General features: G+C 70.5%; 45 protein-coding genes (1 of these 45 running past the window's edge). 15 read left to right on the plus strand and 30 right to left on the minus strand.

The window, feature by feature from the left end:
• The 4 genes from IEY69_RS05865 to IEY69_RS05880 all read right to left on the minus strand — a co-directional run.
• A protein-coding gene (locus IEY69_RS05865) for a hypothetical protein (protein ID WP_189072140.1) crosses the window boundary here: on the minus strand, window positions 1-154 show its 5' portion. The gene continues 479 nt to the left of window position 1, outside the view; only the first 154 of its 633 coding nucleotides appear in the window; it begins with the start codon at window positions 152-154; its stop codon lies beyond the left edge, outside the window.
• A 180-nt stretch (window positions 155-334) separates the two neighbouring features.
• Window positions 335-1,042 carry a purine-nucleoside phosphorylase gene (gene deoD, locus IEY69_RS05870; RefSeq protein WP_189072141.1) on the minus strand — a complete coding sequence of 236 codons (708 nt, stop codon included), beginning with the start codon at window positions 1,040-1,042 and terminating at the stop codon, window positions 335-337.
• A 135-nt stretch (window positions 1,043-1,177) separates the two neighbouring features.
• Window positions 1,178-3,028, minus strand: a complete 1,851-nt coding sequence (locus tag IEY69_RS05875; RefSeq protein WP_189072142.1) for a WD40 repeat domain-containing protein — start codon at window positions 3,026-3,028, stop codon at window positions 1,178-1,180.
• A 58-nt stretch (window positions 3,029-3,086) separates the two neighbouring features.
• On the minus strand, window positions 3,087-4,274 hold the full coding sequence (locus IEY69_RS05880) for an alanyl-tRNA editing protein (RefSeq protein ID WP_189072143.1): 1,188 nt from the start codon (window positions 4,272-4,274) through the stop codon (window positions 3,087-3,089).
• A 160-nt stretch (window positions 4,275-4,434) separates the two neighbouring features.
• Between IEY69_RS05880 and IEY69_RS05885 the strand changes: the two genes are divergently transcribed.
• Complete coding sequence (locus IEY69_RS05885) at window positions 4,435-4,629, plus strand: hypothetical protein (RefSeq protein ID WP_189072144.1); 195 nt, start codon at window positions 4,435-4,437, stop codon at window positions 4,627-4,629.
• Window positions 4,630-4,697: 68 nt separating this feature from the next.
• On the opposite strand, the gene IEY69_RS05890 is transcribed toward IEY69_RS05885, so the two are convergent.
• From IEY69_RS05890 to IEY69_RS05900, 3 genes are all read right to left on the minus strand, one after another.
• Window positions 4,698-6,578 carry an MDR family MFS transporter gene (locus IEY69_RS05890; protein WP_189072145.1) on the minus strand — a complete coding sequence of 627 codons (1,881 nt, stop codon included), beginning with the start codon at window positions 6,576-6,578 and terminating at the stop codon, window positions 4,698-4,700.
• Window positions 6,575-7,105 (minus strand): MarR family winged helix-turn-helix transcriptional regulator, encoded by a 531-nt coding sequence (locus tag IEY69_RS05895; RefSeq protein ID WP_229783661.1) that lies wholly within the window; start codon window positions 7,103-7,105, stop codon window positions 6,575-6,577. The genes IEY69_RS05890 and IEY69_RS05895 overlap by 4 nt, the downstream gene beginning before the upstream one ends.
• Before the next feature lie 148 nt (window positions 7,106-7,253).
• Entirely contained in the window at window positions 7,254-8,417 is a 1,164-nt protein-coding gene (locus IEY69_RS05900) for an aminotransferase class V-fold PLP-dependent enzyme (RefSeq protein ID WP_189072146.1), read from the minus strand.
• Between the two features lie 123 nt (window positions 8,418-8,540).
• On the opposite strand from IEY69_RS05900, the gene IEY69_RS05905 reads away from it, so the two are divergent.
• A complete protein-coding gene (locus IEY69_RS05905) occupies window positions 8,541-9,434 on the plus strand; it encodes a CAP domain-containing protein (protein WP_189072147.1) in 894 nt (297 codons plus the stop codon).
• A 105-nt stretch (window positions 9,435-9,539) separates the two neighbouring features.
• A complete protein-coding gene (locus IEY69_RS05910) occupies window positions 9,540-10,880 on the plus strand; it encodes an FAD-dependent oxidoreductase (protein ID WP_189072148.1) in 1,341 nt (446 codons plus the stop codon).
• A gap of 51 nt (window positions 10,881-10,931) precedes the next feature.
• Here IEY69_RS05910 and serA read toward each other — a convergent pair whose 3' ends face one another.
• Window positions 10,932-12,560 carry a phosphoglycerate dehydrogenase gene (gene serA, locus IEY69_RS05915; RefSeq protein WP_189072149.1) on the minus strand — a complete coding sequence of 543 codons (1,629 nt, stop codon included), beginning with the start codon at window positions 12,558-12,560 and terminating at the stop codon, window positions 10,932-10,934.
• 124 nt (window positions 12,561-12,684) lie between these two features.
• Here serA and IEY69_RS05920 point away from each other — a divergent pair, with 124 nt between their 5' ends.
• From IEY69_RS05920 to IEY69_RS05930, 3 genes are all read left to right on the plus strand, one after another.
• The gene (locus IEY69_RS05920) at window positions 12,685-13,989 is read left to right on the plus strand and encodes an Nramp family divalent metal transporter (RefSeq protein ID WP_444542396.1); all 1,305 of its coding nucleotides are present in this window, start codon (window positions 12,685-12,687) and stop codon (window positions 13,987-13,989) included.
• A gap of 189 nt (window positions 13,990-14,178) precedes the next feature.
• Complete coding sequence (locus IEY69_RS05925) at window positions 14,179-15,582, plus strand: diguanylate cyclase (RefSeq protein ID WP_189072150.1); 1,404 nt, start codon at window positions 14,179-14,181, stop codon at window positions 15,580-15,582.
• The gene (locus tag IEY69_RS05930) at window positions 15,579-17,897 is read left to right on the plus strand and encodes a PAS domain S-box protein (protein ID WP_189072151.1); all 2,319 of its coding nucleotides are present in this window, start codon (window positions 15,579-15,581) and stop codon (window positions 17,895-17,897) included. Before IEY69_RS05925 ends, IEY69_RS05930 begins: the two co-directional genes overlap by 4 nt.
• A gap of 226 nt (window positions 17,898-18,123) precedes the next feature.
• Here IEY69_RS05930 and IEY69_RS05935 read toward each other — a convergent pair whose 3' ends face one another.
• From IEY69_RS05935 to IEY69_RS05955, 5 genes are all read right to left on the minus strand, one after another.
• Window positions 18,124-18,927, minus strand: coding sequence for a M12 family metallopeptidase (locus tag IEY69_RS05935; protein ID WP_189072152.1), 804 nt, complete (start codon window positions 18,925-18,927; stop codon window positions 18,124-18,126).
• An 83-nt stretch (window positions 18,928-19,010) separates the two neighbouring features.
• Window positions 19,011-19,838 carry an alpha/beta hydrolase gene (locus IEY69_RS05940; RefSeq protein WP_189072153.1) on the minus strand — a complete coding sequence of 276 codons (828 nt, stop codon included), beginning with the start codon at window positions 19,836-19,838 and terminating at the stop codon, window positions 19,011-19,013.
• A gap of 101 nt (window positions 19,839-19,939) precedes the next feature.
• Entirely contained in the window at window positions 19,940-20,731 is a 792-nt protein-coding gene (locus IEY69_RS05945) for an alpha/beta fold hydrolase (RefSeq protein WP_229783662.1), read from the minus strand.
• Window positions 20,728-22,809 (minus strand): S9 family peptidase, encoded by a 2,082-nt coding sequence (locus IEY69_RS05950; protein WP_189072154.1) that lies wholly within the window; start codon window positions 22,807-22,809, stop codon window positions 20,728-20,730. The genes IEY69_RS05945 and IEY69_RS05950 overlap by 4 nt, the downstream gene beginning before the upstream one ends.
• 123 nt (window positions 22,810-22,932) lie before the next feature.
• Window positions 22,933-23,871: an ABC transporter substrate-binding protein gene (locus tag IEY69_RS05955; RefSeq protein ID WP_189072155.1), complete on the minus strand. Its 939-nt coding sequence runs from the start codon at window positions 23,869-23,871 to the stop codon at window positions 22,933-22,935.
• A gap of 172 nt (window positions 23,872-24,043) precedes the next feature.
• Between IEY69_RS05955 and IEY69_RS05960 the strand changes: the two genes are divergently transcribed.
• Window positions 24,044-24,481 (plus strand): OsmC family protein, encoded by a 438-nt coding sequence (locus tag IEY69_RS05960; RefSeq protein WP_046842788.1) that lies wholly within the window; start codon window positions 24,044-24,046, stop codon window positions 24,479-24,481.
• A 108-nt stretch (window positions 24,482-24,589) separates the two neighbouring features.
• A complete protein-coding gene (locus IEY69_RS05965) occupies window positions 24,590-25,159 on the plus strand; it encodes a P-loop nucleotide/nucleoside kinase family protein (protein WP_189072156.1) in 570 nt (189 codons plus the stop codon).
• On the opposite strand, the gene IEY69_RS05970 is transcribed toward IEY69_RS05965, so the two are convergent.
• Complete coding sequence (locus tag IEY69_RS05970; protein ID WP_189072157.1) at window positions 25,137-25,322, minus strand: hypothetical protein; 186 nt, start codon at window positions 25,320-25,322, stop codon at window positions 25,137-25,139. The two genes, IEY69_RS05965 and IEY69_RS05970, sit on opposite strands and share 23 nt — an antisense overlap.
• Window positions 25,323-25,415: 93 nt before the next feature.
• Complete coding sequence (locus IEY69_RS05975) at window positions 25,416-26,042, minus strand: helix-turn-helix domain-containing protein (RefSeq protein WP_189072158.1); 627 nt, start codon at window positions 26,040-26,042, stop codon at window positions 25,416-25,418.
• A gap of 139 nt (window positions 26,043-26,181) precedes the next feature.
• On the opposite strand from IEY69_RS05975, the gene IEY69_RS05980 reads away from it, so the two are divergent.
• Window positions 26,182-27,597 carry a WGR domain-containing protein gene (locus IEY69_RS05980; protein ID WP_189072159.1) on the plus strand — a complete coding sequence of 472 codons (1,416 nt, stop codon included), beginning with the start codon at window positions 26,182-26,184 and terminating at the stop codon, window positions 27,595-27,597.
• Between the two features lie 273 nt (window positions 27,598-27,870).
• On the opposite strand, the gene IEY69_RS05985 is transcribed toward IEY69_RS05980, so the two are convergent.
• Complete coding sequence (locus tag IEY69_RS05985) at window positions 27,871-28,134, minus strand: acylphosphatase (RefSeq protein WP_189072160.1); 264 nt, start codon at window positions 28,132-28,134, stop codon at window positions 27,871-27,873.
• A 165-nt stretch (window positions 28,135-28,299) separates the two neighbouring features.
• Here IEY69_RS05985 and IEY69_RS05990 point away from each other — a divergent pair, with 165 nt between their 5' ends.
• Entirely contained in the window at window positions 28,300-38,172 is a 9,873-nt protein-coding gene (locus IEY69_RS05990) for a translocation/assembly module TamB domain-containing protein (protein WP_229783663.1), read from the plus strand.
• Between the two features lie 91 nt (window positions 38,173-38,263).
• Here the strand turns inward: IEY69_RS05990 and IEY69_RS05995 are convergent, their stop codons facing one another.
• From IEY69_RS05995 to IEY69_RS06005, 3 genes are all read right to left on the minus strand, one after another.
• Window positions 38,264-38,716 carry a hypothetical protein gene (locus IEY69_RS05995; protein WP_189072161.1) on the minus strand — a complete coding sequence of 151 codons (453 nt, stop codon included), beginning with the start codon at window positions 38,714-38,716 and terminating at the stop codon, window positions 38,264-38,266.
• 20 nt (window positions 38,717-38,736) lie between these two features.
• Entirely contained in the window at window positions 38,737-40,866 is a 2,130-nt protein-coding gene (locus tag IEY69_RS06000) for an ABC-F family ATP-binding cassette domain-containing protein (RefSeq protein ID WP_229783664.1), read from the minus strand.
• A gap of 63 nt (window positions 40,867-40,929) precedes the next feature.
• Entirely contained in the window at window positions 40,930-41,553 is a 624-nt protein-coding gene (locus tag IEY69_RS06005; RefSeq protein ID WP_189072162.1) for a hypothetical protein, read from the minus strand.
• Between the two features lie 97 nt (window positions 41,554-41,650).
• Between IEY69_RS06005 and trhO the strand changes: the two genes are divergently transcribed.
• From trhO to IEY69_RS06020, 3 genes are read left to right on the plus strand one after another with little or no spacing between them, the layout of a single operon-like run.
• Window positions 41,651-42,553, plus strand: a complete 903-nt coding sequence (gene trhO / locus IEY69_RS06010; protein ID WP_229783665.1) for an oxygen-dependent tRNA uridine(34) hydroxylase TrhO — start codon at window positions 41,651-41,653, stop codon at window positions 42,551-42,553.
• 7 nt (window positions 42,554-42,560) lie between these two features.
• Window positions 42,561-43,142 carry a DUF305 domain-containing protein gene (locus IEY69_RS06015; RefSeq protein WP_229783666.1) on the plus strand — a complete coding sequence of 194 codons (582 nt, stop codon included), beginning with the start codon at window positions 42,561-42,563 and terminating at the stop codon, window positions 43,140-43,142.
• Window positions 43,143-43,200: 58 nt separating this feature from the next.
• Window positions 43,201-43,608, plus strand: coding sequence for a hypothetical protein (locus IEY69_RS06020; RefSeq protein ID WP_189072165.1), 408 nt, complete (start codon window positions 43,201-43,203; stop codon window positions 43,606-43,608).
• 24 nt (window positions 43,609-43,632) lie between these two features.
• Here the strand turns inward: IEY69_RS06020 and IEY69_RS06025 are convergent, their stop codons facing one another.
• The 5 genes from IEY69_RS06025 to IEY69_RS06045 all read right to left on the minus strand — a co-directional run bounded on the left by IEY69_RS06025 (window position 43,633) and on the right by IEY69_RS06045 (window position 48,354).
• Window positions 43,633-44,685: a hypothetical protein gene (locus tag IEY69_RS06025; protein ID WP_189072166.1), complete on the minus strand. Its 1,053-nt coding sequence runs from the start codon at window positions 44,683-44,685 to the stop codon at window positions 43,633-43,635.
• 63 nt (window positions 44,686-44,748) lie between these two features.
• Entirely contained in the window at window positions 44,749-46,017 is a 1,269-nt protein-coding gene (locus IEY69_RS06030) for an esterase-like activity of phytase family protein (RefSeq protein ID WP_229783668.1), read from the minus strand.
• Between the two features lie 114 nt (window positions 46,018-46,131).
• Window positions 46,132-46,497 carry a hypothetical protein gene (locus IEY69_RS06035; protein ID WP_189072168.1) on the minus strand — a complete coding sequence of 122 codons (366 nt, stop codon included), beginning with the start codon at window positions 46,495-46,497 and terminating at the stop codon, window positions 46,132-46,134.
• A gap of 58 nt (window positions 46,498-46,555) precedes the next feature.
• Entirely contained in the window at window positions 46,556-48,073 is a 1,518-nt protein-coding gene (gene pdxR / locus IEY69_RS06040; RefSeq protein ID WP_189072169.1) for a MocR-like pyridoxine biosynthesis transcription factor PdxR, read from the minus strand.
• Window positions 48,049-48,354 carry a hypothetical protein gene (locus IEY69_RS06045; protein ID WP_189072170.1) on the minus strand — a complete coding sequence of 102 codons (306 nt, stop codon included), beginning with the start codon at window positions 48,352-48,354 and terminating at the stop codon, window positions 48,049-48,051. The genes pdxR and IEY69_RS06045 overlap by 25 nt, the downstream gene beginning before the upstream one ends.
• Before the next feature lie 79 nt (window positions 48,355-48,433).
• On the opposite strand from IEY69_RS06045, the gene IEY69_RS06050 reads away from it, so the two are divergent.
• Complete coding sequence (locus IEY69_RS06050) at window positions 48,434-48,604, plus strand: hypothetical protein (protein WP_189072171.1); 171 nt, start codon at window positions 48,434-48,436, stop codon at window positions 48,602-48,604.
• 65 nt (window positions 48,605-48,669) lie between these two features.
• On the opposite strand, the gene leuB is transcribed toward IEY69_RS06050, so the two are convergent.
• Genes leuB through IEY69_RS06080 form a run of 6 tightly spaced genes read right to left on the minus strand, consistent with a single transcriptional unit; the run spans window position 48,670 to window position 53,861 of the window.
• Entirely contained in the window at window positions 48,670-49,728 is a 1,059-nt protein-coding gene (leuB, locus tag IEY69_RS06055) for a 3-isopropylmalate dehydrogenase (RefSeq protein WP_174366492.1), read from the minus strand.
• Window positions 49,721-50,287 carry a 3-isopropylmalate dehydratase small subunit gene (locus IEY69_RS06060; protein WP_189072172.1) on the minus strand — a complete coding sequence of 189 codons (567 nt, stop codon included), beginning with the start codon at window positions 50,285-50,287 and terminating at the stop codon, window positions 49,721-49,723. Before IEY69_RS06060 ends, leuB begins: the two co-directional genes overlap by 8 nt.
• The gene (locus tag IEY69_RS06065; RefSeq protein ID WP_189072173.1) at window positions 50,280-50,672 is read right to left on the minus strand and encodes a hypothetical protein; all 393 of its coding nucleotides are present in this window, start codon (window positions 50,670-50,672) and stop codon (window positions 50,280-50,282) included. The genes IEY69_RS06060 and IEY69_RS06065 overlap by 8 nt, the downstream gene beginning before the upstream one ends.
• A gap of 1 nt (window position 50,673) precedes the next feature.
• Window positions 50,674-51,915: a hypothetical protein gene (locus tag IEY69_RS06070; RefSeq protein WP_189072174.1), complete on the minus strand. Its 1,242-nt coding sequence runs from the start codon at window positions 51,913-51,915 to the stop codon at window positions 50,674-50,676.
• A gap of 12 nt (window positions 51,916-51,927) precedes the next feature.
• Window positions 51,928-52,548 carry a LysE family transporter gene (locus IEY69_RS06075; protein WP_229783669.1) on the minus strand — a complete coding sequence of 207 codons (621 nt, stop codon included), beginning with the start codon at window positions 52,546-52,548 and terminating at the stop codon, window positions 51,928-51,930.
• 26 nt (window positions 52,549-52,574) lie between these two features.
• Complete coding sequence (locus tag IEY69_RS06080; protein ID WP_189072175.1) at window positions 52,575-53,861, minus strand: homoaconitate hydratase family protein; 1,287 nt, start codon at window positions 53,859-53,861, stop codon at window positions 52,575-52,577.
• A 308-nt stretch (window positions 53,862-54,169) separates the two neighbouring features.
• On the opposite strand from IEY69_RS06080, the gene IEY69_RS06085 reads away from it, so the two are divergent.
• Window positions 54,170-56,932, plus strand: a complete 2,763-nt coding sequence (locus IEY69_RS06085) for a putative Ig domain-containing protein (protein ID WP_189072176.1) — start codon at window positions 54,170-54,172, stop codon at window positions 56,930-56,932.
• The last annotated feature ends 739 nt before the right edge of the window (window positions 56,933-57,671 follow it).

Below are 57,671 nucleotides of genomic sequence, written 5' to 3' on the forward strand. Positions count from 1 at the left end.
CCCACGTCTGAAACTGCGTGGCGGGCGCGTTGGGTACCCGCAGCCGGACGTGCCGGGCTCCCGTCAGGTCGCGGTACACGCCCAGCGGGACCACGCCGGGCGGCCAGCGCAGGTCTCGCAGGGGGCGAGCAGGTCGCCCCCCCGCTAGGACCACTGCGGGCGCAGCAGGTGCAGGGCCATGCGCGCGCGCGTGCCCACCAGGGGCCGGGGGACACGGCGTGGCGCGGATACCGGAAAGTCCAGCGGGGCATGCCCAACGCTACCGCCGTGCCCGGACCACTGAACACGCAGATGACCGGGCCGCGCGGGGCGGCCCGGTCACGGGAGGCTTGGGTTACTCGCCGAGCGCGGCGTCGAGCGCGATCTCGATCATGGCGTTGAAGGTCAGCTGGCGCTCCTCGGCGGTGGTTTCCTCGCGGGTGACGAGGTGGTCGCTGATGGTCAGGACGGTCAGGGCCTTCACGCCGTGTTTGGCGGCCAGGGTGTACAGCCCGGCGGCTTCCATCTCGACGGCCAGCACGCCGTAGTCCGCCCAGATTTTGTACTGGTCGAAGTCGTCGTGGTAGAAGGTGTCGCTGCTCATGATGTTGCCGACGTGGGTGGTGTGGCCGCGTTCGCGGGCGATCTGGTAGGCGCGCATCAGCAGGTCGAAGTCGGCGATGGGGGCGTAGTTCTTCGCGCCGAAGCGGATGTTGTTGATGTTGCTGTCCGTGCATGCGGCCTGCGCCAGGACGATGTCGCGCACGTGCACGTCCGCCTGGTAGCTGCCGGCGGTGCCGACGCGGATGAGGTTCTTGCAGCCGTACTGGGTGATGAGTTCGCTGACGTAGATCATGGAGCTGGCGATGCCCATGCCAGTGCCCTGCACGCTGACGCGCTTGCCCTTGTACGTGCCGGTGTAGCCGTGCATGCCGCGCACGGTGTTGTGCAGGACGGGGTCGGTGAGGAACGTCTCGGCGATGTGCTTGGCGCGCAGCGGGTCGCCCGGGAGGAGGACGGTTTCGGCGATCTGGCCGGGTTCAGCGTTCAGGTGAATACTCATGACCCCTGAGCCTATCAAGTTCCGGCGCGGCTGTGAATGTCCTGCGGGTTCAGCGGCCCGCCCTGCGGCGCAGCATGCCCGGTTTGTTCGATTCAGAGGCATCGAGAGCGGCCCTTGATGCCTCTGCGTGGGCGGTCAGCGCTGGAAGGTCAGGAGGGTGGCGGCGCTGTCCGTGCCGAACTGACCGCGCCCGACGAGCAGCTGCGTCCCCGCTGCGTTCCAGGTGAGGCCGCCGTCGTACATGGACAGTTTCGGGCTGCGGGCGACATCCTGTCCGTCACTGACGCGCAGGACCAGCACGTGCGGCAGCTCGCCGGAGGCGTTCACGGCGAGGTGCGTGCCGTCGGGGCTGAAGGCGAGGTCCTCCACCGAGCCGTCCAGCGTGACCTGCCGGTACGGGGTGGTGTCCTCTCCGCGGAACAGCCAGATCTGCTGCTCGCCGGCGCGGCGGACCGTGACGGCCAGGGTGCCGTCCGGGGCGCTGGCCAGGAGGGCGGGGGTGGCGTCCCGGGGGAACTGCGCCTGACTGATCAGTTCCCGGCTGGACGTGTCGATCCGCAGGGCGTGCCCTCCCTGCGTGATCAGGGCCAGCACCTTGCCCCCGGCACTTGCGGCGGCGTCCAGGAACGTGTCGTCCGGGTCGACGTCCAGGTCCTCCAGCGCTTCGATGGACAGGCCGAAGATTTTCCTGCCGGTGGCGTCGAACAGTTCGGCGTGCGATCCGGAGTTCACGATGGCCACCCTGCCGTCCGGGCTGGCGGTGAGGCGCTCGGCTTCGCTCAGGTCGATCTCGTACAGGTCGTCCGTGGTGTCGAAGCCCTGCGCGCCCAGCAGCGCCAGGTAGGGTTCGAAGTCCTGTTCGTCTTCCAGCACCCCGAAGCCTTCCCCGGCGGCGGACGCGATGGACAGCAGCCACGATTCGTCTTCGGTGACGACCTGCGGCGTGGCGGACAGGCGGTATCCCACGTCGGTCAGGGCGGCGACCGGGACGCCGTTCAGGTACCCGCTGTCGCTGACGCGAGCCGCGGGGAAATTCAGCCGGCGGGCGTCGTCCGGGCGGGTCAGGGTGGACAGGCGGGCGGGCCAGTTCCGGCTCAGGCCGATGACGGTCTTCCCGTCCGGCGCGATGATCAGGCGCGCGCCGGCAAAGTAGTCCACGGGAGTCTCGCCCTGTCCGGTCTGCACATTCCACCGTTGGAGCTTCGTTCCCGATTTGGCGTACAGATCGGTGGGTGTGGCGAAGGCCAGCGCGGCACGCTCTCCGCTGAGGGTCACGGTCCGGTTCGCTCCCTGTCGCAGGATCAGCCCCTTGCGATCCTCGCAGCTGGCCGCTCCGGCGCTGCCGTCCGGGGCGATGACCAGGGCGTAGAGGGTCTTGCAGGGCAGCGCCTGGCCGAGCGGCTTCCACGCGACCGGGTCCCAGAGGGTGACGCGGCCCTTGCCGTCGGCAGCGACGGCGCGTTGACCGTCCCGGGACGTGACGATGTCGAGCACGCCTTCATTCAGTTGCCGGTCCGCGTCCGTCCGGGGGTTCCAGAGTACGGCGAGGTTCGCGTCGGTGGTGTCCAGCACGAGGATCACCTGACCGTCGGCGCGGAACTGCGCGGAGGTCGCGTTGAGGGTGTCGAAGGTGTTCAGGAGTGTTCCGTTGCTGAGCTGCCACGCGTACGCCACGCCGTTACTCAGTCCGACCACGAGGTCAGCGGCGGGGCTGACGCTGACGGACGTGATGGTCTCGGTCGGGCCGCGCAGCGTCTGGGCGGCCCGGTCGGGCTGCGCGGCGTCCACGATGGTGACGGTGTTGTCGGTCGCCACCGCGAACCGCCTGCCGTTCGGGAACCACACGGCGTCGTTCGCACTCGCGCCGTTCAGGCGGTACGACGCGGCGACCTTCAGGCTGGCGGCCTCCGCGGCGGCGGCGGTCAGGGCGAGGGTCAGGGTGGCGAGTTTCAGGGCCGTCAGGTGCGCGCGCCGGGGTCGGGTCATGCCTGCACTGTAGGAACGGGGCGGGACAGTTGTGGGGACAGTTCCGCACCCGCAGGGTTCAGGTGGAGCTGGTGAGGGCCTCGCGCAGGGCGCGAGTGAACGCAGGAACGTCCGGGGTGCTGCCCTGCGCGAGGTCGGGTCGCCCGCCTCCCTTGCCGCCGCTGGCGGTCAGCGCGGCGCGCAGCACGCCTCCGGCGTTCACGGCCGGGTGCGCGCTGCCGATGCCCACGCGACCCGCGTCGGTGACCGCCACGACGACCTCGCCGGGCGGGAGGTCCGTCAGGGCCGCCTGAAGTCCGGCCGGGTCCCCCAGCGTCACGACGCGCAGGGTGACGTCTCCATGCACTTCCGGGGTCGTGCGGTCGCGGGTGGAGCGGGCCAGCGTGGCGTGCAGCGCCTCGACCTGCGCGGTCAGCGCGGCGCGCTCGGCGGTCAGGGCGTCCACGCGGTCCGGCAGCCGCTCGACCGGCACGCTGAACCCCTGCGCCAGACGCCGCGCGTCGGCGTACACGCCGCCCAGGTACTCGGCGGCCTCCTCGCCCGCCATGAACGTCACGCGGGTCACGCCGCCCTTGATGCGTTCGGTGCGCAGGATCACGACCGGGGCGGCCATGCTGGCGCGCGGGACGTGCGTGCCGCCGCAGGCGCTCACGTCGAACGGCGTGCCGTCCGCGCGGCGGTAGATGACCAGCCGCGTGTCGCCCCGCACCTTCGACTCGCGCCGCAGGGGGTAGTGGGGCAGGTCAGCCTCCGGCACCACGGGCGTGTCCAGGGTCAGCTCCTCGCGCCCCATGACCTCGCGCAGCAGCGCCTCGGCGGCGCGGACGTGCGATTCGGCCGGGTCGCCGCTCAGGTCGATGGTGCACTCCGGGGCGTTCATGTTCACGGCGACCACCTCGAACACTGGATTCACCTGCACGAACGCCTGGGCGAGCAGGTGCTCGGCGCTGTGCCGCTGCATGTGCCGCCAGCGGCGGCCTTCGTCCACCTCGCCCTCAACGGCCTGCCCGACCGGGGGAAGCGCACCGTCCAGCGCGTGCCAGATCAGCCCGGTCGCCCTGTCCCGCCGACTGCCGGTCACGCGGGCTGCGCCGCCGTCCCAGCGGAGGGTGCCGGTGTCGGCCGCCTGCCCACCCGCGTCGGGGTACAGGGCGGTGGCGTCCAGCGCGATCTCGTGGTTCTGGACGTGCGTGACGGTCCCGGTGAAGGTCATCCGGGTGCTGTCGTGGTACAGGGGGCGGGTCATCCCGCTCAGGGTAACGCGGGACTTCAATTTCAGCCCAAGGTCGCGTGAAGTGCCCCATAAGAGCCGCTGAATCTTTCCTTTCGGCAGCGTCAGGCAGCGGCTTCTACACTGGATTCACTCAGTTGGGGCGGACGTTCGCCCTCATGCTCAGGAGGACCGTATGTCGAACTTCGGAATCTACATGATCGGAATCATCGTCTTGATCGTGGCGCTGTTCATCGCCGGAAACGCCTTCGCGTGGCCCCAGACGTACACGCTGATCGGCGCGGTCGTGCTGCTCGGCCTGGGGATTCTCGCCGGGGTGACCAGCACCAAGCGCCGCGACCCGCCCGCCGGTGACCCGCCCGTCCGCTGATCCACCCTGAATCCCCAGCAGTAGTCGCCCCGACCACTCCGGCCGGGGCGATTGCATGTGGGGAATGGTCAGATCTCGACGTGGGCGGGCTGGGGGCGTTCGCCCTTGGCGCGGCGGGGAATTTCCAGGTTCGGCATCATCAGGGTCGCCAGGAACGCGAGGGCAGCGACGATGATCGAGTAGCGGTAGATGGAGCTGATGGTGTCCGCGAACGCGACCTTCCCGGCTCGGGCGCTGGCGAGCGTGATCTTCTCGCCGTCGTTCACGCCGCTCAGCGCACCGGCCAGGACCTGCTCGCGGGCCGGGGCGGGCACGCCGCCCTGGGGGATGTTCGTGAACTGAGCCTGCGCGGGGGCGGGCAGCGACCTGATGAAGGGGTCGTTCTTGAGGGCCGTCACCGCCTGCGGATCGCCGGTCTCGATGGCGGCCGTGAGGTTCTTGCGCAGCGTGGCGAAGCGGGCCTGAATGTCCGCGGGTTTCTCGGGGGTGGCGTTGCGGTCGCCGGTGGGGGCGTTGCCGCTGCGGATGTCGTCGCTGATCTTCTGGAGGGTGGTGGCGACGGTGCCCTGGTTGCTGGCGGCCTGCGCGGCGAACTGCGTGGCGAGGTTGCTGCTGACCCCGGCGGTGAGGATCGCGCCGAAGATGGCGGTGCCGATGGTGCTGCCCATCTGCTGGAAGAACTGCCCGGCGCTGGTGGCCACGCCGATCTCCCAGGGCTTGACGGCCAGTTGCAGGGCGGTGGTGTACAGCGGCAGAGCGGGGCCGAGGCCCAGGCCCAGCAGCACCATGCGGAACACGACGCTGTTGTAGCTGCTGTCGGCGTTCAGGGTGCTCAGCGCGAAGAAGCCCAGCCCGGCGGTGATCAGGCCGATCAGCATGAGGGGCTTGTAGCGGCCCATGCGGCTGGCGATCTGGCCGCTGCCGATCGCGCCGATGATCAGGCCGACCGTCAGGGGAATGGTGGCGGTTCCGGCGGCGGTGGCGCTGACGCCCTGCACCTGCACGAGGTACAGACTGAGGAACAGGATCGCGCCGAGGAACCCGGCGCCGATCATGAAGCGGGCCAGGGCGCCCCAGGCGAAGGTGGGGTTCCTGAACAGCGTGAGGGGCAGGATGGGGCTCTCGTGGCGGCTCTCGACGAACAGGAACGCGACGAGGCTGGCGGCGCTCAGGCCGAACAGGCCCAGGATCTGCGGGCTGGTCCAGGCGTAGTTGCCGTCGGCGCCCCAGGTGAGGGCCAGCAGGAGCGGCACGGTGAACACGAGGATCAGGAAGGCTCCCAGCCAGTCGACTTTGGCCTGCAGGCCGCTGGCGAGGCGGGGCATCTTGCTGGCGATGAACGCCAGGGCGATCAGGCCGATGGGCAGGTTCACGTAGAACACCCAGCGCCACGACACCTGGTCGGTCAGGAAGCCGCCCAGCAGCGGTCCGATGACGCTGCTCAGGCCGAACACGGCGCCGAACAGGCCCTGGTAGCGGGGGCGGTCGACGGGTTCGAACAGATCGGCGATGATCGCGAACGCCACCGAGCCAAGAGCGGCGGCCCCGACGCCCTGCAGGCCGCGGAACACGACGAGCTGCATCATGCCGCCGCCGAACAGGTTGCCCAGGAAGGGCTCACCAGCCAGGCCGCACAGGGCGCTGCCGATCAGGAAGATCACGATGCCCAGCATCAGGATGGGTTTACGGCCGTACAGGTCCGAGAGCTTCCCGTAGATGGGCACCAGCGCGGTGTTCGTCAGGAGGTACGCGGTGGTCACCCACGAGTACAGGCTCAGGCCGTTGAGGTCCTGCGTGATGCGGGGCATGGCGGTGGACACGATGGTCTGGTCCAGCGCGCTGAGGAACAGGCCCAGCAGCACGCCGAAGAGGATCAGGCGTTTGGTGGGCAGGTCGAGGGTCTTGGCGTAGTCGATGCGCCCTTCGGGTTCGGCGGTGTGTGCGCTCATGGGTGCTCCTGGCAGGAGTAGGTGGGTTCGAGTTCGTCCAGCACGCGCTGGAGGTGGAGGGTGGCGGCCTGGACGGTGTCCAGTTGCAGGGCCTGGAAGGCGGTGACGTACGCCTTGACGAATTCGCTGTCCATGCGGCCCACGATGTCGCGCCCGGCGTCGGTGAGGTCCACGAGTTTCTCGCGGCGGTTCTCGGGGTTCTCGGTGCGCTGCGCGAGGCCGCGTTTCACGAGGCGCTCGACGAGGTGACTGACGGCCGGGACGCTCAGGCGGGTCAGTTCGCTGAGCTGCGTGACGGTCATGGGGGCGCGGGCGCGCAGCTGGTGCATGGCGGTGATCTGCGAGAAGCTCAGGTCCCATTCGAGCAGTTCGTCCTGCATGCCCCGCATGACGCGACTGCTGATCAGCCGGTGCAGGCGTTTCATGGTCCGGCCGAAGGCTTCGGCGGCCTGCACGTGTTCGGGGCTCAGCTGGGCGGGTCCGGTGTCGGCAGGGTCAGGAGGGGGTGGCTGTCCGGGAGGCATCATGCTTCGAAGGTTGCAACAGTCTCACTCTCAAGAAGGTGAAACGCCCCACATCTTTCGAAGGGTTGGCCATCTGGCCTACCCAACTGGAACGCCCGGCACAGAACGGCAGAGGCGGCCCGCCTCCGGACCGCCCCTCTCCCCCTCCCTGTCAGCTTGGCTTCAGCGCGTTCCAGGCGGCCTGCACCGCCGCGCCACGCTCGACCGGCACGCCCAGCGCGTGGAAGGCGTCCTCCAGAATCCCGGCGATCGCCAGTGCGTCGTAGCGGTCCGCGTAGCCCATAGTGCTCACGCGGAACACCGTGTCCTCGTGCGGCGCCTGGCCCGGCAGGGCGCGCTGGCCCATCGCGGCCAGCTGGGCGGCCACCTGCCGCCCGGTGATCCCGGCGGGCGGCGTGAGGACCGCCACGGCCGGGCTGGTCCGCGGCGCCCAGGCAGGCGCGCCCAGCGCGGTCCCGGCGGCGATCAGCGCGTCGGTCTTGCGGCGCTGCTCGGCCCACAGGACGTCCAGCGGCACGCTCAGGAGGCGGTCCAGCGCCGTGCTCAGGGCGTAGATCAGGTTGATAGCCGGGGTCTGCGGGGTGTTCCCGGCCTTCTGCCCGGCCAGTTCGCGGGTCATGTCCAGGTAGAAGCCGCGTTCCGGGTTCTGGATCATGCGGGCCTGGACTTCCGGGCTGAACAGCACGAAGCCCAGCCCGGGGGGCGTGGCGGTGCCCTTCTGGCTGCCGGACACGATGACGTCCACGCCCCACGCGGCGGGGCGCAGTTCCGCCACCCCGTACGAGGTGATGCCGTCGGCGATGATGATCAGGTCCGGGTTCTGCGCCTTCGCGGCCCGCGCGATGGCTTCGAGGTCGTGCAGGGCGCCGGTGCTCGTCTCGCTGTGCGTGATGAGCAGCGTGTGCGCGTCCCGGGCGGCGTCGGCGACCTCCTGCGGGTCGAGGACCTCACCCCAGGGTTTCGATACGAGGGTGGTGTCGTACCCGAAGCGGCGGGCCATCTCGCCCCAGCGTTCGCTGAACTTCCCGGCCTGGGCGTTCACGACCTTCGCGCCGCCGGGCGTGGTGCTGACCAGCGCGCCCTCGAACGCGCCGGTGCCGCTGCTGGTGGTGATGACGGCGTCGTAGGGGTCGCCCAGCAGCCGCGTGAGTTTCTCGCGGGCTTCCATCAGCTTGGCGATCCCGGCCTGCGCGCGGTGGTGCATCTGCGGCTGCGCCAGTTCCGCCAGGACGTTCGGCGCGACCTCGACGGGACCGGGCGCGATCAGGCGTTCGCGGTTCAGGGGCGTGTGGTCCGGGCGGGCAGCGTCGCTCATGCCCTGCATCTTAGGGGCCGCCCAGTGCGGCTGCGGCTGGCCTGTGCATTCAGCCGTGAGAAAATCCACGGTTCATGGGCAACGTGTGAGGACAGTGTGGGATTTTCTTGATGAAATAGGGCCATGATCCGCCGCCTCGCCTCCATCCTGCTGACGGGCTGCCTCGGGTTCGGCGGCCTGGGCGCCGCGCAGACCACCACCGTCCCCCAGGCCACCCCGCTTCCCCTGACCCTGCCCGGCGGCCAGCCGGTCGAGGCGAACGCCGTGGTGGACAGCGCCGACCTCTTCGACCTGCTCGTGCAGGCTGACTTCCGCGCCTGCGGGCAGACCGCCCGGCGTGACGCTACCCTGGACGCCGTGGCCGCGCGGGTCGCCCGGGGGTACTCGCTGAAAAGCGAACTGCAGAGCGCCCGGGTCCGCGCCCAGAGGGCCAATCAGTTCGTGCTGCCGAAACTGGGCCGCGCTCCGGCCGTCCTGCAGGCCCTGGCCAACCAGTGCGCTCTGCGCGTCGGCTTCACCCGGTACGGCGTGGCCGTGCAGGACGGCCGGGCCGCGCTGGTCGCCGTGACGCCCGCGCAGATCGAGGCAGACGATCCCCGCGCGTGGCTGGACCGCTTCCTGGCCCTGACGAACGAGGCCCGCCGCCAGGGGCAGCGCTGCGGTGACGAGCTGTTCCACAGCGCCGCGCCGCTGCGCTGGAATGACCAGCTGGCCACGTCCGCACAGACGCACCTGGGCGACCTGATTCGCCTGAACTTCCGCGGGCACATCAATCCCCAGACCGGCAGTACCCCCCACCTGCGCGCGCAGGCGGCCGGTTACCTGGGCGCGGACGTGGGTGAGAACGCCGCCTACGACGCCACCACCCCCGAGGACGCCCTGCAGACCCTGCTGGACAGCCCCGGGCACTGCCGGACCCTGATGAATCCCGAGTGGCGGGAGTTCGGCGCGGCCATGGGCAACGGCACGGCGGACACCGTGTTCGCCACGTACTGGGTGCAGGACTTCGGCCGCTGACCCGCGCACGCCCCGCGCCAGGACCGCCTGACACGCTGGGACCGCTCGGGGTTCCATGAAGGCGCGCGGCACCCGCATCCGCCCCCGCGCGCCTTAGGCTGCGGCATGCGAATCGTGATCGTGGGCGGCGTGGCGGCCGGGATGAGCGCGGCCAGTCGGGCCCGCCGCTTCAACCCGGACGCCAGCATCGTGGTATTCGAACGGGGAGACCAGATCAGTTACGGCGCGTGCGGCCTGCCGTACGTGATCGGCGGTGAGGTCGAGTCCTTCGAGCGGCTGATCGCGCGCACGCCCGAGCAGATGCGCGCGCGGGGCATCGGCGTGCGCCTGCACCACGACGTGACCGGCGTGGACTCAGGGGCCGCGACCGTCACCGTGACCGACCGCGCCACCGGACAGTCCTGCACGGAGCCGTACGACCGGCTGCTCATCGCGACCGGAGTCTCCCCTATCCGGCCCGACTGGGCGGTCACGCCCCTGGGCGGCGTGCACGTCCTGCGGGACATCCCGGACGGCGAGGCGCTGGACGCCAGCGTGAGGGGTGCGAAACGGGCCTGCATCGTGGGCGGCGGGTACATCGGACTGGAACTGGCCGAGGCGCTGCGGTCACGCGGGCTGAGCGTCGTGCTTCTGGAGAAGGGGTCGGAGGTCGCGGGGCGCATGCTGGACCCCGAACATCAGCGCCGCGTGCGCGCCGAACTGGAACGCAATGGTGTGGACGTCCGCTGCGGCGTGACCGTGCAGGGCCTGACTGGGAAGGGCCGCGTGAGTGGCGTGCAGACCGACCAGGGCCTCGTGCGGGCCGATCTGGTCGTCGTGGCGGTCGGCGTGAAACCGAACGTGGGACTGGCGAAGGCGGCAGGCGTACGGCTGGGAAAAACCGGCGCGGTCGCCGTGAACGCCCGGCAGGAAACCAGCGTGAGCGGCATCTACTCGGCAGGGGACAACACCGAGAGCGTGCACCGCGTCACGCGCCGCCGCGTGCACATCCCCCTGGGCCTCACCGCGAACCGCATGGGCCGCATCGCCGGGGTGAACATGGCGGGCGGCGACGCGCGCTTCCCCGGCGTGGTCGGCACCGGGATCTTCAAGGCCTTCGACCTGGGCGTGGCCCGCACCGGCCTCACGCAGACCGACGCCGAGGCCCTGGGCCTGAACGCCGTCAGCGTGGACGTCAGCAGCACCGACCACGCCGGGTACCACCGCACCAGCCGCCCCATCCACGTCCGCCTGACCGCCGAGAAGGGATCAGGCCGCCTGCTGGGCGCGCAGCTGATCGGCGAGAACCACCTCAGCGTCAAACGGGTGGACGTCGTTGCGGCCCTGCTGGGCGAGCGGGCCACCGCGCAGGACCTCTTCGACGCCGACCTCGCGTACGCCCCACCCTTCAGCAGCGTGTGGGACGTGCTGCTGGTCGCCGCGGACCGCCTGCACAAACTGGTGTGATCATGGCGCGGCCCGCCTCCACCGGGAAGCGGGCCGTGAGCTCTGTCCGGTTTACGCCCGGACGAGGTACGCGCTGTCGATGACGTCCAGTGCGCGGACCTGATCGAGTTGCTCGGCGGTCAGGGCGTCGTCGAGGGTCAGGGTGAACAGCGCCTGTCCGCCCTTCTCGGCGCGGCCCAGGGCCATCCCGGCGATGTTCACGCCCCAGCTGCCGAGCAGGGTGCTGAGTTTGGCGACCGCGCCGGGTTTGTCCTGGTTGCTGGCGATCAAGATGAACCCCTCGGGTTCGAGTTCCACCCGGAAGTCGCGCAGGCGGGTCAGGCGGGGGTTGCGGCCGAACACGGTGCCGCCGACGGTGCGGGTGCGTTCCTTCTCGCCCTTCGCGCCGCCCGTGACCTTCACGATGACCTCGGTCTGGTAGTCGGGGCTGTCCCCCTCCTCGCGGATGGCGAGGTTCACGCCGCGTTCCCTGGCCAGGGCGCGGGCGTTGATCATGTTGGGCGTCTCGTCGGTGCTGCCCGACAGGTAGCCGACCAGCACGCTCGTGACGACTGGGGCGGGGTCGGCGGGGAACTCGCCGCGGAAGGTGACTTCCACGTCGTGCGCGCCGGGCAGCAGCTGCGCGAGGACGCGGCCCAGCTTCTCCCCGAGTTTCAGGTACCCGCCGAGCGCCTCCATGGTCTTGGCGTCCAGCGCGGGGGCGTTCACGGCGCCCTTGCTGACGTCGCCGTGCAGCGCGTCGAGGACGCGGGAGACGATCTCCGCGCCGACGCGTTCCTGTGCCTCGAAGGTGTTCGCGCCCAGGTGCGCGGTGATGCCCAGGTTCGGGGCGCCCAGGAAGATGTGGTTGGGCGCGGGGGGTTCGTCCACGAACACGTCCACCCCGGCGGCGAACAGGTGACCGCTGTGCAGGGCGTCCACGAGGGCCTGCTCGTCGATGATGCCGCCACGCGCGGCGTTCACGGCGATGGCGCCCTTCTTCAGGCGGGCGAGCTGCTCGGCGCCGATCATGCCGCTCGTCTCGTCGGTCAGGGGGGTGTGCACCGTGATGGCGTCCACCTGCGCGAGCAGCTCGTCCAGCGTGGCGGCGCGGGTGACGCCCAGCCGCTCGAATTTGCTGTCCGGCACGTACGGGTCGAATGCGACGACGTTCATGCGCAGGCCCTGCGCGCGGTCCGCGACGATGCTGCCGATGCGCCCCAGGCCGACGATGCCCAGGGTCTTGTCCTTGAGTTCCAGGCCCAGGTACTTGCGGTCCCACTGCCCGGCGCGGGTCTTGCTGTCGCTGCGGGTCAGGCCGCGCGCGGCGGCCATCAGGTGCATGACGGCCAGTTCCGCCGCCGAGACATTGTTGCTTTCCGGGGCGTTCAGCACCAACAGGCCGCGCAGGCTGGCGTAGTCGAGGTCGATGTTGTCCACGCCGACGCCCCCGCGCCCGATGACCTTCAGGCGGGGTCCGGCGGCGTCAATCAGTTCCCGGTCCACCTTGGTACGGCTGCGGGTGATCAGCGCGTCGTAGTCCGGCAGGCGGCGCAGCGTCTCGGCGCGGTCCATGTTGCCCTGGTAGTCGATCTGAAAGCCGTCGTGGTTCAGGTCGCCGGGGTTCATCTCGTCGCAGATCAGGACGCGCAGCGGCGCGGCGGCGGTCTGGTCGGCCTGGGTGGGGGCGGTGGCGGTCATGCCCCGAGGGTACGCGCCGGGGCCGGGCGCGGCGCTGAATTGGCTAGGGGGAGGTTGCGGGTTTCTTGGGATGACGGGGGCGGCAGTGGACAATTTTTTTTAGGGCCGCCTAAGATGCGCTTCGATGAGCCTGCCTCCACCCGAACCCCCCAGCGCCGGCAGCCTGGACGACCGCATGACCCGCCGCGCCGAGGCCGTCCTCTCCCGCCAATCCGAGAAACGCGGTCTGGCCCGCATCCTGCCGTTCCTCGGCCCGGCCGTAATCGCGTCCATCGCGTACATGGACCCCGGCAACTTCGCCACGAACATCCAGGGCGGCGCGCAGTTCGGGTACGCGCTGCTGTGGGTGATCCTCGCGGCGAACCTGATGGCGATGCTGATCCAGAACCTGAGCGCGAAACTGGGCATCGCCACCGGGAAGAACCTGCCGGAGACCATCCGGGAACGCTGGCCGCGCCCGGTCGTGTGGCTGTACTGGGTGCAGGCGGAGATCGTCGCCATGGCGACCGACCTCGCGGAGTTTCTGGGTGCGGCGGTCGCCATTCAGCTGCTGACCGGCCTGCCGCTGATCTGGGGGGCGAGCATCACGGCCGTCCTGACCTTCTGGCTGCTGACCATCCAGCGCCGGGGCTTCCGCCCGCTGGAACTGGTCATCGGGGGGTTCGTGTCCATCATCGGGGTGGCGTACCTGACGCAGTTCGTGCTGGCCCACCCCGCCCTGGCCGAGCTGGGGCGCGGGTTCATTCCCAGTTTTCAGGGTGTGGACAGCGTGTACCTCGCCGTGGGGATCATCGGCGCGACGGTCATGCCGCACGTCATCTACCTGCACTCCGCGCTGACGCAGGGCCGAGTGCCGACCCGCAACGACGACGAGAAACTGCGCCTGAGCCGACTGAACCGCGTGGACGTGATCGCCTCGATGGGCGTGGCGGGCCTGATCAACATGAGCATGCTGGCCGTCGCCGCCGCCACCTTCTACGGCAAGGGTGTTGAGAACGCCGGGGACCTGGAAACCGCGTACCGCACGCTGACGCCCCTGCTGGGACCGGCGGCCGCGACTGCGTTCGCCATCGCGCTGCTCGCCAGCGGCCTGAGCAGCAGCGCGGTGGGCACCATGGCCGGGCAGGTGATCATGCAGGGCTTCGTGAACTTCAGCATTCCGCTGTGGCTGCGGCGCACGATCACGATGCTCCCGGCATTCATCGTGATCCTGCTGGGCCTGAACCCCACGGACGTGCTGGTGCTGTCGCAGGTGATCCTGTCGTTCGGGGTGCCGTTCGCGCTCGTGCCGCTGCTGCTGTTCACCGCGCGGCGCGACGTGATGGGCGTCCTGACCAGCAGGCCCCTCGTGACCGGGCTGGGCTGGCTGTTCGCGAGCATCATCATCGGCCTGAACGTGTACCTGCTGTGGGGAGCGTTCACGAACTGAGTGCGGTCGGCAGGAGCGTTGATCAAGACCCTCGACCTCCCCGGAGAGACCGCAGCGAGGGCTCAGGTCAGGACCGGATGATCGGGTGGACACCTGTCGCGTGAAGGGGGCCGTCTGCAAGACTCCGGGAAGAGTCGGGCCGGTAGAGTAGGCCATGTGTCCAGAACTTTCTGAACGGGGCCGCCGGTCATGGCGCGCCTGAGTCAGCAGGTGGCCCCCTCGGGCCACACGGTGCTCGTCGTGGACGACGACGCCGAACTGAGGGCCACCGTCAGCCGCCTCCTCCAGAACTGCGGACACACCACCCTGTCCGCCGAGGGCGGCGAGGAAGCGCTGGCGCTCGTGGCCGCGAACGACATTCACCTGATCCTCCTCGACTACTTCATGCCGGGCATGAACGGCGAGGACGTGGTGCGGGAACTGCGGCAGCGCGGTCACAGCACGCAGGTGGTGCTGCAGACCGGGTACGCGTCCGAACAGCCGCCCCGCACCTTGCTGCGCGACCTGGACATCCAGGGCTACCACGACAAGTCCGAAGGGCCCGACAAGCTGCTCGTGTGGGTGGACGCGGCCCTGAAAGCGCACCGGCACGTGCGGGCCATCAGCGCCTCCCGCGACGGCCTGAACTACATCCTGCAGGCGGCCCCGCAGCTGCACCGGATCCAGTCGCTGGACGGCCTGCTGCGCGGCATCCTGCTTCAGCTGCAGGGCATTCTGGGCTTCTCGGGCGCCTGCGTGGCCGTCAGCGAGGACGCCCTGACCGACGGCGCGAACGGCTTCGTGGCGGTCCCCCACCCCCAAGCGCAACCGTTCGACGTGCGGGTCGCCACCGGCCGCTTCGAGGGGCAGGCGTGGCACAACCTGAACGGGACCGAGCAGTCCACGGTCCTGCACGCGGCCACCAGCGGACGCGCCTGCCACACGCCCTACATCGCCCTGCCGCTGAATGTCGGGGACCGGAACGTGGGCGTGGTGCTCGTGGACAGCGCGTCGCGCGACCAGCAGCTCGACCTGACGCTGCTGGAGGTGTTCGCCGCGCAGGCGGCCGTGGCCATTCAGAACGTCCAGCTGTTCGAACTGGCCACCACGGATGAACTCACGGGCCTGATGAACCGCCGGGCGTGGCTGTCGCGGCTGGACGAGGCGCTGCACCTCGGCGCGCGGCACGGGCATCCCACGAGCGTCGTGCTGATCGACGTGGATCACTTCAAGCGGGTGAACGACACGTACGGGCACCTGGCGGGGGACGCGGTGCTGCGGGCGCTGGGCGCGCTGCTGCGGGAGCAGTTGCGCCTGACCGACGTGGCCGCCCGCTACGGCGGTGAGGAACTGGCCGTCCTACTGCCCCACACGGACGCGGCGGGTGCCTTCCGCCTGGCGGACCGGCTGCGGCAGCACATGATGGACCTGAGGGTCCCCTGGGCGGACGGCGCGGTGAACGTCACGGCCAGCATGGGCGTCACGACCGACCCTGGGGGGAACAGCGGCCCGACGCCGCAGGACATGCTGGCCCGAGCGGACGAGGCGCTGTACCGCGCGAAATCCGGGGGGCGCAACCGCGTGGTGGACCTGCCGGTCCGGGCGGACGGATGAAGGCGGCCGAGGACGCGGCGCTCGGGCGGCTGGCCGCGCTGATGCAGGGCGCGGTGTGGCAGGCGGACCCGGCCACGCACCGCACGACGTTCATCTCCGAGCGCCTGTCGGACATCGTGGGGTTCACGCCCGAGCAGTGGACGGCCGAACCCGCGTTCTGGGAGTCGCGGCTGCATCCGGAGGACCGGACGTGGGTGCAGGAGGCCCTGGAGGGCGGCATCCGGCAGGGCGAACCGTTCACGCTGGAGTACCGGCTATTCGACACCGCCGGTCAGGTCGTGTGGGTGCGGGACCTGATCACGCCGGTGTACGACGGGACGCAGCTCACGGCGCTGGGCGGGATGATGCTGGACATCACCAGCGAGCGGGACAACGAGACGGCGCTGCGCACGGCCCTCGATCAGTTCGCGCGGCTGTTCAACGGCAGTCCGGTCGGTCTGGCCGTGATCGCCGCCGACTCGGGGCGGGTGCAGCGCAGCAACAACGCCTTCCGGGCGGTGGCGGGCCTGCGCACCTCGCTGCGGCCCGGCGCGCCCGGCACGGACACCCTGTGGGCGGACCCGGAGGCCGCCGCGCAGTTCTGGGCGGCCCTGCAGGCCGGGCCGGTGCAGGAGTGGCCGGCGCAGTGGCTGGACAGTGGGCGTGAGGTGCGCGAGGTGACGCTCAGCGCCGACCGCCTGAACGACGAGGGCGACACCGCGTTCGTCATGATGCGCGACGTGACCTCGCAGGTGCAGGCCCGGCGGGATTCGGAGGCCAGTGAGCGCCGCTTCCGGGCCCTGGTGCAGCACAGTTCCGATCTGATCACGGTCCTGCACCCCAGTGGCACGATCCTGTATGCCAGTCCGGCGGTGGAGGCGGTGCTGGGGTACGACAGCGAGGAAGCGGTGGGCCGCAACGCGCTGGATCACCTGCACCCGGACGACCACGAGGCGATCCAGCGAGAATTCGGGCGCGCCGTGTTCGGCGGGTCCGGCGCGACGGCGCGCATGACCAGCCGATTCATCTGCTGCAACGGCGAGTTCCGGCACCTGGAGTGGGTGGCCACCAATCAGCTGGACGACCCGTCCATTCAGGGCATCGTCATGAATTCCCGTGACGTGACCGAGCGGGTGCACGCCGACCAGGAACGCCTGGAGACCCAGCAGACCTTCGAGACGCTGTTCTCAGCGTCCCCGGAGGCGATCCTGCTCGTGGAGTTCGCGGGCGCGATGGAGATCGTCGAGTGCAACGACGTGGCGGCCGCCATGCGCGGGTACCAGCGGGACGAACTGATCGGACAGAGCACGTACCGGTCCATGCCGAACGGCGCGGCGCTGCTGGCCGACGCGAAGGCGAACGACGCGTTCCGCGAGCGGGTGCGGGCAGCCGGGCGGCTGCAGTTCGAGGCCGAACACCTGCACCGCGACGGTCACGTGTACCCCGTGGAGATCAATCTGGCCCTGGTGACCATCCGGGGGCGGGAAATGATGCTGTGCGTCGAGCGGGACATCTCCGAGCGGCGGGCGGCGGCGGAGGCGCTGGAGGCCAGTCAGGCGCGGCTGGTCGCCAGTGAGAAACTGGCGGGCCTGGGACGCCTGACGGCCGGACTGGCGCACGAGATCAACACGCCCCTGGCGGCCACCATGACCGAACTGCACGACGCGGCGCGGCTCGTGCAGGAGTACCGGGATTCGGTCGGGCACGCACAGGTCACGGACGCCGACCACCTGGAGATCGCGGCAGAACTGAACCGCGCGGTGGAGGCCGCGCAGCGGAACCTGACCCGGATCGGGGATTTCATCCGCAAGATCCGCGGGCACACGCGCGACACCATCACGGAGCGCGTGGCGTTCGACGCGGTGAAACACACGGAAAACACCCTGTCCATGCTGGCGCACGAGGCGCGAGCCGCGAAGGTCGACCTGCTGCTGGAACAGCCGCGTCTGCCGGTGCGGCTGCACGGGGAACCGGGGCGACTGACGCAGATCGTGACGAATCTGGTCGTGAACGCCCTTCACGCGTGCGCGCCGGGCTCGACCGTGACGGTCAGTTTCGAGGCGCTGGACGACGGCAGCGCCGTGATGCGGGTGCAGGACACCGGCAGCGGCATTCCCGAGGACGTCCTGCCGCGCATCTTCGAACCGATGTTCACCACCAAGCCCGTCGGGCAGGGCACCGGGCTGGGCCTGTCGATCATTCATGACATCATCACCGGTCATTTCGGCGGGGAAATTCAGGTGCAGACGTCCGGCGCGGGAACCTGCTTCACGGTGACCTTTCCGGCCCGTCCGCCCGGGGCGGCCCCAGCCCTGGAGACCGCCGCCACGACCTGACCGGGGGTGGCCGTCACCGGGGCCAACCCCGCGTCCCAGGGTTCGACTTCCCCCCGCGGTCCTGTTCAGGTGCCCACTCTGCTGCGCGGCTCTGCGAGTTCGCTCGCTTCAGAGGGATGGAGGTTGTCTCTCAACCCCCATCACTTGTCCTGCCCGCGCTGGTGGTGCCGACCTGCAGCGTGCGGGGCGGCCGCCCCGTGAAGGACGGCCGCCCCGGCAGGTGGGTTCAGCGGGGGTACATGGCGTTGATGGTGCTCTTGTCGGTCGTGGAGAACCCGTTGCGCTGACCCATGCGGTTCAGGTCGATGCTGCTGTTCAGCGGCTGGATGGCGATCTTCCCGTCGAAGAACGCGGGGTAGTGCATGATCGAGTCGAAGTCGTACGCGCCGTACCCGGCGCTGCCGCTGCGGATCTGGTACTGGCTCTGCCAGTCGGCGGGGATGTTCGCCCAGATGATCGTCACGGACTTGTCGCGGTCGGGGCGGGTCTGCTCGTGGAACAGGCCCATGGCGTGCCCGAACTCGTGAATGATCGAGCCGGTCGTGCAGCGGTCGGCCAGGGTGATGGTCTGCTTGCCGCCCACCATGCCCAGGCTGGACGCGCAGCTGGTGCCGGTGTTGTACGTGATCTCCACGTAGTTGCGCTGCGTGGTGCTGGTGCGGGGGGTCACGACGACGTTCGTGGTCGAGCGGATCGCGGAGGCGGCGGCCGCCACGCGGTCACGGATCGCCTGGGGGACGTTCGCGGCGAAGGTGTACGGAATGGTCCGGCCCGTCCAGCGGTACCGGGTATCCACGACGTACGTGCCCTCCTTGCCGACCTTGGCGCTGCTGAGGTCCGCGAGGATGATGTCGTCCTCGAGCATCAGGTAGCCGTCCTGCTTGAAGCCCATGACCTGCTGCTCGGTACCGTCGGGCATGATCAGGGTCGCGGGGGCCTTCTCGGGGGTCACGCGGGCGTCGGGGGTGGAGGACGGGCTGCAGGCAGCGAGGATGACGGACAGGACGATCAGGGACGATGCGACGCGCATGGGTGAAACCTCCGTTGTGTGGTGTGCTCACGGAGACTAATGAAGATCAGATGAAAAGTAAAGGGCTTCGTCACCCCGCCGCGTCAACTTGTGCGGGCGCGCAGCCAGTCGAGGATCACCTGCCGCACCTCCTCGCGCGGTTCGTCGTTCAGGAGTTCGTGGTAGCCGCCCTCGACGGTGTGCAGCGTCTTGTCGGTGGACGTGATCGTATCGTGGAAGCGCTGGCTGCCGCGCGGATCGGTGATCCTGTCGGCGGTGCCGTGCAGGGTCAGGGTGGGCAGCGTCCAGCGGGCGTACTCGGGCCACAGGCGCCCGCTGAGGCCCAGCATGGTCGCGCCGGTCAGGGCCGGGACGTTCCCGTGGTACATGACCGGGTCGGCCTCGTACGCAGCGACCTCGTCGGGCAGGCGCGACAGGCCGCCGGTGCCCAGGTCACTGGTCTTCAGGCCCGGCGCGACCCGCGCAACCAGTGGCGCCAGCCGCTTGAGCCAGGCCGGCTCCTTCTCCCCCACCAGCAGCGCCGGGCTGGAGAGGATCACGCCGGTCAGGCCGCGCGGGTCGCGGGCCGCGCTGGCCGCCGTGACCAGTCCGCCCATGGAGTGTCCCAGCGCGAACACCGGCAGCGTCTGCGCCCGCAGGGCCTCGCGGGCCTTCAGGTGATCCTCGACGAGCACGTTCATGTCCGCGACCGCCTGCCGCCCCGGCGATTTCCCGTGGCTGCGCTGATCGAAGGCGTACACGTTGATCCCGGCGTCCACCAGCGTGGGGATCAGTCGGTGGTACCGCTCGACGTAACGCCCCGCGTACTCCCCGAACCCGTGCGAGAGCAGCAGCGCCGCCTTCGGGCTGGCCGCCCGCCACAGATATCCCTCGACCGGCGCGCCCGGTACCGTCCACGCTTCGTTTTGCATGAACTGAGTCTAACGGGGGTGATGGGTGATGGGTGATGGGCAACAGCGTGCGCGCGACCCGACCGCCCCCGTCAAGCCCCCCACATCCCACACCCCACTGCCTACTCCAGAAAGTCGTCCACCAGCGCGCGGTACCACCCCGTCTCCTCCAGCGCGGGGAAGTGCCCGCTGTGCGCGAGGACCTCCTGCCGGGCGTGGGGGATCAGGGCGGCGATCTCCGCTCCGGCGGGGGGTGGGTTGAGGGGGTCATGCGCGCCGCTGAGGATCAGGGTGGGGGCGGTGACGCGCGGCAGGCCGGGGCGGAAGTCGAAGCGTTCCAGGGCGCGGCGGGCGGCGTCGGCCTGTTCCGGTGTCTGGGCCAGTCCGGTCGCGTGGTCGTCGGCGGTGCGGCGGGCGACCTCGTCCCGGATGGCCTGCGGGGTGCCGGGGGCGAACATGCGATCCAGCAGGAACGCCTGGACCTCCTGCGGGGTCAGGCCACGCATTTCTTCCTCGTGCTGCGCCATCAGGATGGCGGTGCCGCTGGTCTGTCCGCTGGCCTTCGGGACGACCAGGATCAGCCGCGAGACGCGATCCGGGTGCGTGGTGGCGAGGGCCTGCGCGACGTAGCTGCCCATGCTGGTGCCCATCACGTCTGCCTGCGGGACGCCCAGGGCGTCCATGACGGTCAGCACGTCGCTGACGTGGTCGGCCAGCGTGTAGCTCGCGGGGCGGCCCGAGCGGCCGTGCCCGCGGCTGTCGAGGGCGATCACGCGCCGCGTTCCGGCGAGGTGGTGCAGGTCGGCGTCCAGCCAGCCGCCGTGGCTGCCCAGCCCGTGCAGGAGGATCAGGGGGTGCCCATCGCCCGCCTGCTGCACGAACAGGGGGGTGCCGTCGGCGGCGGGGATGATCACGGGGCGTCCGGGGTGGGGAGGGTGCCCGCCACGGCGGCCAGCGCGTAGGCGTACTCCTCGGCGATCTCGTTGAGGTACTCGTAGCGGCTGCTGGACCCCCCGTGCCCGGCGCCCATGATGGTCTTCAGGACGACCGTGCCGCTGCCGGGCTGCGCGAGGTCGCGCACACGGGCAGCGAACTTGGCGGGTTCCCAGTACGCGACGCGCGGGTCGTTCAGGCCGGTGCTGATGAACAAGTGCGGGTAGCGAGCGGCCTTCAGGTTGTCGTAGGGGCTGTACGCGGCCATCACGGCGTACTGCTCTTCGTGGTTGGGGTTGCCCCACTCGTCGTACTCGTTCGTGGTCAGCGGGATGCTGTCGTCGAGCATGGTGCTCAGCACGTCCACGAACGGCACGCCGGGGAACACGGCGGTCCACAGGTCGGGGCGCAGGTTCAGCGCCGCGCCTATCAGCAGGCCGCCCGCGCTGCGGCCCATGGCGACCAGTTCGCGCGCGGTGCCGTCCGCCTTCAGGGCCTCCCCGGCGGCGACGAAGTCGGTGAAGGTGTTCATCTTGTGCGCCAGTCGCCCGGCGTCGTACCAGCGGCGGCCCAGTTCGGACCCGCCCCGGACGTGCGCGATGGCGTACATCCAGCCCCGGTCCACCAGCGGCAGGCGCGCGATGGAGAACGCGGGGTCCATGCTGAAGCCGTAACTGCCGTAGCCATACAGCAGCGTCGGCGCGGGCAGCGCCGTGTCCCGGCGGCGCAGCAGGCTCACGGGGACGCGCTCGCCGTCGGGCGCGGTGATCCAAGTCTGCTCACTGACGTACATGCTGGCATCGTAGTTCGGGACTGGCGTGGCCTTCACGAGCGTGGTGTCCAGACTGTCCAGATTGAGGTCCAGGTGTTCTACAGGCCGGGTGAGGCTGGTGAACACGATCCGCGCGCTGCCCGTGTCGAAGACGTGGTTCGCGCCGATGCGGACGGTGACGCTGTCCTCGGGGAACTCGACGCGGCGGGCCGGACCGTACCCGCCGGGCGTGCGGGCCAGCACCCACAGGCGCGTGAAGCCCCCCTCTCGCCCGGACAGCAGCAGGTGATGGCGGAAGAGGAGCAGGCCGGTCAGGTGGCGCGCCGGGTCGTACGGGAGGACATCCTGCGCGTCGGCCCAGTCCAGCGTGCCCGCGCGTTTCGGGAAGCGCACGAGTTTGAATTCCTCGGCCCCGCCGTGGTTCGTGAGGGCCAGCCAGTGATCCCCGGCGTCGGTCAGGACCGGGGCCTCGGTGCCGCGTTCACGCGCGAGGAGCAGCGTGGGCTGCGCGCCCTCCTGCGCGGTGTCCAGCACCCACCACTCCTGCGCCATGTTGCTCTGGCTGACCAGCCGCAGCGTGCCGCCGTCCTCGGTCGTCAGGGCGGCCACGCGGAAGGTCGCGTCCGGTTCGTGCAGCAGCCGCTCGTCCTGCGCCTGGGGCTGCCCCAGCATGTGCCGCCAGATGCTGTCCGGGCGCTGCGTGGCGTCGTCGGTCGCGTAGTACAGCGCGGTGCCCGACGCGTTCCAGTCCAGCACCCAGCCGCTCAGGCCGGTCAACGGGGCCTCGGCCAGTTCGCCGCTGGCGGTGTCCAGCACGCGCAGCTGGAAGACCTCCTGCCCGGTCGTGTCGAGCAGGTACGCCCACAGCCGCCCGTCCGGGCTGGGCACCGCGCGGTACACCCACACGTTCTCCAGGCCCTCGCGGACCTTCAGGGCGTTCAGGTCCAGCAGCGTCTCCTCCGGGCCGCCCGCCAGGGGACGGCGCATGATGATCGCGTGCGCCTGCCCCTCCAGGGTCCGCTGGAAGTACGCGTACGCGCCGCGCACGACCTCCGGCTGGTCGTCCTGCTCCTGCACGTGCGACAGCAGCTCGCGGTAGATCGCCGCCTGCGTGTCCCGCAGCGGGGCCATCACGGCGTCCAGGTGCGCGTTCTCGGCGTTCAGGTACGCCAGTACCTCGGGGTCGGCCCTGCCCTGGGTTTTCAGCCAGTGGTAGTCGTCGGGACGCTGAATGCCGTGAATATCGTGCAGGACGCCCTTGCGGGCAGCGCGAGGTGCAGAGGTCATACCCCGGAGCATACCCGGCAGATCCGGGTGGCCGCGCCGCAGGTGCCGGACCTGACCGTAGGCCGGTCGGACGGGACGCCCTGGTCCCGCTCAGGCCGGGTCAGCAGCGCAGTGCCTTAACCTTCAGCGCAGCGCCTTGACGAGTTGCCGTTCGACGAGTTGCGCGGCGATCGGGCCGCGGATGCGGCGGAACAGGTGGTAGTCGAAGAAGTACACCTGCCCGGCCTGACTGGCGCGCAGGCGGCTGGTGATCGCCCCGGCAGTCCACTCGGCGCGGGCGCGGGTGGGCGTGCTGGTCCCGGCGGCCAGGACGATCACGGCATCCGGGTTCAGGGCCGCGAGCCCCTCCACGCTGACCACGGCGTCCTTCTTCTGGCCGTCGATGACGTTCAGGCCCACGTCGCGCAGCAGGCCGCCGGTCCAGTCGTCGCTGCCGCTGATCGTGAAGGTGTTGCGGGCGTCGCCTCCGGCCGTCCAGACGACCAGCACGCGCTTTCTGCCGAACGCGGTCAGCTGCGCACGGGTGGCCTGCACACCCTTGTTGTAGGTGGTCAGCGCGGCGCGGTAGGCAGCGTCGCGGTTCAGGGCGCGGGCCAGGGTGGGTAGCGTCTTCTGCCACGCGTTCCGGTCGATGCCGTCCATCAGCAGCGTGGGCGCGATGCGGCTGAGCTGCGGGTACACGTTCGCGGCGTACGTCTCGCCGACGATCAGGTCCGGGCGCAGGGACGTCAGGATCTCGAGGTTCGGGTTGAAGCGGTCGCCGACGTTCACGGGCGCGCTGGTCACGCGGCTGCCCAGGTACTTGATGTCGCGGATGGGCGAACCGAACGCCGGGGTTTTCAGGAACGTGGAGGCCTCGCCGTAGCCGACGGGCTGCACGCCGATGGACAGCAGCAGGTCCAGCGCGTGCGGGCCGAGGGCCACGACCCGCAGCGGCTGCCGGGGGATGGTGGTCGTTCCGGCGGCGTGCGTGACGGTCTGGGGATACGTGGCGGCGCTGGCGGTCAGGGCGGCGCTGACCAGGACAGCGGTGAGGGTCAGGAGGGTGGTTCGTTTGGGCATGGGGGTCCTTGTGCGCCGGGGTCCGTGGGGACGGCCGCGCTGATGTGGGGATTGTGCCAGACTTAAATCCGAGTTGCAAGGTCAGGATTCTCCGTGGGGGTGACCCAACCATGAAGTTCCGCTCAACCGCACCTGTGCCGACCCCACCGCCCGACCGCGCAGACTGGGCCGTATGGCAGACATCGCACGCAAGGCAATGGCCCACTGGGAAGGCGACCTCAAACACGGCAAGGGCACCGTCAGCACCGAGAGCGGCGTTCTGGACGGCGCGCAGTACTCGTTCGGCACCCGCTTCGAGAACGGCAAGGGCACCAACCCCGAAGAACTCCTCGCCAGCGCGCACGCCGGATGCTTCACCATGCAGCTCAGCGCGCTGCTCGCCAACCACGGCCACACGGTCGAGTCCCTGGATACGCAGGCCACCTGCGAGATGGTCAAGGACGGCGCGGGCTTCAAGGTCAGCGCCATGAAACTCGTCGTGCGCGGCAAGGTCACGGGCAGCGATCAGGCCGACTTCGAGGAGCACGTGAAGCAGGCCGCCGACATGTGCCCCATGAGCCGCGTCATGCAGGGCAACGTCGAGATCACCCACGAAGCCATCCTCGAATAAGGTGTCCGTTCCTGCGGCGCCCAGACCACGGGGGTCGGGGCGCCGTTGTCATGGCGGCTGGCCAATGGACGCATGTGCGCGGGCGCGCCACGTGGCAGGCTGGCGCGCATGAGTCACCTGTACTACCTGGTCGGGGCGCCCGGCAGCGGCAAACGCACGGTCGGGAAGGCACTGTCGGCGCTGACGGGCGCGGCGCTGCTGGACAATCACCTGACGAACGACCCGGTGTTCCTGGCGGCTGGGGTGTCGGGACACGAGCCGGTCAGTGATGACGTGTGGGCGCTGTGTTTCGAGGTGAGGCGTGCGGTGAGGGCGGCGACCCTGCACGCGCCCCCGACGCTGGCACACATCTTCACGAACTATCTGACCGCGGAGGACCGGGAGTGGGCGAACGTGGCGCGCCTGCGGGAACTGGCGGCGGAGCGGGGTGTACCGTTCGTCCCGGTGTGGCTTGAATGTCCGCTGCCGGAACTGGAGCGGCGGATGGGACTCCCGGAGCGGCGCGAGCGCCTGAAGTTGCGTGACCCGGCGCAGCTGCGGGAATTGCTCGACCGGGCCGGGACGCTCCCGCCCCCGGCGGACGCGCTGGTGCTGGACACGTCGCACCTGGACCCGCTGGAGGCCGCGCGGCGGATCGTGGCGTTCGCCGGAGCAGTCAGCGAAGGGGACCTGCCGTGACCGCGAGGACCGGTAGCCGCAGCGTGATCGTCTGCAGTCGCCACCTGAATGTCCAGCGGCGGGGGCGGTCGTGCTGGGCGGCGCGGGCGCGGTGCGCGTCCTGCGCTTCCTGAATGAGCTGTGCCTGGCGGTCAAGGGCGTGCTGGTGGGGTTCGTGGAACATGGTGGAACCTCGCGTTGGGGTATGAGGGGGTGTCCCGCCGTCCGCGGGGGCGGTCGGGGGTGGCGTGGGCGGCCTGGTGTGGACGGGGTGGGGTCAGTTCAGGTGCAGCTGGCCTCTGAAGTTCATGAGGACGAAGGTGCTCGTGCGGCTCACGTCGGTCTCCTCGGTTTCCAGGCGGTCGAGGATGGCGTTCAGGGCGTCCTGCGCGGCGCGGTACTGCTGAGGGCTGAGCTGCACGCTGCGCAGGCGCATGGCGGGCGCGAACGCGCCGGGGTTGGTGCGGGGGTCGGGCCCGCCGCGGCCCAGGTGGATGGTGAGATCGTCCCCGGTGTCGGGGTACCCCTGGCGGGTCTGCCAGTCGAGAATGGCGTGGGCGTAGGTGGTGGTGATCTCGCGCATGGCCGGGCCGATGATGGTCAGGGGGTCGTCGAGCGGGACCAGGGCGCGTGGGATGTGGAAGGTGTGGGCGGCGGCGATGTACTTCACGCGTTTGCCGTGGTGTCCGGCGACGCGCAGCAGACCGCATTCGAGAAGTTTGCGGACGTGGTACGTGACGCGGTTGGCGGGTTCGTTCAGGGCGTGGGCGGCGCCGCTGGCGGTGGCGGGCGTCAGGAATTGTTCGAGGAGGCGGGCGCCGTACGTGAAGTCCATCAGGGCCTCGGCCTGGGCGGGCGTGACGACCGGCATCGTGTCGTGGGGTGCTTGGTGGTCGGTGGTCATATCGGCATTGTGCGGCGGCCGAATTTCAGTTGAAAGTCGATGTTCTGAAATTCTGCCGGGCAAAGGCGAGCTGGGGGGCCGCCTCCGACGCAGTGGGGTCGGCTTGCCAGTTCAACGTGAGGTCAGCTACAATAGAATTATGTCTGTAACATATCTGGAATATTCAGATCCGAACGGAGCCGAGCACAAGTTCTACGAGGTGACCGTGGACGGCGCCGACCTGACGGTCCGGTACGGCCGCATCGGCACCGACGGCCAGACCCAGCGCAAGACCCTCCCCAGCCCCGAGAAGGCCCAGGCGGAGGCGGACAAGAAACTCAGGGAGAAGCGCCGCAAGGGCTACGAGGACGCCGTGCAGGGCGTCCGGCAGAAACGCGAGGTCGTGCGCCGCACCTTCACCGAGACCCGCACCACCACCCGCCGGGGCGCGCCGCTGCTGTGGAAGTTCGACACGAACTCCACCGCGTTCGGCATCTTCGCGGACGACCAGCAGATCTGGGTGGGCAACGAGGCCGGGCAGGTCCACGCCCTGAGCCCCGACGGCGAGGTGCACCGCTCCTTCACCCTCCCCGACGGCGTGAAATGCCTCGTGCGCGACGACCGCTGGACCTTCGCAGGCTGCGACGACGGGAACGTGTACGACCTGAGCGGCAAGCTGCCCTTCGTGGCGTACGAGGTCGAGGGCAGCGCCGCGCTGCTGTGGCTGGACATTCACGCCGGCACCCTGGCTGCCAGCGACGCCAGCGGCAACGTGTTCGCCTTCGACGCCGAGAGCGACCAGCAGTGGGCGAACGTCAGCACCGGCGGCAGCATGGGCTGGATGGTCCGCGTGGACGACCGCGGCGTGTACTACGGCCACTCGGCGGGCGTGGGCATGTACGACCGCACCAGCGGCCTCCCGCTGTGGCAGGCGAAGACACGGGGCGGCGTGCTGTTCGGCTGGCAGGACGGCGACGACCTGTACGCGGGCACCACCCAGAACCTCATCCAGCGCTTCACGAAGGCAGGCGAGCACGTGCAGGACTACGCCTGCGACGCCGCCGTGCTGTCCTGCGCCACCAGTCCCGGCGGGGAGTACGTGTTCGCCGGGGACAGCGGCAGCGCCGTGTACTGCTTCACGCGTACCGGCGAACGCCTCTGGAAGCTGGGCAGCGGCGTGGGCGGGGCGCTCAGCATGCAGTACGCCGCCGGGCGCCTGTACCTCGTGACCACACGCGGCACCCTGGCCGCCCTGGACGCCAGCGCGGAGGCCATCCAGGCCGCGCAGCGCGGCGAGGCGCCCGCCCCGAGGGACGTGAAACTCGCCGCTGCCGCGCACTCCAGCGCACCGCTGGCCGATCTGGCCGTCACCGCCGACACGGGCGGCGGCGTACGCCTCGTGTGCGAACGGGACGGCACGCGCCTGCGCGTCCGGCCCACCGACCCGCGTTTCCACGCGTGGAACGTGCAGTTCCCCCGCAACCTCCGCGTGGACGGCGCCACGTACCTCGTGGACGACCTGCTGGACGCCGGAGGCTTCTACCGCGTGGTGGGTGACATCCGCCGCGTCGGCTGACAGCAGAATCCAGAGGGATTGAAGGGCTTCTTCAACACCTCTGAATCGAGCGGACTCGAAGAGCTGCGCCGCAGAGCGAGCACCTGAGAAGGACAGCGGTTGGACGTGGAGCCCTGGGGCGTGCCCTTGGCCCCTGGGTGGAACTGGAAACCGCTGTGAGCACCTGAGGCGTCGCCGGGAGAGGGCGCGACCGACTGACGGTCGCGCCCTCTCCCCTGTTCCGCATGGCCCGGAGGCGCCGTGGGACACCGTCGTTGCTTCGGGCCTCTGCGGTCAGTACAGGTGGAAGTCGTTCAGGCCGGTCGCCTCGCTCTGCTGCGTCTGAACGTCGTGAATGCGGGCGTGGGGCGGGCCGCGCCGCAGCCAGTGCAGGAGGCGGGCCAGGTCGTCCTGGTGGCCCTCGGCGACGATCTCGACTCGGCCGTCGCTGAGGTTCTCGGCGTACCCGGCGAGGCCGAGGTCGCGGGCGTGCCGCTGCACGTAGCGTCGGTAGCCGACGCCCTGCACGGTCCCGGTGATGAGGGCAGTCAGGCGCATGGGCCGCATGGTAGCGGCTTTCCCGCGCGGGAAGCGTGGCATTCTGACGGTTGCATGAGGATGGCGTGGGTGCGGCATTCACGCTGCGCTGCGTAGAATGCGGGGAATGCGGCCAGGAGCGTGTGGACAGTGGAAGGACCGGGCAACGCCGGACCGGGTGGAGGCGTGACGGACGGACGCCCCGGCGATCAGGACGCCACGCCCGAGGTGACGCCAGCAGTCCCCGGCGGGAACGCGCCCGAACCCACGCCACGCGGGCGCCGCAGCCGCGCCTGGCTGTGGGTGCTGGCCGTCCTCGGGGCGGTGCTGCTCGTGCTGGCGCTGCTCCCGACCCTGCTGGGGGGCGCGCTGCTGGCGCAGTTCGGAACGCCCGCAGGCGTGAGTGCCGACCGGGTCAGCGGGCCTCTGTGGTCGCCGAGCCTCTCGGGCGTGCGGCTGGACCTGCCGGGCCTGACGGGCGAGGCGGGGAAGGTGGGCGTGACGGTCGCCAGCGTGAACCCGCTGACCCGCACCGTGCGCCTGAACGTGCAGGCGTCCGACGCCGCGCTGAACCTGAACCTGCTGGACCTGTTCGGCGGCGCCAGCGGCGGCGGGGGCGGGGGCGACGGCTGGAAGGTCGTGCTGGGGAACCTGGACGTGCAGCGCACCCGGGTGAATGTGGACGGAACGGGGTTCAACGTGCCCGACGGGCGGTTCACGGTCACGCCAGGCCGCGCGGGCGCACTGTCCGTGAAGGGAGCGACGCGGGACGGGGACCTGAATGCCGACGTGCTGGTCACCGAGAAGGCCGGGGCGAACGTGTTCACGGTGAATCTGGACGTGGACGCGCGGGTGCTGAACCACTACTGGCCGGGCGTGACGGCGGGCCGCATCACCGGGCGGTACGTGCTGGGCGACGGCCCTGTTGTGGGTGACCTGAAGGTCACGGACGCGGCCCTGCGCGTGCCGGAGGCGAAGTTCGTGACCGTGACCGGCATCCAGGGCGCGGCCACCCACCGGGGTGACGACATCCGCCTGAACCTCACGGGTCGCGGCTGGGACGGACCGGTCATCGCGACCGGTGGGGTGGACCTGAAGGCGCAGAACTGGTCCGTGACGGCGGACGCCACGCCCACCGTGGCGGGGCTGGCGCAGGCGCTGGGCACCACGGGTGACGGCGCGCTGAAACTGCGGGTCACGGCGGGCGGCTGGAGCACCGTCCGCGTGAAGGGGTACGCGCAGGGAACCGGCACGGTGGCCGGGGTGGGCTTCACTGACGCGAACGCCGAGTACACCTTCCTGAACGAGGACGGCAACACCGCCGGGCAGACGAACGACCTGGCCTTCCGGGCCGACACGGCGCTGGGCGGCTCGGCGCAGAAGGTGGAGGGCCGCTGGGCGATCGGGCGGGAGGGTCGCCTGACCGTGGCGGGCGTACTGGCCCAGAAACCCCTGGATGTCGAGGGCCGGATTGACGCGAACAACCGGCTGTCCTTTGGCGGTCAGGCCCTGGGTGGCCCCCTGCGCGGCACCTTCGGGCTGAATGACACGCGGCTGAGTGCCGTGCTGAACCCCACGTTCGGCGCCGCCGGGGCCCGCGTGGCCCTGAGCGGCACGCCCGAGGACCTGCGTGCGCGCATCACAGACGCGCAGGCGGGACCCTTCACCGGCCTCTCGGGCAGCGCGGCCCTGGACCGCCGGGGTCTGCGCGTGGATCTGGGCGCGGCCCGCCTGACCGTGGACCGGGACTTCCGGGGCACCTGGGCCGCCCGCGGCCTGTCGGGCAGTGGCCTGACGCTGAATGGCGGCGGCCACATCGACCTGACCGGCGGGGACGTGACGGGCACCCTGAGCGCGGCCGTGCCCGGCCTGCCCCAGCCGCTGAGCGGCCCGCTGGACCTGAACTACGTCGAGCAGCGGGGGACCTTCACGGCGGGTGCTCAGCGCGTGACCTGGGCGGGCGACGCGTTCGGCCTGCGCGCCCGGAACCTCGCGGTCGCGGGGGGCCTCAAGGTCACGGGGGACCTGACGGTCACGAACACCCTGAAGGCGTTCGGGTCGCTGCGGGCCGTGGGCCCGGGCGTGACCGTGACGGCCCTGGCGCGCGGCACCAGCGCGAATCTGCGGGGCGAGTCGAACGGCGTGACGGTCCTGGCGGACGCGGACCTGCGCGCCCCGTACCGCGTGCAGGCGCGCGTGGCGGGCGCCGACATCCGCGGCAACGTGACGCTGGACGACGGCGTCCGCTTCACGCTCACCACGCGAGGCGACACGGCCCGCGGCGTACTGGACGGCGAGAACCTCACCGCGAGCGGCCGCGTGAACCTGGGCGCGCTGCGGCCCCTCCTGCCGGGCCTGGACCTGGGCGGCACCCTGGACCTGAACCTCGCGGGCCGGGGGGGCTCGGCCCGCGTGAACGCGCAGGCGGGCGGCGCCGCGATTCGCGGCACCCTGACCCGGCAGGACCGCGCCGGAACGCCCATCGCGGCGGACCTGCGGGTCACGGCAGGCACGGGCGCGGGCCGCGCCGACGCGCGGATCGCCGGGCGGGTCTTTCCGGACGTGCAGGCCACCGGCACCGTGCAGGCGCAGGGCCAGACCCTGAATCTCGCCGTGAACGGTCCGTACGGCGCGCTGAACGCCGCAGTCACGGGACGAACCGGCGTGCTGTCGTTCGGAGGCGTGACGCTGCCCGCGCAGGCGGTGAACCTCCGGGGCACCCTGACGCCCGCCCTGCGCGTCAGCGGCACCTGGGGCGAGCTGCGCGCCGCGTACGACGCCCGCAGCGGTCTGGTGCAGGTCAGCGGCGCGCAGGCCCTCACTGCCTTCGGGCAGGACGGTCGCGTGCAGGGCCGCGCGTCCTGGGCGCCCGGACCCGCCGGGGCCTTCCGGGGTCGCGTGGACGCGCGGGGCGTGCTGGACCAGTACACCCTGGCCGTCGCCGGTCCATGGAACGGCCTGAACCTGCTCGTCACGGACGGCGAGGGCCTGCGCGCCGAGGGCACCGCCTCGCTGCCCAGCGGCCGGTACGACGTGAACGTGAGCGGCCCCCTCGGCAATGGGCTGTTCGTGGACGGGAACGTGCAGGGCACCGGACTGGAACCTCGCGGGCAGATCGCCGTGCGGGACGCGCAGGGCGGCCGGGCGGACGTGAACCTCGCGGGCTTCGACAACCTGACCCTGACCGCCCGCGGCCTGACGCTGGGCGGCCAGCGCCTCGCCGGGACCCTGAGCGCGCGCGGCGGCGTGCTGAACGGCCGCCTGGACGCCGGGCCCTTCCTGGTGCAGGCCGACCAGGGGGCGCTGCGCGTCACCGGGTCCCTGGCCGGGCAGGACATCACGGCGACCGGGCGGGTCACGCTGCCCGCCACGCTGGAGAACCTGAACGTGCGCGTCACCGGCCCGTACTTCACGGCGTCGGCCGGGGGCAGCGTCGCCGATCTGCGCGGCACCCTGACCGTGAAACCGCAGAGGTTCGAGGTGGGGCCGACCGCCGTTCAGGTGCCGGGGCAGTCGTTCCCGCTGCGCGGCTCGCTGACCGGCGCGCGCGCCACCGTCGGCGGCCTGACGTACGTGGGCGGCACCTGGGCCGGGGCGCTGGGCCTGCGCTACGCGCTGATCACCGGGCCGGACACCCGCCCGGGGACCGTGCAGCTGGCGGGGCAGGGCACGGCGACCCTGCTGGCCCTGCCCTCGGGACCGCTGACCGGGCGGGTGTCGCTGCTGCCCGCGCTGGGCGGCACGCTGAGCACCGGTCTCGCGCCGTTCACGGCGGACCTCCCGGCGAACGTGCGCGCCGCGCTTGTTCCCGGGCGGCTGGAGGTGGCCCTCAGCCCCACCAGCGCCACGGTGTTCACGAGCGGCACCCGCTACCTGGGCGACCCGCTGCGCCTGAACGCCCGCGCCCGCTGGCAGGACGGCGTGTCGGTGCAGGGCACCCTCACGCACCCGGGGTCGCGGATTCCGGTGGCGTTCAGTGACGCCGGACTGACCGTGCGCGGCGCCCTGCTGGACGCGCGGGTGCTGGGCCCGGTGCTGGACGGCGCGCGCGGCCGGATCGGCCTGAACTTCAGCGTGCCGGACCTGGATTTCACCCGCGCCAACGGCCGCGCGGACGTGAACGTGCAGGCAGCCGGTCAGACGGCGCGCGGCAGCCTGAGCCTGTCCCGTGGGCAGCTGAGCGCGAACCTCAGCAGCACCCTGGGCGGGCAGGCACTGAGCGTGCGCGGGCCGCTGTTCCCGCAGGCGAACGCCGCGCTGACCTTCGAGAACCTGCGCGCCACCCTGACGGGCCGCGCGGGACCGCAGGCGCAGGACACCCTGACCCTGCGGGTGGCCGGCGCGTATGCCGGGAAGACGGTGGACGTCACCGCGACCGGCGCGGCCCTGACCGGTGGCGCCGCCCGCGTCACCGTGGGCGGCAGCGTGGCGGGCGCGGCGCTGAACGTGACCGCCTCGCAGCGGCGCGGCGGCAGCCTGGATGACTGGACCCTGGACGGTTCGGCCAGCGCCGCCGATCTGCGCCCCCTGCTGGGTCAGGCCGGGCGGGCGACCGTCACGCTGGGCGGCACCGTGGCCGACGCGCGCCTGACCGCGCAGGGCGAGGTGGGCGGCGTGACCTTCCGCGCCCCGGCACGCTACGCGGGCGGCGTGCTGCGCCTAGACGGCGCGACCGCCGAACTGCCGCAGGGCACCGTGCGGGCCAGCGGCCCGGTCTTCCCGCAGCTGAACCTGAGTGCGCGGGCGACCCTCACGCAGGGCCTGCCCGGCACGTTCACCGCGCAGGTGCGCGGCACCCCCGTCCGGCCGGACGTGAACGTGCAGGGCGTCCTCGCCAGCGGTCCGTCGGGCCTGCGCGCCGCCGGAACGCGCGTCACGGCCCGCCTGCTGGGCGGCACGTACCGCGCGGCCTTCACGGGCGCGGCCCTGACGGGCGAGGTGCGCGGCCAGCTGGGCACCGGCGCGCTGGGCGGCCTGCAACGCGCCGCCCTGAATCTGAATGCGTCGGTCGTGAACGCGGACACCGACGTTCGTCTGCGCGGCCCGATCGGCTGGAACGCCCGCACGGGCTTCAGCGGAGCGCTGCGCGCCGTGGGGGACGTGCCGGGCGGTCCGCTGGACGCCCTGCTGGACGGCACCCCGGCGGGCGAGCTGACGGTCGCGGCCACCCTGGGCAGCGGGCTGCGCGAGGCGCGCCTGACCGGCCGCCTGCCCGCCAGTCTGCCCCTGCGGCCCGGCGGCACCCTGAACCTCGCCAGTTTCGACGTGGGCGCCCTGTGGGGCCGCGCCGACCAGGTGCGCGTGAGTGGCGCCGCCACGCTGGGCGGCCCGGACTGGAATGCCCTGAACGCCTCGTTCAGTGGCGCCGTGCAGGACGCGCAGGGTGACCTGAGCGGTGACCTGAGTGCCCGCTACGCCGCCGGGAACGCCCGCGTTCAGCTGACGGGCGCGCGCACCAGCGGCCTCGCCACGCTGGACGGGGGCCGCTACGCCGCGTCACTGCGGGTGGACGGCCTGCGGGCCGCGCGCCTGCTGCCCGCCGGGCTGGACGTGGACGCCCTGACCGTGGCGGGCACCCTGACTGCCGCCGGGACCCTCTCGGGTGGCCTGGAGGCCCTGAACGCCCAGAATCTCGCCGTGAAGGGTGAGCAGGCGCAGGCCGGGCCGTTCAGCCTGTACGGGCGGGCCGCCTTCGACCCGCGTTCGGACGTGCTGAGCGCCGACCTGAGCGGCAGCCTGCGTGACGGCGTGCTGCGTGCCCAGGGCGCGCTGCCGGGCGGGCTGCGCCTCACGGTGCGTGACCTGAGCACCGACTACCTGACCACCGCCTCGCTGGGGGACGGGCGCCTGGGCGCGGACCTGACCTTCGGGGGCCGCGCCGCCGACCCGACCGTCGCCGGGCAGGTGACCCTGACCACCCCGCAGGTCGAGGCGCTGGTGAACGCGTCGGGTCGGGTCAGCGACCCGCGCCTGAACGCCCGCGCCACCCTGCGCGGCGCGGCCAGCGGCACCGTGTACGCCGAGGCCAGTGACCTGAACCTCGCCGCCGGAACCCTCCGCGCGCGGCTGTACGGCACGGTCGCCAGCGGCGACACGCGCGCCACCCTGGACCTGAATGGCGTCTGGCCGCGCCTGAGCGGCACCGTGAACGCGGCGGTGCCGGGCCTGCCCGACCCCGTCCGCCTCACCGGAGATGGCCGCGGCGGGTACGCCCTGACCGCCGGTCGCCTCGGCGCGGGAACCGTCACCCTCACGCCGGGGCCGAACCTGATTCCTGCCCTGGCCGGACGGGTGACCGTCACGCCGCTTCCCCTGGCGGGCGGCACGGGCGACGCGACCCTGACCGCCAGCGTGGGCGGCACGCTGGTCTCCCCCACCGTGGCCGGCACGGTCGTCACGCGCGGCGCGACCCTCGCCGGGGTGACGCTGGCCGACCTGACCGGAAACTTCAGCGGCACGCCGGGTGGCCTGACCGGCACGCTGAGTCAGGCGGGCCGCGCGGTGGCCACCCTGAACGGCACCCGCGTGCAGCTGGACCGCCTGTCGGCCCGGGTCGCGGGCAGCGCCCTGGAGGTCAGTGGCGCGGCCGCCCTGGACGGCAGCGCGGACCTGACGGTGGACGCGAGCGGCCCCCTGGCGGGCCGGGTGCAGGCCACGTACCGCGCGCAGGCGCTGACCCTGCGCGGGAATCTCAGCGGGCCGCAGGCGCTGCGCGCCGCGCTGGATGTCACGGCGGACCGGCTGGGCGGCTGGCGCGGCACCGCGCGCGTGACCGGCGGACCCGCCGGGTTGCTCACGCAGCCGCTGACGCTGCGCCTGAGCGGCCCGCTGGCCTCCCCGCTGGCGCAGGGCGAGGCCGGACTGCTCGGCGCGGGCGCACGCATCGTCGCCAGCGCCCGCAGCGTGCAGGTGCGTCTCGTGGACGGCCCGCAGGCGCAGGGCAGCGGCGTCCTCGAAGCCCGCCCGGATGCGCGCGGCACGTGGGCGCTGCTGGGCACCGCCAGCCTGTCCCGCCCCGAGGGTGCCCTGACCGTCACGGCAGGCGGCACCCTGACCGACCCGCAGGCGCAGCTGTCCGTGCGGCGCGGCGAGTGGCGGGCCAGCGGCACGGCCAGCCTGAACGCCGCCGACCTGAACGTCTCCGACGGGCTGGTGGACGGCACGCTCCGCTGGCAGGCGGGCCAGCTGGCCGCGAACCTCCCGGGTCTGAACCTGGGCCGCCTGGGCATCACGGGCCTGTCGGGCCTGCTGACCGCCAGCGGCACCGTGAACACCGACACCAGCTCGGGTCGCGTAGCGCTGCAGGTGCGGGAACTGGACACCCCGTACGCCGCGCCGTACCTGGGCGTCGCCCTGCGCGGCAGCCTGGACGGCGACGTCATCCTGCGCGGCGGCCGCCCGGAGGTGAACCTGACGGCCGCCCTGAATGCCGGAACGCTGACGCTGCGCGCCGCGCAGGGCGACGCGTTCTGGACCGGGAGCGTAACCGGCCGCCTGACCCAGGGCGCCGGTACGCTGGACGTGAACGTCCGCGCCGACATGGGTGGCCTGACCGGCACGCTGGGCGCCACGGCCTACCCGCTGGAACTCGCCGGGCAGTCGGTCGCCCTGAACGGCACGGTGCGGCTGGCCGGGCAGACCTTCACGGCCGCGCTGGTCGGCGGGAACCGCACCGGGACGGTCGACGTGGACGCGTCCGGCGGCGTCGCCGACCTCATCCCGGCGCTGGAAGGCCTGCTGGCCGTGCGGCCCACCGGCGACGGGTACGCGCTGCGCGCCACGCTGGACGAACTGGAGATCCGTGACCTGAAGGTGGCACCCGCCCTGTCCGGCCGCGTGAGCGGGCAGGCCAGCCTGCGCGACGGGGGCGGCACGTTCGTGCTGCGCGCCGATCAGCTGATGGTCGGCCCGAAGACGCTGCCCGCCCGCCTGGAAGGCACGCAGGTCGGCACCGACTGGCGCATCCGCGGCTTCCTGGGCGAGTCGGACTTCACGGCCGGCCTGGGCAGCGGCGACGTATTCGGACAGGGGAACCTGCGGGGCCTGCCGGTGGGCGCGCTGGTCGGGGCGTTCACGGGCGAGGCGCCCGGCGAGGGACTGGTGACCGGCGTGGCCCGCTTCCGCTTCCCGCTGGCCGACCCGCCCGCCGGAACGCTGAACGTGGTCGCCGAACGCATCCGCGTGAGCGCCACGAGCGGCACCGGCACGGACGCCGTGACCGAGACCCTGACGGGCAGCGGCACGCTGGACTTCGCGGCGCGGGAACTGCGCGGCGTGAATATCCAGCTGGGCGGCGCCGGGACCTGGGACGTGCGCGGGCAGTACACCCGCGAGAACGTGAACCTGAGCGCCCAGTTCACGAACACCACCTTCACGCCCGTCCTGCGGCTGGTACCGGGACTGGCGGACCTGCAGCCCAGCCTGAAGGGCAGCCTGACCGTCTCGGCGGCCGGAACGTACGACCGCCCCCGCGGCCTGATCCGCGCCGAGAACCTGCAGGGCAGCGTCGCGGGCCTGAGCCTGCGCGTCCCGCAGTTCGCCGGGGACCTGCCGGACAGCGGGGCGTTCACGGCGGGCGGCCGGGTCCTGACCGGCGGCACGGTCGGCACCGACGGCGCCGTCACCCTGGCCGGGCAGCTGACGCTGGGCCGCCTGAGCGGCACCCGCGCGACCTTCACGGGCCTGCTGGCGCCGCAGGCGCTGGGCGCCCTGCCGAACACCACGGCCACCCTCGCGCAGCAGCCGGACGGCCGCTGGACGGTGGACGCGCAGAGCCGTAGCACCACGGCCGCCAGCGGGGCGGGCAGCCTGAGCCTGACCGGCACCCTGTCGCCCCGCTGGGACCTGAATCTGTCGGCGCGGAACTACAACCTGCCGCTCGCCGCGATCTACGGCCGTGAGAGCGCCCTGAACGCCGACCTGCGCGCCGTGGACGACGGCAGCGTCATCCGAGTGACCGGCGCGGCCGACTTCGCGCGGCTGGTGCTGGGCCGCGTGAACGCCCCCACGACCATTCCCGCCCCGGGGCAGAGCAGCACCGATCCCACCACCGGGCGCACCACCGACAACTTCGTCAGTCCGCTGCCCGAGCAGTTCACGACCTTCCCGCAGGAGGGCGAGGCGGCCGTGCGCGCCGCGCGGCCCTTCCTGGAACGGCTGGTGTTCGAGGACATTCCCATCAGCGCCACGAACGGCATCCGCATCGACGAGAACCTCGTGCGGGCCGAATTCACGGGCAACCTGATGCTGGCCGGGACCGGCGACCGACCGCGCCTGACGGGCAACATCCGCTCTCAGCGCGGCTTCGTGTACCTGCGGGAAAACGAGTTCGCCATCCAGTCGAGTTCCGTGACGTTCAGCGGCGACAACCTCTACCCGAAGTTCGAGCTGGTGGCCAACGGCACGGTCACGGCCGTCACGACCCGGCAACGGGTCCCGGTGACGCTGGATATCGGCGGCGAGTTCGTCACGCGCGGGAACGGCGCCACCGTGCTGGACCTGAACACCACGCTGCGCTGCACGGCCGAGGGCAGCAGCTGCGCCGATCCCGACACGGGCCTGCCGTACGGCGAACCCGAACTGTACGCCCTGGTCGCCACCGGGGTCCCGAACCTGACCGCGCTGCCCAGCAACCTGGGCGCGCTGGGCTCCAGTGCGCTGCAGACCGCGCTGAACGTCTTCGTGCTGGGCGAGTTCGAACGCACGATCGCCAACGCGTTCGGGCTGGACGTGTTCCGCCTGACGCCGCAGCTGAGCGTCGAGAACGGCACGCTGGGCGCGACCATCACGCTCGGGTCGTACCTGACCCGTGACCTGTATCTGCAGTACCAGGTGGACCTGAACGGCGAGGGCCTGATCAACGCGGAGTACACTGCGCCCGACAGCCGCTTCACGTTCAAGGTCAGCACGCCTCTCAAGGGCCTGAACCTGCAGTCGGTGCGGCCCACCTTCAGCGTCGGGTACAACGTGAACGACCGGACGAACGTGAACTTCGGGGTGGAGAACGGCGAGCGCGGCGCGGTGTTCCGCTTCGGTATCCGCTACCTGTTCGGCCGGTAGGCCCCGCCGGCCAGGGGAATGTCGCCCCTGGCCGCACAGCGCGCCGCCCCCGCAGATGGCAGGGGCGGCGCTTCAGCTGGTGCGGGTCAGGTCAGCCGACGGTGACGTTCGCGCGGGGTTCCAGCGCGTAGAAGGCCACGACGGCCACCAGGGTGCCCACCCAGCCGGGGGCGCTGCCCAGGTCCAGCTCGAAGGGGCGGCCCAGGACGGTGCTGCCCAGCTGCCCGACGAGTTTCTCGCCGGTCTGCTGCGCCACGACGTTCCAGCCGACGATGGGTTCGCCTATGAAGCCGGTCACGCGGTCCACGCCACGCAGCGTGAGCTTCTGCGCGCCGACGTTGCCGCGCAGTTCGCCGTCTTCCAGCTCGATCTTCACGCTGTCCGCGCCGACGGTGCCCTGCACGCCGCGTTCGGTGATCTCGAGGTTGATGTCTTTGCCGTGCAGCTTGCCGCCTGCGCGGCCCTTGATGGTGTCGCCGTCGATGGCGCAGCGGATGCTGTAGCCGTCCGCTCCGCCGAGGCGGCCCTTGATGAGGTCTTCCATGCGCGCGAGTATAGCGTGACTCACCCGTGCCCGGACCCGGCCGACCCCGGCACGAGACCCACCCGCTCGAAGTACACGCGGCGGGTCAACACCGGCCCGCCCTCCCCGAGCCTCACGCGGCCCACGTTCCAGCGTTCGAACAGGACGCGCAGTGCCCCGCCCAGCAGCGCCGCGCCGAACCACGCGGGCGGCTCGCCGTTCCAGCGCAGCGTGTGCCCATCCCAGGCGAGGTGCGGGCAGCCCTCGTCGTGCGCGGCCCAGAACATCCCGCCCGAATCGCCGAGGCGCTGCGCGCGGACGGTCAGGGGCGGCTCGCGAACCTCCGCGTCGAACTGCGGGGCGCTCCAGACCTGCGCGTACAGCCCGTACAGGCCCTGCTGCACGGCGTGCGCCTGGGCACGAACGCGGGCCTCCTCACGCCCGGTCAGGCTGCCGGGCGGGCGGTCCAGTTCCGCCCGCAGGGCCGAGAGCTGGGCCTCCAGCGGCGCGAGGCGCTGCCGTGGCGTGGGCGGCGGCGGCGGGGGAGGCGGGTCGCCCTGAAGAGTCGCCGCCGGGTCGAGGTACTCGCGGCTGCCCCAACCGCTCACCTCGCGCAGCGTGGCATCCTCGATCACCCACAGGCGCGTGGCGACCTCCCGCGCGAAACGCCGGTCGTGCGTGACGATCACCACCGCGCCCCCGTATGCCTGCACCGCGCCCTCCAGCGCCAGCAGCGCCTCCACGTCCAGGTGGTTCGTGGGTTCGTCCAGCAGCAGCAGGTCCGCCCGCAGGCCACTCACGAGGGCCAGCCCCGCCCGCGCCCGCTCGCCACCCGACAGCACCTCCGGGGTTTTCGGCCAGTCCTCCGCCCCGAACCCCGCGCGGCCCAGCAGGGTGTTCGCCTGCCGCCCGAAGCGCCGCTCGAACTGCGCGTGCAGCCCCTCCCCCGGCGTCAGGCCATGCCACGTCTGATCCAGGCTGGCGACCGTCACGCCCGGCGCGACCCGCAGCGCGGGCTGCGGCCCGACCTCCCCGGTCAGCGGGTCCGGCACGGGTGGATCGGGGTGCAGTTCGCCGGACAGCAGGCGCATCAGCGTGGTCTTCCCCGTGCCGTTCGCGCCCATCAGCGCCACCCGGTCCCCCTGCCGCAGCCGGAAGGCCGCGTCCGTCAGCACCGGCCGGTCCCCGTACGCCTTGCTCAGGTGCTCGCCCCACGCCACCAGCGGCGCACGCGCCGTCCCCGCCAGCAGACGCATGCGGATCTGCCGTTCCGGCAGCGGCGCCTCCGGGACGTTCTGCCGCTCCGCCCGCGTTTTCAGCGCCCGCGAGCGGCGACCCCAGCGGTCCAGCACCTCCACACTCTTCGACAGGCGCTGCGCCTCGCGTTCCCCCAGCCGCGCCGCGCGGGCCTGCGTGCGCCGCTCCAGCTCCCGCTGCGCCGACGCCCGCGAGTACCCCCCCGGATACCCGGTCGCCGCGCCGTGCTCCAGCCAGACGCTGCGCGTCGCCACCGCGTCCAGGAACTCCCGGTCATGGCTGGTCAGCAGCACCCCACCCCGGAACGCCCGCAACCACCCCTCCAGCCACTCCCGCATGCGGATATCCAGATGGTTCGTGGGTTCGTCCAGCACCAGCAGGTCCGGTTCGCGCGCCAGGGCCAGCGCCAGCGCCAGCCGCGTCCGCTCCCCCCCCGACAGCGTGCTCGCGTCCCGGTCCAGAAAGCGCGTCAGGTCCAGCATCCCCAGCACCCGCGCTACACGTGACGGCCAGCGGAACGCGTCCACGTCCTCCAGGTGCGCGTGCAGCGCCGACCAGCGCGCCAGCACCTCCGGATCACCCAGGTTCGCCTCCAGCTCCAGCAGGCTCACCTCCAGCGCCCGGTACGGATGAGCCGCGTCCACCAGCGACCGCACACTCCGCCCCACCGGATGCGCGTGATGCTGCTCCAGCACCGCCACCCGCAACCCATCCGCGCGCCAGACCTCACCCTCCTCCGGCACCCGCTCCCCGGTCAGCACCCGCAGCAGCGTCGTCTTCCCCGCCCCGTTCCGACCCAGCAACGCCACCCGCTCACCCAACGACACACCCACACTCACGCCGTCCAGCACCACCCGCTCGCCGAACAACACCGACACGTTCGACGCAGCAATCAGGGAGGACGGCACAGACACGCCCGCAAGGCTAACAGAAGGGCCCGAACAAGAAATGCGCCGAAGGGCTCAGAGGGGAGCCAGCTATTCCGAAATCATTTCCTCCAGCAACCGGTCTCTGATTCTCTCGGCCCACTGCTTTCTCTCCAGGCTCAGGGCGAATTCCGGCCGCATGAACCAGCGGTCGAACTCCTGTGGCAGGGCTGGGAAGCGCTCGAAATCCCACGCTCCATCATCGGAATACACGACGCCATGGGTCAGCTCCGCCAAAGCGGAGGCGAGACAACCGTACAGAATGTTGATCAGTGCCGGCTGCCCCGCAGAGCGTCGGAAGTACCACCAGTGTCCGCTGATCCGCGCGGTATCGAACACAGCGGAGAGATCAGTCCTATCTGCTTCAATAGGCAGCCCGAAAGTCTGCTCGAACCCCTCCAAGTCAAGTTGCTTGAAGTAAGCACTGGTGCCTCCAGCCACGTCCTGCACCGTAAACCAGAAGTAGGCGTTCGCCGTGCAGGCAAACGGCGCATCGAGAAGCAGGCCCTGATCCTCGTGAGTGCCGCTGGTCAGGAGCTGAACCTGAACGGGGTTGCTCTGAGGAAGCCCCATTTCTCTCAGGTACGCGTCCAGCTTGACACGCCCCAGCGAGAGCACCTGGCGCGTCGTGGGCAGTTCCACCCGGCCCGGGTAGACGTCGAATGTAGTCGCCACGAAATCAGGGTGACACACCCACGCGATCCACCATTACACTTTCCACCCGTCCGCTATCCTGTGTCGGATGTCGGTCGTGCCTCACCCTGCCCCTGAAATGCCTTCTTCCGCGCCGTTCGTGGTGGCGGCGCTGTATCAGTTCCGGGCGGTGGCGGACCCGGCTGGTCTGCGGGAGCGGCTGCTGGCGCTGGGTGAGCAGGAGGGGCTGTGCGGGACGTTGATCGTGGCGTCCGAGGGGATCAACGGGACGGTCGCGGGGAGCCGCGCGGGGATCGACGCGTTGCACGCGGCGCTGCTCGCGGAGGGCTTCGCGGGGCTGGAGTACAAGGAGTCCGGCGCGTCGGCGCAGCCTTTTAAGCGGTTCAAGGTGCGCCTGAAGCGGGAGATCGTGACGCTGGGCGTGCCGGTCGCGCCGGAGCGGGAGGTCGGGCAGTACGTCGAGCCGGGTGACTGGAACGCGCTGATCGAGTCGGAGGACGTGGTCGTGATCGACACCCGCAACCGGTACGAGGTGAAGGCCGGGACGTTCCGGGGCGCGGTGGATCCGGGGATCGAGTCGTTCCGGGAGTTCCCGGCGTGGCTGGACGAGCACGCGGAGGAGTTGCGGGGGAAGCGCGTGGCGATGTTCTGCACGGGCGGGATCCGCTGTGAGAAGAGCACAAGTCTGCTGCGGCAGCGCGGGTACCGGGACGTGTTTCACCTGCGGGGCGGGATTCTGCAGTACCTGGAGGACGTGCCGCAGGAGCAGAGTCGCTGGGACGGCGAGTGTTTCGTGTTCGATGGGCGCGTGACGGTCGGGCATGGCCTGCGGGAGGGCGCGGCGGTGATGTGTCACTCGTGCGGCTGGCCGCTGGGTGAGGCCGAGCGGGCGCACGCGCTGTTCGAGGAGGGCGTGAGTTGCGAGCACTGCCATGCGCGGACCACGTCGGAGCAGAAGGCGGCGTTCCGGGAGCGGCAGCGGCACTTTGACCGGCAGGTGCAGGAGGGGTGCGGGGCGTGACGGTCGCGTGAGGCGGCGCGGCGCGGTGGTCGTCCTGGCGGGCCTGGGAGTGGGCGGCGCGCTGCTGCTGGCTCAGCCCCGCCCGGTCACGCCCGTGCCGGGCAGTGCGGAGGTGCGGTTCGTGCAGGACATGCGCGTGCATCACGAGCAGGCGGTCACCATGAGCGTCCTCGCACTGAAGGTCGCGCGGGATCGCTCGGTGCGTTCCCTGGCGCTGGACATTCAGCTGGGTCAGGAGGAGCAGAACCGGCAGATGGAGGCGTGGCTGCGCCGCTGGAACGCCCCGGACGGCGCCCAGCCTGACGCAATGCACGCGGGCATGATGGGCATGGCGACGCGGGAGGACCTCCTGTCGCTGAAGACCCTGCCCGTCCGGGAGGCCGAAACACAGTACCTGCGCCTGATGCGCCGCCACCACCAGGGCGCACTGCTCATGGCCCGGCCCCTCACGGGCAGCGGTCAGCCGCTCGTCGCTGGCCTCGCCCGGCAGGTGACTGCCACGCAGACCGGCGAGATCCGCACCCTGGACAGCCTCCTGCACGCACGGGGCGCGCAGCCCCTACCCGCACCGCACGGCATGGAGCACTGAACGAGATCAGAACTGGACTGATTGGAATTGCACCCAGGCTTCACACCACAGGGGGGATATGGAAACGATTCTCAGCCTTGGCAGCAGACGGAAGTTCACTCTCTGGCGGTTTGATGCCAGTCACCGACGACTTCTCCTCCGCAGTTCACTTGAACAGAACAAACCCCACCCGACCAGAATCGATCTCCTCTTCTCGCACGTTGTGCGCATAAACATCCCAACATTCATCGATCTAGATACCGTGCGCGAGGTTCACTCTGAACTCTTAGATGTTCTTCTCCCGAATCACTTCATGGGTCAGGCCAACAACGACAAAGTGTACGGGTTCTATCTCGAGGAAAAGCTCGTGGGTTATGTGGTCGCCAAGTGGCACATTCTGTCCGAGGACACGGCAAAAGCCTCCGAAAAATCCTCTGAGTACCACATCAACTTGATCACTGGCTGGGCCACTCTAAGTGACGGGTAGGCGTGGCTTCGGATGCTCAACGCGTCAGCCCTTCTGCCCTTCGGTCTTTTCAACCTCTGCGGGAAGGGGTGCGGGGAAGATCAGGGCGCTGAGCGCGACGCCGCCGAGGGCGGTCATGACGGCCACGCCGAGCCACAGTTCGAGGCTGAGGCTGGTCTGGCCGCGCCACACGGCGTCCCCGAGGTACGGCACCCAGACGCTGAGGGGCAGGAGGAACGCGAAGGCGCGCAGGTGCCAGGGGCGGGCCGGGCTGGGGCGCAGGAGGGCGTGCCACACGTCGATCAGGAGGCCGGTGGCGACGGCCAGCAGGGGCACGCGGATGTTGCCGGGGAGGATCATGAGGGTCATGCCGAGGTTCGTGACGCCGTACATGACCGCGACTGAGCCGAATGGCAGGGTGAAGCGGCGCAGCAGAAGCAGGGGCGGCGCGGCCATGATGACGGCCGTCAGGAGGATGGTACCCAGTTCCCCGCGTGTCTGCACGTAGCCCATTCCCTGCGGGACGGTCAGGAGGCCCCACAGGTACATGTGCATGAACGCGGTCATGGCGAGCAGGCTGGTGGCACTCAGGGTGGCGACCCAGCGGATGGCGGGGCGGGCGGCGCGCGGCTCAGTGCTGCGCCACGCGGCGTTCAGCGGGGACGCCGCGATCAGCATCGCGCCGAGGAACAGCAGGAGGTGCGTGGGGGACAGCAGCGCCTCAATGCCGACCTCGATGCCCAGCACGGTGTGCCACGTCAGGTCACCGACGCCGCCCAGCGCGAAGATCGGCACGCCCAGCGCGGCGAGGTGGTACCCGTCCGGGAAGGCTCTCAGGCCGCGTCGACCCTCGCGCCAGCCCTGCGCCGCGAGGAACAGGCACCACCCGGCGACCGCCAAGAAGCCGCTGTAGAACGCGGCGTGCCAGGGTGTGAAGAACGTCTCCAGCGTCTCGCCGAACTGGTTGTGCGCCCAGCCATCCGTGAACACCCCCGCGATCAACCACCACGCCAGGGCGATGGTGACGAGGTTCTGGCGGGTGGTCGCGCGCCCGGAACTGGCGGTCACGGTCGGGCTCGGGACAAGCGTGGACGTCATGCCGCAGTGTATGCGTAGGGTGCGGGCGAGTTCAGCGCCATTCGGGTGTGGCGCCGGTCCGGGTCAGCGCAGCGCCGTTCCGAGCTGCACCAGCCACACGCGACTGGGCGCTCCGGTGGTGTTGTCGCCGATGCCGAAATCGTTGTCGTTCGTCAGTGCCACCACGCTCGGCGTGACGAGGACCACCCCCTCCAGCTTGTCGTCCGTGATGCCGGCGTCCGTCGACTGGAAGACCAGGGTGCGGGTACTGGCCCTCACGCCCAGCGCACTCAGTTCGGGTGCGGCTTCCAGTGTCAGGGTGGACTCGTCGGTGCGGTTCAGGATGTCGGTAGCGGCGCTGAAGTCCTCCACGTACAGCCGCACGAGGCCGCTGGCGCGTTCCAGCAGCAGCAACTTGTTCCCGCTGATCCAGGTGGTGTCACTCACCTTCAGGTCTGCCTGCTTCTTGCTGGCGGGGTAGTCGCTGATGGAGCTGCCGAGCGTGAGGTACTCCCCGGTCACGCGGGCGTTCAGGGGGTCCGTCACGTCGAGCTTCAGGGTGCGCAGCACGCGGCTCGCGGCGTACGCAGGGGTCTTCGTGTCGCCCATGGGACTCTGAAGGGTCACCCAAGCGGTCTTCCCGTCCGCGCTGAGGCTGAGGTTCTCGAATCCCCGGTTGACGCGGCGATTCAGGTACACGCCGGGCAGGATGGGCCGCACCGGGTACGCCGCGCCGTCCAGGGTCTTGCCCTGCGGGGTGTACCGGATGAGCACGTCGCCCTGCGCGCTGAGTACGGCGACGCTGGGGCTGGTTTCCTCCGCCACGAGCAGGCGCCCGTCCGGGAACCGGGCCAGGGCCTCGGTGTCCATCCCATTGACGTTGAACGGCAGGGGTGTCGTGGCGGCCGCGCTCCTGAACGGCAGTTCCTCACCAGTGACGTTGGTCAGGCCCGTGATGCCCTGCCCGTCACGGTCACGCAGGGGACGGTACTCGGTGGGGACGATCCGGGCGCCGTCCACTCGGAAGCGCACCAGGGTCGGCGAGAACTGCGGCAGTGGGAAGGTCTTGCCGTCCACCTTGCCCGCCGCGTCGAGGTGATCCTCGTTGGGGCCGCGGTCCGTGATGCCCAGGAACGATCCGTCGGGCAGCACGGTCAATCCGCTGCCGATGGCGGGCAGGTCGGTGCTGCGCAGCCCGTTGACCTTCGAGCTGGCCAGCTGGGCGTCGCTGTAGCCCAGCGCGGTGAGGCTGGTGGCGGGCAGGCTCGCAGAGCGCAGCACCCGGACCTTTCCGTCCGCCGTCGGCGTGCCGGGCAGCCCGTCCCCCGCCTCGGTGAGAGAACAGGCGCTCAAGGTCAGAGCACCGAGAAGTGTGAACAGACCTGCGCGACCGGCCGTGTGGATGAACATGCCCGTCACGGTACGGGTCGTCTGTCAGACGGCGTTCAGATCAGACCGCCCGCTGCGCTACTGCCGCGCCTCGCTGACGTCGAGAATCCCGGTGAAGTCCTTGTAGTCGAGCACCAGTTCATACGTGCCGTTGCGGCCCTTGCCCATGGCGTTCAGCGCCCATTTGCCCTTGGGGCACACCTGCCCGGCGACCTGCTGGCCGCTGGGGTCCAGCAGGCGCACCGTGACGTTGCCCTTCCGGACATCACAGACCCCACGGACACCGACCGACTGATTATTCTCGAAGGCGTTGAATCCATAGCGGCTCTCTCCGGTTGCATTGAACATGTAGGTGGGCGTCAGGGTGACGTAACCGAATCGAAGTCCGAACGTGAAGTACATCAGCGTCAGGACCAGAGCCAGGGCAGCAATCAGCAACCGCATTGATCAGAGTGTACCCTCATTGATCCGCCACGGAGCGCACATGCCTTTTGAACCGGCATCAACAAAGGCGGGGCTCCTGCCGTGGATCGGGTTCAGCTGCGTGGCCGTAGATTCCACGTGGATCGTTCCATGCGGCGGTCAGACCGGCGACGCCGCGCCGCAGCTGGTCCGGGGTCAGGTGCGCGAAGCCCAGCAGCACGGCGGGTGGATGGTCACCCTGGACGAGCGGCGCGACCGGACTGAGCGCCACGCCTTCCGCAGCGGCGCGTGCCACGGCCTGGGCTTCCATCCAGCCGGGTGGGAGCGGCAGGTAGAGGTGCAGGCCTCCGGGTGCCGGGCGGGGCGTCCAGCCCGGGAGGCGGGTGGCGAGGTCCTGCACGAGCACGTCGCGGCGGTGGGTGAGGACCGTGCGGGCGCGGCGCAGGTGGCGGCTGTACGCGCCGCTGGCGAGCACGTCCGCGAGGGCCAGGGCGTCCAGGCGGCCCGGCACGCGGTCGGTGAGGGGCCGGGTGGCGGCCAGGACGCGCACCACGTCCGGCGGGGCGGCCAGGAAGCCGCTGCGGGTGACGGGCGCGAGGCTCTTGCTGAACGAGCCGAGCAGGATCACGCGGTCGGGCGCGACGCCCTGCAGGACGGCGGGGGGGCGGGCGGCGTGGTACAGGTCGGCGGCGTAGTCGTCTTCCAGAATGAACGCGCTGCCGCGGCGCGCCCAGGTGATGAGTGCCTGGCGCCGCGTGGCGGGGAGCGCGGCGCCCGTGGGGTACTGGCAGCCGGGTGTGACGTACAGCAGGGTGGCCTGACTGGGCAGCCGGTCCGGCTGGACGCCCTGGTCGTCCACGGGGACGGGCTGCACCTGCGCGCCGGTGGCGGCCAGCGCGGCTCGCGCGCCGGGGTACGTGGGGTCCTCGACGGCGGCGACCCGTCCGGGCTCCAGGAAGACGCGGGCCAGGGCGTCCAGGGCGCCCTGCGTGCCGCCGGTCAGGAGGATCATGTCGGGCGTGACCTGCGCGCCCCTTTCGGCGTTCAGGTGGGCGGCCAGCGCGCGGCGGGTCTCCAGCGGTCCCAGGGGATCGTCGGGCTGTCCGGCGCGCAGGGCCTGCGCGGCGCGGCGGGCCAGCGCCTGCGTCCATGCGGCCTCCGGGTATAGCTCGGGGACGGGCTGACCGACGCGGAAGTCCACGAGGTACTCACCGCCCGCGTCCTCGATCTGTCCGGCCAGGGCGCGCTGGGCCCAGGCGCTCAGGGGCAGCGCGGCGGCCTGGGATTCGGGCGGGGCGTGCGCGGGGACACTGACGCGGGTGCCGCTGCGGCCCTGCGCCTGCACGTAGCCTTCCAGTTCCAGCTGCGCCAGGGCGTCCACCAGCGTGTTGCGCGCCACGCCCAGGTGCTCCGCGAGGCGGCGGTGCCCGGGCAGTCGCGTGCCTTCGGGCAGCAGGCCGCGCGTGATCGCAGTGCGCAGCGCGCGGGTGACCTGCGCGTGGCGGGTCTCGCCGGGCTGCGCGGGCGGGAGGGTCAGGGCGTCCAGCCAGCCGGGGGCCGACAGGTCCGGGCTCAGCGGAATTCCCGTTCCAGCCACGCGCGCTGCCCACCCTCGGCCTCCAGGGCCTGCCCGGCAGTGTCCAGGAAGCGGTCGCGGGCCGCCTCTGCCTGCTCGGAGGTGATGCCGTGCGCGGCGGGGTCGCGCAGCAGCTCGCGCAGCAGCGGGAACACGGGCACGCCCGCGTGCAGCGTGCCGTTCACGGTCACGTCGGCGGGCCACTTCAGCAGCCAGTCCAGCGCGTACGGGGCGGGTTCCAGCACGCACCCGCCGGGGTACGGGATGCGGCCGGGGGTGGGGAAGGTCACGGCGTCGGTCATGCCCTCAGCATGCGCCGCGCGGGGCAGCGTGAACAGGAGGTGCGGCAACCATCCGTGCCGCACCTGCGTACGGTGAGGTATGTCACTCGGACCTCTTGAACTCGTGATGCTGCTTCTGGCCGCCCTTTTGATCGCTCTGCTGGTGGCCCTGCCGCTGATGTGGTTGATGCGAGGCTCCCGGAAACGTACTGCACTTCAACGGCAGGTGGATGATCTGCGCGACCGCCTGGAGCACCTCGAACGACCCTGAATGCACGAGGGGCGGCGGGCCTCTCCCCCATCTCGGAGTGACCCGCCGCCCCTCGTGCCGGGTGCTTACCCGACGGCGGGCGAGGTCTCCAGCGCGCTGAGGACGGCGCGGGTGAAGGTCTGCGTGTCGGCCCTGCCGCCCAGGTCGCGGGTGGGGTGTTCACGCAGAGCCAGGGCGACGGCGCGGTCGATCTGATTGGCGCCCTCGGGGCGTTTGAGGCCGTGGCGCAGGAGCATCCCGGCGCTCATGATCGCGGCGGCGGGGTTCGCGACGCCCTTCCCGGCGATGTCGGGGGCGCTGCCGTGGATGGGTTCGAACAGGCCCGCGCCATCCCCCAGGCTGGCGCTGGGCATCAGGCCGAGGCTGCCGGGGATCACGGCGGCCAGGTCGCTGAGGATGTCGCCGAACAGGTTCTCGGTGACGATCACGTCGTAGCGGCTGGGGTCGGAAACGATCAGCATGGCGACGCTGTCCACGTACTCGTGGTTCAGGTGGATGCCGCGGTACTCGCGGTCGCGCAGGGCGGTGACGTCGCGGCGCCACAGTTCGCTGACCTCCAGCACGTTGGCCTTGTCCACGCTGGTGACGCGGCCCTTGCGCTGCTCGGCGGCCCAGAAGGCCACGCGGGCGACGCGTTCGACCTCGGGGGTGGTGTAGCGCATGGTGTTGTACGCGGTGTCCCCGTCGATCTTGCGGTCCCCGTCGAAGTACACGCCGCCCAGCAGTTCACGCACGATCAGGATGTCCACGCCGCGCGCCAGTTCCGCCTTCAGCGGCGAGAGGTGTTCCAGGCCCGGCTGGACGCGCACGGGGCGCAGGTTCGCGTAGCACCCGAGCGCCTTGCGCAGCGCGAGCAGGCCGCTCTCGGGGCGCAGGTGCCGGGGCAGGAGATTCCAGGCGCTGTCCTGCGCGCCGCCCACCGTGCCCAGCAGCACCGCGTCCGCGTCTTTCAGGGCGTCGCGGGTGACCTGCGGGAACGGGTCGCCATGCGTGTCATAGGCGATCCCACCGATCAGGTGTTCCTCGATGGTGACGTCGGGCGCGACCTCGCGCAGGACGGCGACGGCGGCGGCGGTGACCTCGGGGCCGATCCCGTCGCCGGGCAGGGTGACGATCTTAGGCATGCTGTTCCTCCTGGCCGGGGTGGCCGTGACCGGCCTGAGTGGAGTGGGCATTCAGGGTCTCGGCTTCCAGCGCCGCCTGATCGTTCGCCTTCATGTACTCCAGCCAGCCCCCAGCCTTCTGCACGTCCAGCGCGAACTGCGGAACGGGCACGAACGTGAGGCTCTGCCCGGTGCGGGTGTTCGTGATCGTGCCGCCCGTCAGGTCCAGGTCGGCCGGGTCGCCATCCTGGAAGGCCTCCACGATGCCGTCGCATTCCAGCGCCAGGAAGCCGTTGTTGATGCTGTTGCGGTAGTAGATCCGCGCGAAGTTCGGGGCGATCACGGCCGCTACACCCGCACCGCGCAGCGCCCACACGGCGTGCTCGCGGCTGCTGCCGCACCCGAAGTCCGCTCCGGCCACGATGATGTCGCCGGGTTCCACGCGCCGCACGAAGTCCTTGTCGTAGTCCTCCATGGCGTACTTCGCGAGTTCGCTTTCCACGTCGGTGGTCAGGTGGCGGGCGGGGATGATCTCGTCGGTGTTGATGTGATCACGGGCAAACACGTGCACTTTAGGCATGGTGACCTCCGGGGGTGGGGGGCGACCTCAGGATCGGGTCGCCGGACGTGATTGAGTTGTGGAACAGGGCCACGGCGACCGTGCCCAGGACGGAGAGGCCGAAGCCCAGCCAGGGCCAGCCGCTCAGGTGGCCGCGCAGGATCAGGGTCAGGCCCAGCAAGAGGCTCAGGACTGTGACGGCAGCCCAGACCAGCAGGGCGTAGGGAAACGGCAGATGCGCCCAGAGGGGCATCTCGCGGGAGGTGTACAGCGCCAGGATCACGCCGAGCAGCAGCGGGCCACTGACGGAGGCGAGCGGCGCGCGCCTTCCCTGACCGGGCACCCGGCACGCCATCCAGAGCGCGAACAGTGCGGCTCCGGTGACGAGCAGGCCGGGCAGGTCCATGTCAGTTCAGCCCGCCGGGATGGGCGACGGCGCTGAGTTCCTCGGGGAGTTCCTCGTCGTACAGGTCGCGCCAGGACTGACCGTCGAAGGTCACCTCGGATTCCATGAAGGTCTGCGCGAGGGGGTCCGGGTCAGTCAGGGCGTCCAGGGGAATGTCGAGGCGCACAGCGGTCGGGACGGGCAGTTCGGTACCGTCGGGGATGACGAGTTCCTCGGCGTAGACGTTCTCCAGCATCTGCCGGGTCCATCTGGCCCAGTCGTCGGGGGTCCCGGCGCCGGTCGTGTCGCGCAGTTCGGTCCTAAGGCGCTCGGCGTGCTCCTCGGGAATCTCGTTCTCGTCCCATTCGACGCGGCCGTCGGCGTACACGGTGACGGGCACGGTCTCCAGGTCGAAGATGTCGGCGAGTTCGGCGGGCAGGCCGCCCTCGAAGGTCTGACCGTCGGCGTACGACACCCACTCCTCGCCGTCCAGGGAGTAGGCGGCGCTGCCCTCCTGCGGGACAACCTCCACGTTGCCGAGCACCGCGAAGGCGCGGCTGAACGGCGTCTGCAGGGGCGCGGGCTGCGTCAGGTCGAACACGACGCGCTTGGCGACCGGGCTCTCGTCCCCGGCGTCCGGGGCGAGTTCGCGGTGGATGTCCAGCCAGTCGGCGTCGGTCTCGCCGTGGTACTCGCGGGCGAGTTCCTCGATGGCTTCGAGCAGGTCGGCCGGGGGTTCGGGGTCGATGTCGGTGCGGCCCTCGCGGTACTGCTCGACGGTCAGCGAGGCGACGGTCTCGCCGGTCAGGCGCGCGGCGGGGTGGGTCAGGAGGCGGCGCACGGCGACGTTCGGGTCGGCGCTTGCGGGAAAGGTCTCCCAGCGCTGTCCGTCGAAGGAGTGCTGCACGCCGCGCAGGCGGACGTGCCCGCCGTCCACGCGGATGTCGCCCTCGTGAGGCTGCCCGCCGGTCGTGAGTTCCCCCGCGACGTGCCGGTGCGGCGCGACCGGGAGGGCGGCGACGTCCTCGGCGGTGGTCAGCGTGCCGTCCACCCGGCCGTGCAGCACGAGCTGCGTGCGGAACTGGCTGTCCCACGCGGCGCCGTACGGCAGGGCGAGGCGCAGCGCCTGTTCGATCTTCCCGCGCAGCGCGGCGTCGTCGGGCGCCTGCGTGAACGTCAGCGTGCCGTCGGCGTCCAGTTGCGCCTCGAACGGATGGACGGTGGGCATCAGACCCAGTTGTTTGCGGCGTTTGGCTTCACCCATGGTGCACCCAGCTTACTCGCGAGACGCGAGCAGCAGCCCTCCGAAGCCCAGCATCAGCGTGCCCGCCACGCGGTCCACGGCCCGGCGGGCGCGCAGGTAGGCGCGCTGCATGGGCGCGGTGGACATCCCGGCGGCGACCAGCGCGAACCAGCCGAGGCTGAGGCCCACGATCACGGCAAACGCCGCGAGTTTCAGGCCGGTGCCCGCGTGCGCGCCGAGCACGCCGCTGAACACGCTGCCGAAGAACACGGCGGCCTTGGGGTTGCTGATGTTCGTCAGGAACCCGGCGCGCAGCGCCGCGAGGTCGCTGATCGGCGCCTGGATGGGCGCGGCCTGCGCGTCGGGCCGGGCGCTGCTGCGCCAGAGGTTCACACCCATCCACAGCAGGTACGCGCCGCCCGCGACCTTGACCGCGCCGTGAATCCACGGGAACGCTTGGAACAGCAGTCCGATGCCCAGCAGGGCCAGCGCCGCCCAGCACGCGATGCCCAGCACGACGCCCAGTCCGGCCAGCAGGGCCGCGCGGCGGGTGCGGGCCAGGGCGGTCTGGCTGACGAGCAGCACATCCGGCCCCGGAATGACGAGCACCACCGTGTGGATGGCCGCGACGGCCAGCAGTATGTTCAGGTCCACGCCTCTCTCCCCCTCTCGTCCGTTGCTCAGTCGGCGGCGTTGATGGTGTCGTTGTACGCGCGCGGGTCGCTGATGAAGCCCGCGACGGCGCTCGCGGCGACGGTGGCCGGACTGGCGAGGTAGATCTGCGCACTGGGGTCGCCCATGCGGCCCACGAAGTTGCGGTTCGAGGAGCTGATGCACACGTCGTCCGGCCCCAGAACGCCGGAGTGCATGCCCAGGCACGCGCCGCAGCTGGGATAACTGACGCTGGCCCCGGCGTCCACGAAGATCTCCAGCAGCCCCTCCTGGGCGGCCTGTTTCCAGATGGCCTGCGTGGCGGGCACGACGATCATCTGCACGCCCTCGGCGACCTTGCGGCCCTTGAGGATGCGGGCCACGTCGCGCAGGTCGCTGATGCGGCCGTTCGTGCAGCTGCCCACGTACGCGTGCGTCACGGCGATGCGGTCACTGCCCGCCACGCGCCCGTTGCTGGGGATGTGCGGATACGCGACGGTCGGCTCGACCTGCGCGGCGTCCACCTCGACGATCACCTTGAAGCTGGCGTCCGCGTCGGACTGGTACTCAGTGTACTGATCAGGGGTGACACCGCGGGCGCTCATGTACACGCGGGTGGTGTCGTCCACGGCGACGATCCCAGTCTTGCCCCCGGCCTCGATGGCCATGTTCGTCAGCGTGAAGCGGCCCTCCATGTCCAGATTGTCGATGTAGTCCCCGACCCACTCCATGACCATGTAGTTCGCGCCGTCCGCACCGATGCGCTTGATGACCTCCAGCACGATGTCCTTGGGCGTCACGCCCGGCTGGGCCTTCCCGGTCACGCGGATCAGCATGGTTTCGGGCACCTTGAACCACACCTTCCCGGCGTAGATGGCGCCCGCGAGGTCCGTGCTGCCCACGCCGGTCGCGAAGGTGCCCAGCGCGCCCGCGTTGCAGGTGTGGCTGTCGCCGCTTACGAGCGTCTGGCCGGGTTTCATCAGGCCGGTGTTCTCCAGCACCACGTGCGCGATGCCGCCGCGTCCCACGTCGAAGAAGTGCTTGATGCCCTTCTCATGCACCCAGCTCTTGAGCTTCTGGTACATCTTCGCGGCCTTGATGTTCATGGCCGGGACGGAGTGGTCGGGCACCGCGACGATCTGGTCGGGGTTGAACACCTGATCCATGCCGCGTTCCTCGAGCATGCGCAGCGCGGCGGGCGTGGTGATCTCGTGGCACAGCACCCAGTCGGTGCGGCACTCGATCAGCTGGCCCGGGACGACGTGGTCGTGCCCGCTGTGCGCGGCGAGGATCTTCTCTGCAATCGTCATTCCCATGATGAAACCTCCCCCAGGAAAGACACGCCCCCGGTCGCTGTTCGCTTCCGGGGGCGTGTGGATGAACGCTGGGCTGCGCTCAACGCCCCCAACGAAGAAGAAGCACCGCGGCGGGCGCACTCTGTCGTCGTGAACGGTTGAACATGCCCGGAGTCTACGAGAGTGCCGGAGCAGGCGGGGCGCAGGTGTGTAGACGGGCCGCAACGGTCAGGTACCATCCGATCTCCAGAGCTGTGAAATTTCCGACACCACCATGCGGCATGTAACGCAGCTCACTCAAGGTTCAGTCATTAGAATCCTGAGTGGTTATGAAACGCCTTCAACTCCCGACCGCCATGCTCGGCCTGACCGTCCTGCTCACAGCCTGCCCGCAACCCCCCGCACCAGATGCCACCGTCAGTCTGACCGTCGCCCTGACTGGCGTCACCAGCGCGCCCATCAAGATCACGAACACCACGACCGGCGCGGCACTCTTCGACGGCAACCTCGACACCGGGAAGGTCTTCACGAACCTGACGGCCGGCACCACCGTGAAGATCGAACCCGGCGCCGTCAACGGCTTCACCACGCCCCCCGCCCAGACGGTCACCCTGGACGCCAGCAAGACCGTGACGGCCGAATACAAGGCGCTGTCCGGCGCCGCCGTGCAGGCCACCCGCATTCAGGGGGCCGTGGCCGACCTCCCCACCGGGGCCGCCATCGGCGTCCTGGGCAACAGCTACGAAGTCGACACCAACAACGAGGTCGCCGTCAGCAGCAGCGGTCTCGACCTGCCGCTGACCCGGGCGCCCAGCAGCCGCCTGTCCACGCTGCTGCCCACCGGCAACTCCGGCTGCCAGGCCACCGTCACGGCCAGTGCCAACCCGAACATCGCATTGTTTACCGAGGTGAACCTGCTCAGCTCGAAGATGGATTACCTGGGCACCGTGACCGAGCAGATCGTGGCTGGCGGCACCATGACCGGTAGCAGGGTCGCGCGTCTGTACAGCGACCGCGCCGCGACGGTCAAGGGAACCCTCACCTGCCCAGCCTCGAACAGCGCGACACTCACCGTCAATCTCGACGTCACCCTGACCGCCGGTTGGAACGCAGTGGAGTACGCGTCTGGGCAGAACCAGTTGACCATCAGGACGCTGGGTGGTAGCGCCCGCAGCACCCTGAAGGCCACGCGCGCGCCGGGCGCGGTCAGCATCGCCCTGCAGAAACCTGTCGAGTTCACCTCCGATGCGGACGTGGCCGTCGCAGCCCAGATCTACCAGGACGGCGGCTACACCGGAGAGATCAGCCTGAGCACCAATGTTCCCGGACTGACCGTCGAACCCAAGACCGTCACGCTGACAGCCGCGAACCTGAACAGCCAGGCCGCGGGCGTGGCCGCGTACCTGCGCCGACTGGGCGTGAACCCACAACGCCTGGACACCACACTCACCTTCCGCTACAACGGTTCCAGCAACCTCAGCCTCACGCCGTTCCAGATCGTGGCACGTGACGCATCAGGCAAGCAGGTCGGGATCGGCTACAGCAGCGTGACCGTCACCCGCCCGGGGCTGACCGTATCGCTCTTCCCCTCGGAAGTTCAGATGTACCCCGGTGATACCCGCGACGTCAACGTGACGGCGTACGGTATCGGCGGATTTACCGGCAGCGTCACGTACACTCTGACCGGTCTCCCTGCTGGCCTGAGCGCCCAGCCTGTCACAGCCAATCTCAACGGTTCTTCGTTCGTGACCCTGAAGGTCGTAGGAGACGGAACCGTGAAACCCGGCACGTACCCGGTGACCGTCACGGCGACCAGCGCTGATAAATCCGCGACGACCACGGGGAAACTGATTGTCAATGCCCCCACCATCAGCGTGGCGTTCACCGGCTATGGGTATTCCGTCTCGCAGGGGGAGACGACCAGCATCCCCGTTTCGGTCTCCTCAAGCAACGGGTTCAGCGGCACCACGACCGTCACCTTGACTGACCTGCCGGCCGGCGTGACCGCCACTCCTAAGACCGTCACGGTCACGCCCGGCGCCTCCACACAGGTCATGCTGCCCATACAGGCCACCAGTGACGCCACTCTCGGCAACGCGACCATCAAGGCCAGCAGTCCCAACCTCGACCCGAACGCCTACGCCTCACCGACCGTCACGCTGAGTGTCCGCCCCGCGCGGGTGGCGCTACCTGTGCAGAGCTCGATTTCAGGCGTTGCTCCGGCCAGCAGTGGGCTGTGGGTCGCCTCCGAAGGCTCATATGATCCCTCCAAGAACTCCTACATGTTCCAGGTGACACGCGTTAGCTCTGCCGGCGACACCCTGACCAGCGCCTCCGTCGCCGGCAGCTACTCCGTTCGACTGATCAGCACCGTCAGTGGCGTGCTGGCCCTGAACGCAGACAGCTCCGCTCCCACAGTCTCACAGGTGACCGATACCGGCACAGTGACGGCACTGCCTACCCCGGCGCTGGGCAACGTCACGGCCATGAGCAACTCGACCGACAGTCAGGGTCGCGTCTGGTTCATTCAGTCGAGATACGACGCGGGAGCCGTTACCTTCAGCCTCAACACCTGGACACCCAGCACCGGCGCCATCTCCCCAGTCAACCTGGCCGTGTCGAATTTCAGTTCGTACGGCACACAGAATTTCTTCTTCAGCCCTGACCGCAAGCAGCTGATGCTGATCATGCCCGGTTACCCTGGCAGCATCTACCGGATTGACACGGCCACCCTTCAGGCCACCAAAGTCGAGACCACAGTGCAGGCCACGAGTGCCGCCGTCACCAACAGCGGCGCGGTGTGGCTCTCCGCCTACAGCACCCTGAGCCGCGTGAACAGTGACGGCACGGTCACCCAATTTGACAGCGTCAGCAGCGGAGAACTGCTGGGCTTCGACCTGAAAGCCGCAGACGTACTGTGGGGCCGCGACTCGTCGGGCGTGTACCGAGTGGACATCAGCGCGGCCAAACCCGCCAGCACCTTTGTCTCACTGGGGAACGTGAAGGGCGCGGCGCTGAACGCAGAAGGCGGCGTCCTGGCCGTGTGGAGCTCCGATTACAACGCTCCAGTCTCTGTTTCTCGGATCAAGTGACGTTCGAAGCACGCGTGACCTGATCACCGCCCTCACCTGAACGCTCGGACCGGCCACCCACAAGGCCGGTCCGCTCTCGTCCAAAAGGGCGCCTGACGGGGGCCCTCGCAGCAGAAGTCACAGCGGTTTTCTCTTCTGCGGCAGGACCAACAGCACGCCCTTCAGCTCCACTTCCAACCGCTGTTGTCGACAGTTCCTCGCCCCGTTCGTTACAGGTGAGTTAAGGGAACCCATCCACTCACCTGAAACCCGCTGTCAGAGGTATCGAGCGGACCCGCTGATCTGACAGCGGTTTCCAATTCCATCGAAGGGCCAAAAGCACGCCCTTCAATTTCACCTCCAACCGCTGACAGCGGCGGATCCTCGCGCTGCTCGGTTCAGGAAGACTGAGACAACCCCTCAGTCTCCCTGAACGCCGCTGTGAGTAGCAGAGAGAAGGTCAGTGGTTGGAAGCGGACCTCTGGGGTGTGCGGTAAATCCCTCAATCCAGCTGAAAACCGCCGTCACACGTACCTGCGGCATGCAGGGCATGAGCTGATTCCAACGGGTGAGGAGCAAGACTCAGAGATTGTCCCAGTCCTTGCTGGTCTCGATGGCCGAGCATGAGGAGTCAGTTGAGCGTCTGGCCGTCTCCGCCCGGTCTGTCAGAACCTGACAGCTGAAAGCTCGGCAGGACCTCAAGAGGCCCAGGGCCATCATGAGCGTCAAAGCTGCACCAGCACGGTATCAGTCCAGTGCG

This window comes from Deinococcus sedimenti, assembly GCF_014648135.1.
Lineage (GTDB): Bacteria > Deinococcota > Deinococci > Deinococcales > Deinococcaceae > Deinococcus > Deinococcus sedimenti.

Bases quoted from the DNA above. Each gene is read 5' to 3' on its own strand.
- IEY69_RS05925 (WP_189072150.1), top strand. From the start codon at position 14,179: ATGGCGCGCCTGAGTCAGCAGGTGGCCCCCTCGGGCCACACGGTGCTC.
- deoD (WP_189072141.1), bottom strand. From the start codon at position 1,042: ATGAGTATTCACCTGAACGCTGAACCCGGCCAGATCGCCGAAACCGTC.
- IEY69_RS06085 (WP_189072176.1), top strand. From the start codon at position 54,170: ATGAAACGCCTTCAACTCCCGACCGCCATGCTCGGCCTGACCGTCCTG.
- IEY69_RS05900 (WP_189072146.1), bottom strand. From the start codon at position 8,417: ATGAGCGACGCTGCCCGCCCGGACCACACGCCCCTGAACCGCGAACGC.
- IEY69_RS05965 (WP_189072156.1), top strand. From the start codon at position 24,590: ATGAGTCACCTGTACTACCTGGTCGGGGCGCCCGGCAGCGGCAAACGC.
- IEY69_RS05950 (WP_189072154.1), bottom strand. From the start codon at position 22,809: ATGACCTCTGCACCTCGCGCTGCCCGCAAGGGCGTCCTGCACGATATT.
- IEY69_RS06025 (WP_189072166.1), bottom strand. From the start codon at position 44,685: ATGACGTCCACGCTTGTCCCGAGCCCGACCGTGACCGCCAGTTCCGGG.
- IEY69_RS05975 (WP_189072158.1), bottom strand. From the start codon at position 26,042: ATGACCACCGACCACCAAGCACCCCACGACACGATGCCGGTCGTCACG.
- IEY69_RS06070 (WP_189072174.1), bottom strand. From the start codon at position 51,915: ATGGGTGAAGCCAAACGCCGCAAACAACTGGGTCTGATGCCCACCGTC.
- leuB (WP_174366492.1), bottom strand. From the start codon at position 49,728: ATGCCTAAGATCGTCACCCTGCCCGGCGACGGGATCGGCCCCGAGGTC.
- IEY69_RS05885 (WP_189072144.1), top strand. From the start codon at position 4,435: ATGTCGAACTTCGGAATCTACATGATCGGAATCATCGTCTTGATCGTG.
- IEY69_RS05935 (WP_189072152.1), bottom strand. From the start codon at position 18,927: ATGCGCGTCGCATCGTCCCTGATCGTCCTGTCCGTCATCCTCGCTGCC.
- IEY69_RS05960 (WP_046842788.1), top strand. From the start codon at position 24,044: ATGGCAGACATCGCACGCAAGGCAATGGCCCACTGGGAAGGCGACCTC.
- IEY69_RS06020 (WP_189072165.1), top strand. From the start codon at position 43,201: ATGGAAACGATTCTCAGCCTTGGCAGCAGACGGAAGTTCACTCTCTGG.
- IEY69_RS06050 (WP_189072171.1), top strand. From the start codon at position 48,434: ATGTCACTCGGACCTCTTGAACTCGTGATGCTGCTTCTGGCCGCCCTT.
- IEY69_RS05890 (WP_189072145.1), bottom strand. From the start codon at position 6,578: ATGAGCGCACACACCGCCGAACCCGAAGGGCGCATCGACTACGCCAAG.
- IEY69_RS05875 (WP_189072142.1), bottom strand. From the start codon at position 3,028: ATGACCCGACCCCGGCGCGCGCACCTGACGGCCCTGAAACTCGCCACC.
- IEY69_RS05920 (WP_444542396.1), top strand. From the start codon at position 12,685: ATGAGCCTGCCTCCACCCGAACCCCCCAGCGCCGGCAGCCTGGACGAC.
- IEY69_RS05930 (WP_189072151.1), top strand. From the start codon at position 15,579: ATGAAGGCGGCCGAGGACGCGGCGCTCGGGCGGCTGGCCGCGCTGATG.
- IEY69_RS06060 (WP_189072172.1), bottom strand. From the start codon at position 50,287: ATGCCTAAAGTGCACGTGTTTGCCCGTGATCACATCAACACCGACGAG.
- IEY69_RS06035 (WP_189072168.1), bottom strand. From the start codon at position 46,497: ATGCGGTTGCTGATTGCTGCCCTGGCTCTGGTCCTGACGCTGATGTAC.
- IEY69_RS06045 (WP_189072170.1), bottom strand. From the start codon at position 48,354: ATGACCGACGCCGTGACCTTCCCCACCCCCGGCCGCATCCCGTACCCC.
- IEY69_RS05895 (WP_229783661.1), bottom strand. From the start codon at position 7,105: ATGATGCCTCCCGGACAGCCACCCCCTCCTGACCCTGCCGACACCGGA.
- IEY69_RS05905 (WP_189072147.1), top strand. From the start codon at position 8,541: ATGATCCGCCGCCTCGCCTCCATCCTGCTGACGGGCTGCCTCGGGTTC.
- trhO (WP_229783665.1), top strand. From the start codon at position 41,651: ATGCCTTCTTCCGCGCCGTTCGTGGTGGCGGCGCTGTATCAGTTCCGG.
- IEY69_RS05910 (WP_189072148.1), top strand. From the start codon at position 9,540: ATGCGAATCGTGATCGTGGGCGGCGTGGCGGCCGGGATGAGCGCGGCC.
- serA (WP_189072149.1), bottom strand. From the start codon at position 12,560: ATGACCGCCACCGCCCCCACCCAGGCCGACCAGACCGCCGCCGCGCCG.
- IEY69_RS05980 (WP_189072159.1), top strand. From the start codon at position 26,182: ATGTCTGTAACATATCTGGAATATTCAGATCCGAACGGAGCCGAGCAC.
- IEY69_RS05985 (WP_189072160.1), bottom strand. From the start codon at position 28,134: ATGCGCCTGACTGCCCTCATCACCGGGACCGTGCAGGGCGTCGGCTAC.
- IEY69_RS05940 (WP_189072153.1), bottom strand. From the start codon at position 19,838: ATGCAAAACGAAGCGTGGACGGTACCGGGCGCGCCGGTCGAGGGATAT.
- IEY69_RS06065 (WP_189072173.1), bottom strand. From the start codon at position 50,672: ATGGACCTGCCCGGCCTGCTCGTCACCGGAGCCGCACTGTTCGCGCTC.
- IEY69_RS06080 (WP_189072175.1), bottom strand. From the start codon at position 53,861: ATGGGAATGACGATTGCAGAGAAGATCCTCGCCGCGCACAGCGGGCAC.
- IEY69_RS05995 (WP_189072161.1), bottom strand. From the start codon at position 38,716: ATGGAAGACCTCATCAAGGGCCGCCTCGGCGGAGCGGACGGCTACAGC.
- IEY69_RS05970 (WP_189072157.1), bottom strand. From the start codon at position 25,322: ATGTTCCACGAACCCCACCAGCACGCCCTTGACCGCCAGGCACAGCTC.
- IEY69_RS05880 (WP_189072143.1), bottom strand. From the start codon at position 4,274: ATGACCCGCCCCCTGTACCACGACAGCACCCGGATGACCTTCACCGGG.
- IEY69_RS05955 (WP_189072155.1), bottom strand. From the start codon at position 23,871: ATGCCCAAACGAACCACCCTCCTGACCCTCACCGCTGTCCTGGTCAGC.